Annotated in this window: 53 protein-coding genes and 1 pseudogene (1 of these 54 running past the window's edge); 31 read left to right on the top strand and 23 right to left on the bottom strand. The window is 65.1% G+C overall.

Annotated elements, in window-relative coordinates; translation table 11 throughout:
• On the top strand, window positions 1-764 hold a 764-nt coding region (locus Q0O97_RS06160), incomplete at its 5' end, for a Ppx/GppA family phosphatase (RefSeq protein WP_294926282.1).
• Window positions 764-1,570, top strand: a complete 807-nt coding sequence (locus tag Q0O97_RS06165) for an RlmE family RNA methyltransferase (protein WP_294926284.1) — start codon at window positions 764-766, stop codon at window positions 1,568-1,570. The genes Q0O97_RS06160 and Q0O97_RS06165, both read left to right, overlap by 1 nt.
• On the opposite strand, the gene Q0O97_RS06170 is transcribed toward Q0O97_RS06165, so the two are convergent.
• Together Q0O97_RS06170 and miaA are read right to left on the bottom strand one after the other, a co-directional pair.
• Window positions 1,567-2,418: an AraC family transcriptional regulator gene (locus Q0O97_RS06170; RefSeq protein WP_294926417.1), complete on the bottom strand. Its 852-nt coding sequence runs from the start codon at window positions 2,416-2,418 to the stop codon at window positions 1,567-1,569. The two genes, Q0O97_RS06165 and Q0O97_RS06170, sit on opposite strands and share 4 nt — an antisense overlap.
• Window positions 2,419-2,710: 292 nt before the next feature.
• Window positions 2,711-3,592: a tRNA (adenosine(37)-N6)-dimethylallyltransferase MiaA gene (gene miaA, locus Q0O97_RS06175; protein ID WP_294926286.1), complete on the bottom strand. Its 882-nt coding sequence runs from the start codon at window positions 3,590-3,592 to the stop codon at window positions 2,711-2,713.
• 82 nt (window positions 3,593-3,674) lie between these two features.
• On the opposite strand from miaA, the gene pyrH reads away from it, so the two are divergent.
• Window positions 3,675-4,409, top strand: coding sequence for a UMP kinase (gene pyrH / locus Q0O97_RS06180; protein ID WP_294926288.1), 735 nt, complete (start codon window positions 3,675-3,677; stop codon window positions 4,407-4,409).
• Window positions 4,410-4,472: 63 nt separating this feature from the next.
• Here pyrH and Q0O97_RS06185 read toward each other — a convergent pair whose 3' ends face one another.
• Both Q0O97_RS06185 and Q0O97_RS06190 read right to left on the bottom strand, forming a co-directional pair.
• Window positions 4,473-4,988 carry a hypothetical protein gene (locus Q0O97_RS06185; protein WP_366125242.1) on the bottom strand — a complete coding sequence of 172 codons (516 nt, stop codon included), beginning with the start codon at window positions 4,986-4,988 and terminating at the stop codon, window positions 4,473-4,475.
• A gap of 81 nt (window positions 4,989-5,069) precedes the next feature.
• Window positions 5,070-5,255, bottom strand: a pseudogene (locus tag Q0O97_RS06190) (calcium-binding protein); the annotation flags it as partial.
• 175 nt (window positions 5,256-5,430) lie between these two features.
• On the opposite strand from Q0O97_RS06190, the gene Q0O97_RS06195 reads away from it, so the two are divergent.
• The 8 genes from Q0O97_RS06195 (at window position 5,431) to Q0O97_RS06230 (ending at window position 14,101) form a co-directional block, all read left to right on the top strand.
• Window positions 5,431-6,207: a hypothetical protein gene (locus Q0O97_RS06195; RefSeq protein ID WP_294926290.1), complete on the top strand. Its 777-nt coding sequence runs from the start codon at window positions 5,431-5,433 to the stop codon at window positions 6,205-6,207.
• A 90-nt stretch (window positions 6,208-6,297) separates the two neighbouring features.
• Window positions 6,298-6,861 (top strand): ribosome recycling factor, encoded by a 564-nt coding sequence (frr, locus tag Q0O97_RS06200; RefSeq protein WP_294926292.1) that lies wholly within the window; start codon window positions 6,298-6,300, stop codon window positions 6,859-6,861.
• A 4-nt stretch (window positions 6,862-6,865) separates the two neighbouring features.
• The gene (gene uppS, locus Q0O97_RS06205) at window positions 6,866-7,597 is read left to right on the top strand and encodes a polyprenyl diphosphate synthase (protein ID WP_294926294.1); all 732 of its coding nucleotides are present in this window, start codon (window positions 6,866-6,868) and stop codon (window positions 7,595-7,597) included.
• Window positions 7,594-8,463 carry a phosphatidate cytidylyltransferase gene (locus Q0O97_RS06210; RefSeq protein WP_294926296.1) on the top strand — a complete coding sequence of 290 codons (870 nt, stop codon included), beginning with the start codon at window positions 7,594-7,596 and terminating at the stop codon, window positions 8,461-8,463. The genes uppS and Q0O97_RS06210 overlap by 4 nt, the downstream gene beginning before the upstream one ends.
• A 3-nt stretch (window positions 8,464-8,466) precedes the next feature.
• On the top strand, window positions 8,467-9,639 hold the full coding sequence (gene dxr, locus Q0O97_RS06215) for a 1-deoxy-D-xylulose-5-phosphate reductoisomerase (RefSeq protein WP_294926298.1): 1,173 nt from the start codon (window positions 8,467-8,469) through the stop codon (window positions 9,637-9,639).
• Window positions 9,636-10,964 (top strand): RIP metalloprotease RseP, encoded by a 1,329-nt coding sequence (rseP, locus tag Q0O97_RS06220; RefSeq protein ID WP_294926300.1) that lies wholly within the window; start codon window positions 9,636-9,638, stop codon window positions 10,962-10,964. Before dxr ends, rseP begins: the two co-directional genes overlap by 4 nt.
• Window positions 10,965-11,057: 93 nt before the next feature.
• Window positions 11,058-13,397, top strand: a complete 2,340-nt coding sequence (gene bamA, locus Q0O97_RS06225) for an outer membrane protein assembly factor BamA (RefSeq protein ID WP_294926303.1) — start codon at window positions 11,058-11,060, stop codon at window positions 13,395-13,397.
• Complete coding sequence (locus Q0O97_RS06230) at window positions 13,397-14,101, top strand: OmpH family outer membrane protein (RefSeq protein ID WP_294926305.1); 705 nt, start codon at window positions 13,397-13,399, stop codon at window positions 14,099-14,101. Before bamA ends, Q0O97_RS06230 begins: the two co-directional genes overlap by 1 nt.
• Here the strand turns inward: Q0O97_RS06230 and Q0O97_RS06235 are convergent.
• Window positions 14,086-15,036, bottom strand: coding sequence for a nucleoside hydrolase (locus Q0O97_RS06235; protein ID WP_294926307.1), 951 nt, complete (start codon window positions 15,034-15,036; stop codon window positions 14,086-14,088). The two genes, Q0O97_RS06230 and Q0O97_RS06235, sit on opposite strands and share 16 nt — an antisense overlap.
• On the bottom strand, window positions 15,033-17,495 hold the full coding sequence (locus tag Q0O97_RS06240) for a penicillin acylase family protein (protein ID WP_294926309.1): 2,463 nt from the start codon (window positions 17,493-17,495) through the stop codon (window positions 15,033-15,035). Before Q0O97_RS06240 ends, Q0O97_RS06235 begins: the two co-directional genes overlap by 4 nt.
• 128 nt (window positions 17,496-17,623) lie before the next feature.
• Here Q0O97_RS06240 and Q0O97_RS06245 point away from each other — a divergent pair, with 128 nt between their 5' ends.
• Both Q0O97_RS06245 and Q0O97_RS06250 read left to right on the top strand, forming a co-directional pair.
• The gene (locus Q0O97_RS06245) at window positions 17,624-18,514 is read left to right on the top strand and encodes an NAD(P)-dependent oxidoreductase (RefSeq protein ID WP_294926311.1); all 891 of its coding nucleotides are present in this window, start codon (window positions 17,624-17,626) and stop codon (window positions 18,512-18,514) included.
• A gap of 105 nt (window positions 18,515-18,619) precedes the next feature.
• Window positions 18,620-19,591 (top strand): hypothetical protein, encoded by a 972-nt coding sequence (locus Q0O97_RS06250; protein WP_294926313.1) that lies wholly within the window; start codon window positions 18,620-18,622, stop codon window positions 19,589-19,591.
• Between the two features lie 62 nt (window positions 19,592-19,653).
• Here the strand turns inward: Q0O97_RS06250 and tssI are convergent, their stop codons facing one another.
• Together tssI and hemF are read right to left on the bottom strand one after the other, a co-directional pair.
• Entirely contained in the window at window positions 19,654-21,705 is a 2,052-nt protein-coding gene (gene tssI / locus Q0O97_RS06255) for a type VI secretion system tip protein TssI/VgrG (protein ID WP_294926315.1), read from the bottom strand.
• A gap of 115 nt (window positions 21,706-21,820) precedes the next feature.
• Window positions 21,821-22,675 carry an oxygen-dependent coproporphyrinogen oxidase gene (hemF, locus tag Q0O97_RS06260; protein ID WP_294926424.1) on the bottom strand — a complete coding sequence of 285 codons (855 nt, stop codon included), beginning with the start codon at window positions 22,673-22,675 and terminating at the stop codon, window positions 21,821-21,823.
• An 84-nt stretch (window positions 22,676-22,759) separates the two neighbouring features.
• Between hemF and Q0O97_RS06265 the strand changes: the two genes are divergently transcribed.
• A complete protein-coding gene (locus tag Q0O97_RS06265; protein ID WP_294926317.1) occupies window positions 22,760-23,164 on the top strand; it encodes a hypothetical protein in 405 nt (134 codons plus the stop codon).
• A gap of 7 nt (window positions 23,165-23,171) precedes the next feature.
• On the opposite strand, the gene Q0O97_RS06270 is transcribed toward Q0O97_RS06265, so the two are convergent.
• From Q0O97_RS06270 to clpS, 3 genes are read right to left on the bottom strand one after another with little or no spacing between them, the layout of a single operon-like run.
• Entirely contained in the window at window positions 23,172-23,972 is an 801-nt protein-coding gene (locus tag Q0O97_RS06270; RefSeq protein ID WP_294926319.1) for an SDR family oxidoreductase, read from the bottom strand.
• Window positions 23,969-24,979, bottom strand: coding sequence for a class I SAM-dependent methyltransferase (locus Q0O97_RS06275; protein ID WP_294926321.1), 1,011 nt, complete (start codon window positions 24,977-24,979; stop codon window positions 23,969-23,971). Before Q0O97_RS06275 ends, Q0O97_RS06270 begins: the two co-directional genes overlap by 4 nt.
• 3 nt (window positions 24,980-24,982) lie before the next feature.
• Window positions 24,983-25,300 (bottom strand): ATP-dependent Clp protease adapter ClpS, encoded by a 318-nt coding sequence (gene clpS / locus Q0O97_RS06280; protein ID WP_294926426.1) that lies wholly within the window; start codon window positions 25,298-25,300, stop codon window positions 24,983-24,985.
• A 281-nt stretch (window positions 25,301-25,581) separates the two neighbouring features.
• Between clpS and Q0O97_RS06285 the strand changes: the two genes are divergently transcribed.
• On the top strand, window positions 25,582-27,189 hold the full coding sequence (locus tag Q0O97_RS06285) for a serine hydrolase (protein ID WP_294926325.1): 1,608 nt from the start codon (window positions 25,582-25,584) through the stop codon (window positions 27,187-27,189).
• A gap of 443 nt (window positions 27,190-27,632) precedes the next feature.
• Here Q0O97_RS06285 and ccoS read toward each other — a convergent pair whose 3' ends face one another.
• The 8 genes from ccoS to ccoN form a co-directional block, all read right to left on the bottom strand.
• Window positions 27,633-27,791, bottom strand: coding sequence for a cbb3-type cytochrome oxidase assembly protein CcoS (gene ccoS, locus Q0O97_RS06290; protein WP_294926329.1), 159 nt, complete (start codon window positions 27,789-27,791; stop codon window positions 27,633-27,635).
• 62 nt (window positions 27,792-27,853) lie between these two features.
• Entirely contained in the window at window positions 27,854-30,052 is a 2,199-nt protein-coding gene (locus Q0O97_RS06295) for a heavy metal translocating P-type ATPase (RefSeq protein WP_294926332.1), read from the bottom strand.
• Window position 30,053: 1 nt separating this feature from the next.
• Window positions 30,054-30,515 (bottom strand): FixH family protein, encoded by a 462-nt coding sequence (locus Q0O97_RS06300; RefSeq protein ID WP_294926335.1) that lies wholly within the window; start codon window positions 30,513-30,515, stop codon window positions 30,054-30,056.
• Complete coding sequence (gene ccoG / locus Q0O97_RS06305) at window positions 30,515-31,975, bottom strand: cytochrome c oxidase accessory protein CcoG (protein ID WP_294926338.1); 1,461 nt, start codon at window positions 31,973-31,975, stop codon at window positions 30,515-30,517. The genes Q0O97_RS06300 and ccoG overlap by 1 nt, the downstream gene beginning before the upstream one ends.
• 196 nt (window positions 31,976-32,171) lie before the next feature.
• Window positions 32,172-33,221: a cytochrome-c oxidase, cbb3-type subunit III gene (ccoP, locus tag Q0O97_RS06310; protein WP_294926341.1), complete on the bottom strand. Its 1,050-nt coding sequence runs from the start codon at window positions 33,219-33,221 to the stop codon at window positions 32,172-32,174.
• The gene (locus Q0O97_RS06315) at window positions 33,221-33,409 is read right to left on the bottom strand and encodes a cbb3-type cytochrome c oxidase subunit 3 (protein ID WP_294926343.1); all 189 of its coding nucleotides are present in this window, start codon (window positions 33,407-33,409) and stop codon (window positions 33,221-33,223) included. Before Q0O97_RS06315 ends, ccoP begins: the two co-directional genes overlap by 1 nt.
• A gap of 12 nt (window positions 33,410-33,421) precedes the next feature.
• Window positions 33,422-34,147 carry a cytochrome-c oxidase, cbb3-type subunit II gene (gene ccoO, locus Q0O97_RS06320; RefSeq protein WP_294926345.1) on the bottom strand — a complete coding sequence of 242 codons (726 nt, stop codon included), beginning with the start codon at window positions 34,145-34,147 and terminating at the stop codon, window positions 33,422-33,424.
• A 16-nt stretch (window positions 34,148-34,163) separates the two neighbouring features.
• A complete protein-coding gene (gene ccoN / locus Q0O97_RS06325; protein ID WP_294926347.1) occupies window positions 34,164-35,786 on the bottom strand; it encodes a cytochrome-c oxidase, cbb3-type subunit I in 1,623 nt (540 codons plus the stop codon).
• Between the two features lie 267 nt (window positions 35,787-36,053).
• Between ccoN and Q0O97_RS06330 the strand changes: the two genes are divergently transcribed.
• Entirely contained in the window at window positions 36,054-36,887 is an 834-nt protein-coding gene (locus tag Q0O97_RS06330; RefSeq protein WP_294926349.1) for a universal stress protein, read from the top strand.
• A 25-nt stretch (window positions 36,888-36,912) separates the two neighbouring features.
• Here the strand turns inward: Q0O97_RS06330 and fnrL are convergent, their stop codons facing one another.
• Window positions 36,913-37,662, bottom strand: coding sequence for a transcriptional regulator FnrL (gene fnrL / locus Q0O97_RS06335; protein ID WP_294926351.1), 750 nt, complete (start codon window positions 37,660-37,662; stop codon window positions 36,913-36,915).
• Window positions 37,663-37,715: 53 nt separating this feature from the next.
• Between fnrL and hemN the strand changes: the two genes are divergently transcribed.
• From hemN to Q0O97_RS06385, 10 genes are all read left to right on the top strand, one after another.
• Window positions 37,716-39,071 (top strand): oxygen-independent coproporphyrinogen III oxidase, encoded by a 1,356-nt coding sequence (gene hemN / locus Q0O97_RS06340; protein WP_294926353.1) that lies wholly within the window; start codon window positions 37,716-37,718, stop codon window positions 39,069-39,071.
• 170 nt (window positions 39,072-39,241) lie between these two features.
• A complete protein-coding gene (locus Q0O97_RS06345; protein WP_294926355.1) occupies window positions 39,242-40,519 on the top strand; it encodes a sulfite oxidase in 1,278 nt (425 codons plus the stop codon).
• An 11-nt stretch (window positions 40,520-40,530) separates the two neighbouring features.
• On the top strand, window positions 40,531-40,938 hold the full coding sequence (locus tag Q0O97_RS06350; RefSeq protein WP_294926357.1) for a cytochrome C-552: 408 nt from the start codon (window positions 40,531-40,533) through the stop codon (window positions 40,936-40,938).
• 574 nt (window positions 40,939-41,512) lie between these two features.
• Window positions 41,513-41,695 carry a cytochrome b/b6 domain-containing protein gene (locus Q0O97_RS06355; RefSeq protein WP_294926428.1) on the top strand — a complete coding sequence of 61 codons (183 nt, stop codon included), beginning with the start codon at window positions 41,513-41,515 and terminating at the stop codon, window positions 41,693-41,695.
• Window positions 41,696-41,722: 27 nt separating this feature from the next.
• Window positions 41,723-42,364 carry a glutathione transferase GstA gene (gstA, locus tag Q0O97_RS06360; RefSeq protein ID WP_294926359.1) on the top strand — a complete coding sequence of 214 codons (642 nt, stop codon included), beginning with the start codon at window positions 41,723-41,725 and terminating at the stop codon, window positions 42,362-42,364.
• A 76-nt stretch (window positions 42,365-42,440) separates the two neighbouring features.
• On the top strand, window positions 42,441-43,481 hold the full coding sequence (locus Q0O97_RS06365) for an aldo/keto reductase (RefSeq protein ID WP_294926361.1): 1,041 nt from the start codon (window positions 42,441-42,443) through the stop codon (window positions 43,479-43,481).
• 108 nt (window positions 43,482-43,589) lie between these two features.
• Window positions 43,590-44,273 (top strand): glutathione S-transferase family protein, encoded by a 684-nt coding sequence (locus tag Q0O97_RS06370; RefSeq protein WP_294926363.1) that lies wholly within the window; start codon window positions 43,590-43,592, stop codon window positions 44,271-44,273.
• 18 nt (window positions 44,274-44,291) lie between these two features.
• Window positions 44,292-44,891 (top strand): TetR/AcrR family transcriptional regulator, encoded by a 600-nt coding sequence (locus Q0O97_RS06375; protein ID WP_294926365.1) that lies wholly within the window; start codon window positions 44,292-44,294, stop codon window positions 44,889-44,891.
• Window positions 44,892-45,060: 169 nt separating this feature from the next.
• Window positions 45,061-45,990: a LysR family transcriptional regulator gene (locus Q0O97_RS06380; protein WP_294926367.1), complete on the top strand. Its 930-nt coding sequence runs from the start codon at window positions 45,061-45,063 to the stop codon at window positions 45,988-45,990.
• An 18-nt stretch (window positions 45,991-46,008) separates the two neighbouring features.
• A complete protein-coding gene (locus Q0O97_RS06385) occupies window positions 46,009-47,265 on the top strand; it encodes a hypothetical protein (protein ID WP_294926369.1) in 1,257 nt (418 codons plus the stop codon).
• Window positions 47,266-47,315: 50 nt separating this feature from the next.
• On the opposite strand, the gene Q0O97_RS06390 is transcribed toward Q0O97_RS06385, so the two are convergent.
• Complete coding sequence (locus tag Q0O97_RS06390; RefSeq protein ID WP_294926371.1) at window positions 47,316-48,341, bottom strand: GlxA family transcriptional regulator; 1,026 nt, start codon at window positions 48,339-48,341, stop codon at window positions 47,316-47,318.
• Between the two features lie 198 nt (window positions 48,342-48,539).
• On the opposite strand from Q0O97_RS06390, the gene Q0O97_RS06395 reads away from it, so the two are divergent.
• Both Q0O97_RS06395 and purU read left to right on the top strand, forming a co-directional pair.
• Entirely contained in the window at window positions 48,540-49,934 is a 1,395-nt protein-coding gene (locus Q0O97_RS06395) for an L-serine ammonia-lyase (RefSeq protein ID WP_294926373.1), read from the top strand.
• 14 nt (window positions 49,935-49,948) lie between these two features.
• A complete protein-coding gene (gene purU, locus Q0O97_RS06400; RefSeq protein ID WP_294926375.1) occupies window positions 49,949-50,833 on the top strand; it encodes a formyltetrahydrofolate deformylase in 885 nt (294 codons plus the stop codon).
• A 133-nt stretch (window positions 50,834-50,966) separates the two neighbouring features.
• Here purU and Q0O97_RS06405 read toward each other — a convergent pair whose 3' ends face one another.
• Window positions 50,967-51,968, bottom strand: a complete 1,002-nt coding sequence (locus tag Q0O97_RS06405) for a glycine betaine ABC transporter substrate-binding protein (RefSeq protein WP_294926377.1) — start codon at window positions 51,966-51,968, stop codon at window positions 50,967-50,969.
• Between the two features lie 263 nt (window positions 51,969-52,231).
• Window positions 52,232-54,268, bottom strand: coding sequence for an N-methyl-L-proline N-demethylase HpbA (hpbA, locus tag Q0O97_RS06410; RefSeq protein ID WP_294926379.1), 2,037 nt, complete (start codon window positions 54,266-54,268; stop codon window positions 52,232-52,234).
• A 148-nt stretch (window positions 54,269-54,416) separates the two neighbouring features.
• Between hpbA and Q0O97_RS06415 the strand changes: the two genes are divergently transcribed.
• The 3 genes from Q0O97_RS06415 to Q0O97_RS06425 all read left to right on the top strand — a co-directional run.
• The gene (locus tag Q0O97_RS06415; RefSeq protein ID WP_294926380.1) at window positions 54,417-55,055 is read left to right on the top strand and encodes a TetR/AcrR family transcriptional regulator; all 639 of its coding nucleotides are present in this window, start codon (window positions 54,417-54,419) and stop codon (window positions 55,053-55,055) included.
• A 109-nt stretch (window positions 55,056-55,164) separates the two neighbouring features.
• Window positions 55,165-56,166, top strand: a complete 1,002-nt coding sequence (locus Q0O97_RS06420) for a glycine betaine ABC transporter substrate-binding protein (RefSeq protein ID WP_294926382.1) — start codon at window positions 55,165-55,167, stop codon at window positions 56,164-56,166.
• 84 nt (window positions 56,167-56,250) lie between these two features.
• A protein-coding gene (locus Q0O97_RS06425) for a proline/glycine betaine ABC transporter permease (RefSeq protein WP_294926384.1) crosses the window boundary here: on the top strand, window positions 56,251-56,255 show its start. 886 nt of this gene lie beyond the right edge of the window; the window shows 5 of its 891 coding nt (coding positions 1-5); it begins with the start codon at window positions 56,251-56,253; its stop codon lies off the right edge, out of view.

A 56,255-nucleotide genomic window follows, 5' to 3' on the forward strand; every position in this document is an offset into this window, starting at 1 on the left:
GCATGATTCGGCGCGAGACCGGCCTGCCCATCGAGATCATCGGTGCCGAGGAAGAGGCGCGGCTGGCCGTCATCTCTTGCGCGCCGCTGGTCAGCGAAAGGACCGAGCAGCTTCTGGTCGTCGATATCGGCGGCGGCTCGACCGAACTGGTCTGGATCGACCTTGGCGATGTCGAACATGCCGAGCGTCCGCATGCCACGATGCAACTGGCCGACAACTTCAAGCGGGGGCGTCCGGGCGGCGCGCGCGTGGTCGACTGGATCAGCGTTCCGCTTGGCGTGGCGACGCTGCGCGACCAGTTCGCCGATGTCGCCGACGACCAGGGCCGCTTTGCGCTGATGTCCTGGCATTTCGAGGAAATGCTGGCCGATTTCGCCCCCTACGTCAACGCGGGCATGCCCGAGGAGGGCTTTCAGATCATCGGCACCTCGGGGACCGTCACGACCGTCGCGGCCAGCCATCTGGGCCTGCGCCGCTACGACCGCACCAAGGTCGACGGGCTGTCCATGACCAGCGCGCAGATCGACCGGGTGATCCGCGATTACCTGATGCTGGGTCCCGATGGCCGCCGCGCCGACCCGCGCATCGGGCGCGAGCGTCACGCGCTGATCATGTCGGGCGCGGCGATCCTGCAAACCCTGATGCGGGTCTGGCCCACCTCGCGCCTGTCGGTCGCCGACCGCGGGCTGCGCGAGGGGCTGCTTTATTCCCAGATGGTCAAGGACGGCGTCCTGACACCTGCAAGCACGAACGGAGTCGGCTGATGGCCAAGGATACAAGCCCCGGCGCGGGGCGCGGCGGAAAGAAATCGTCCGGGCGGGGGCAGCGCGACCTGCGGGTGCGCGTCAAGACCGCCAAGGGGCGCAAGCTTTCCAGCAAGCTGTGGCTTGAACGGCAGTTGAACGACCCCTATGTCGCCCGCGCGAAACGCGAGGGTTATCGCGGCCGCGCGGCCTACAAGATCCTGGAACTGGACGACAAGTATCGCTTTCTGGTGCCCGGTGCCCGCGTGGTCGATCTGGGCTGCGCGCCGGGGGGCTGGTGCCAGGTGGCGGTCGAGCGGGTCAATGCGCTGGGCGAGAAATCCGGCAAGAAGGCGGGCCGCGTCATCGGGGTCGACCTGCAAGAGGTCGACCCCATCGCGGGCGCCGAGATCCACCAGTTGGACTTTCTGGAAGAAGGTGCCGACGACAAGGTCAAGGACTGGCTTGGCGGGCGGGCGGATGTGGTGATGTCGGACATGGCGGCGGCCTCGTCCGGGCACAAGGGCACCGATCACCTGCGCATCGTGGCGCTGGTCGAGGCGGCGGCGCAACTTGCCTTCGACGTGCTGGAACCGGGCGGAACCTTCGTCGCGAAGGTTCTGGCAGGCGGCGCGGAAAGCGAGATGCAGGCGATGCTCAAGCGCAGTTTCGACAAGGTCGCGAATGTGAAGCCGCCGGCAAGCCGCTCGGACTCGTCGGAAAAATTCGTCGTGGCACAGGGGTTTCGCGGCAGGCCCGACGATGCCCCAACCGATGATACCGGTCCCGGCCAGGGCGGGGGCAGGGACGCAGAGGGTTCCCCCTAGCGGGGCAGGAACGCCTCGGGCGGACGGCCCGTGGCGGCGATGAAGGCGCGTTTCATATGCGCCGGCCCGGCATAGCCCAGCCTGCGGGCGATCCCTGTCATGTCGTTATCGCCTTCACGCAGCAGGCGGACCGCCCGTTCCAGTTGCAGGTCGTGAAACAGGTCCAGCGCGCGGCGCCCCCGCGCGAATTGGCAGGCCCGATCCAGCGCGGCGGTCGAGACGCCCAGTTCCTGCGCGAAATCCGCGATGGTCAGGTGATGCCCCATCTCTCGCTGGACAAGGCGCAGGAAGCGGTCGGCCAGCAGGCGCGTGGGCTGGCCATGCCCGCCCGGTCCCGCGGTTTCCGCCGGACAGTCCTGCAAACGCGACAGGATCAGCGCCAGCCGGTTCAGCGGTTGCGCGACCGGCGCGATTGCCGCGCGGCCCTGCGCCCAATCCATTTGCCCAAGCTGGCGGGCGCAGGAAACCACCGCCGCCGCGTCCGCATCGCCGGGCCGTCCGCTCGTCAGGTTATCGGGCAGGATCGTGCCTGCCCGCTGCACCACCGGCGCGGGGATCGCCAGTGCCAGCCCCTGGACCACGCCAAGATGCAACAGTGAAAAGGCCGTGCCCGCCGGGACGAAGGTCACGCTGCCCGGATGCAGCAGATGGGCCAGGCGGGGCAGTTCCAGCCGCAGGCTGCCCGAGGTCGGGACGATCAGCAGATGATCCGGCGTCACGCGCGGCGCGGCCATCCCGACCATGCCCCGCCCCGAACTGCGCAGCACCGTGCCCCAGCCGAACTGGTCAAGCGGGTGCAGCGCCAGCCTGCCTTGCGGCCTGGGCGGGCTGGGCTTGCATGTGGGCATCGTCACGGGCGCCTGCCCGGTGTTGGCATGATCCGCCTGTGCCTTGCCGGGACTTCCCCGGTCCGGGGATCGCGCACCGCCGGGGGCAGGATCGTCCCGGCATTGACCGCCGCCCTGCGCAGGCGGTCCGCGACCGGATCGCGCCTTTCGCCCTGCCGCGCACGGGCGACCCATTCCGGCAAACCGGAGTCCGAGGTGAAAACAACTGTCATAACATTCAGAATCGGCAAAACCTCGCCGATATCCTTCACCCTCTTTTGCCATCATTGGAAGCCATGATGACAGCAGGGGATTAAAAATCGGTAAACGACTCGGCTTCGACGGGCCGCCAGTCGCGCATTCGGTTGCGAAACCAGATCCTTTGCGACTTGGCATATTGGCGGGTGGCGATCACGGCCTTCTCCTCGGCCTCGTCCAGGCTCATCCGGCCTTGCAGATATGCGGCCAGTTCGGGCGCTCCGATCGCGCGCGCCCATTGCCGGTTCGGCGCCCAATGGGGCAGCATGGCGCGCACCTCGTCCAGCGCGCCCTGTTCCAGCATTCCGGCAAAGCGCCGCTTGATCCGTCCGGCCAGCCAGTCGCGGTCCGAGACCAGCACCAGCCGCGTGGCGCCCGAGGGCGGGATCAGCGGGGCAGGGGTCTCGGCCTGCCATTCGACGATGCCGCGCCCGGTGGCGCGCAGGACCTCCCACGCGCGCTGGACGCGGGCGGGGTTGCGCAGGTCGATGGCGGCCCGCGTGGCGGGATCAAGCCCGGCCACCATGCGATCCAGCCCGCCGCCCGCCAGAATCGCGTCGCCCTGCGCCCGGATCGCGGCGGGCACGGGCGGAATCACCGCCAGCCCCCGCGTCAGCGCGCCAAGGTAAAGCCCGGTGCCGCCGGTCACGATCAGCCGCCCGCGCAGCCCGGCCACATCCGCCAGCCAGTCGCCCACGGAATAGGCGCGTTCCGGGGTGACGTGGCCATAAAGCGCATGTGGCACAAGCGTTTCATCCGCCACCGGGGGCCGCGCCGTCAGCACCCGCCAGCAGGACCAGATCTGCAAGGCATCGGCGTTGACCACCGTGCCGCCCTGCTCTTGCGCGATGCGCATGGCCAGCGCCGACTTGCCGCTGGCGGTGGGTCCGGCGATGACGACGTGGCGTTCGGGATCTATCCCCGTGGGCAGGCTCATGGTCGGGCGGGCTTCTTGCAGTTGAACATGGCGCCTGTTTGCGACATTTTGCGCGATGATGAAACAGCCCGGAGCGCGAACCATGACCCAGGACACGAACGACGTTGCCAAGAGCTACTCCAGGGTGCTTCTGAAAATCTCGGGCGAGGCGCTGATGGGCGACCAGGGTTATGGGCTGCATCCGCCCACCGTCGCCCGCATCGCGGACGAGGTGAAATCCGTCCACGACATGGGCGTCGAGATCTGCATGGTCATCGGCGGCGGCAACATCTTCCGGGGGTTGCAAGGCAGCGCACAGGGGATGGAGCGGGCGACCGCCGATTACATGGGCATGCTGGCCACGGTGATGAACGCGCTTGGCATGCAGGCCGCGCTTGAGGCGCTTGGCATCCACACCCGCGTCATCAGCGCCATCCGCATGGACGAGGTGGCCGAGCCTTACATCCGCCGGCGCGCCGTGCGTCATCTGGAAAAGAAGCGCGTGATCATCTTTGCCGCCGGCACCGGCAACCCCTATTTCACTACCGACACCGCCGCCACGCTGCGCGCCAACGAAATGAACTGCGAGGCGATCTTCAAGGGCACCAAGGTCGATGGCGTCTATGACAAGGACCCCAAGAAACACGCCGATGCCAAGCGTTACGACACGGTTTCCTATGACGAGGTCCTGTCCAGGCACCTGGGGGTCATGGATGCCTCCGCCATCGCACTGGCGCGCGACAACGACCTGCCGATCATCGTCTTTTCCCTGGACGAGCCGGGCGGCTTCCGTGGCATCCTGGCGGGCAGGGGCACCTATACCCGCGTGCAGGGTTGATCCTTGTTTGGCGCACCTGCCGATAACCGGCAGGTGCGATATTCCTTCGGATGGCTTCATCTTTCAGAAAATGAAGTCGGAGGCATTGATAAACGACGGATCGACGCCGGGCAACAAAACCACCGTGCCCGCGAAATCCAGGCGCGCACCCGATCCCGATGCCGCGACAGCGACATCCGCGAATCCGATGACGGCGTCGGGTGCGAAGATGCGGATCTGATCGACGCCGTCATCATAATCGATCACGGTATCCACACCGTCGTCAGCATAGAAGACGAATATGTCCGCGCCTGCGCCACCGTAAAGAATATCGTCACCCTTGCCGCCAGACACATGATCATCGCCCGCACCGCCCAGGATCGTGTCGTCCAAATGGCTGGCATAAATATGGTCGTCGCCCGCGCCGCCTGTGATTGAGCCAAATCCGCCACCATCATCAGTCATAACCGTATCCGCTATATTGACGAGGCCGGATACCGACAAATTCAATTTGGCGGTTGGTGAAGGGTTGTGAATTGCTTCAACTGAAAGGTAATCTAACTGAACGGTATAGGAGCTGCCCGGATAGGACCCCGGCATGCCAACCAGAACATCATAACCGCTTCCGCCGTTGATCCAGTCAAAACCTTCGTTATGCCCGACGTAAAAAAAATCGTCGCCGTTGCCGCCCAAAAGGGTATCTCTGCCGGCACCCCCGAACAAGGCGTCATTTCCATCATCGCCAAAGAGCAGGTCGTGTCCATCGCCTCCGCTGACCGTATCGTTGCCGCCGCCTCCGCGCAGGGTATCGTTTCCGGAAAACCCGTCGATCATGTCGCCTGCGCTTCTGCCGACAAGACTATCGGCGTCGTTGGTTCCCTAAAGATAAGCCAATGTTCTTCCTTTCAAAACATATCATTAAACGAATGAAATTGCATTGATTTTTAATTAAAAACTCGTGAACTTCCCGAACCGCGTTAACCCATCGGCAAGGAAGCCATGATACAGGTCATACCTGTCAAGTTCATTCAAGGGTTAAGCCATGAGCATGTCCACCTCTTTTGCCAACCTCTCTGCGGCAGTATCGCCGCCCACGGCACCTGTTGTCAAATCCATTAACAAGTCCATTAATTTGAGAGAACTGGGACTGTCGCTGCCGATTTCTGATAAGATTCATGCTTCCGGTCGCACACGGTATACCGACGCTGAAATGCTCATGATCGTCCGCGAACACGAGGTCATAAGCAAGGCGCTGCGCTATGTTATGGAACAGGGCGCCGCCGACCCGGCAGCCGCCGTGCGCGAGATGGTGCAGATAAGCCCCGCGAGGGAATACGACACGCGCAACATGGCGATGATGGATGCCTTTCGGGCGGTCGAGGACATGTTTCACATCACCAGGGCAGCGGATGCGTCCAGGCGCAACATCGCCAGGGCCGATTCGGCACGGACGGGTGCAAATGAAGGGTTGCTGGCCGATCTCGATCATGTCACGGCAAGGGAGAACGGTTGGCTGAACCTTCTTTTTGGCCGCCTGAACCTGAGTGCGGCCCTGCTGGAGCGCGATTTCATTGTCGCCGGCAACATTCTTGAAGGGGATACGCCCGGCAATCGCAATCTCGGGGCTTTCGAGATATCGCATGAAAAGCATGGCAAGCTGCTCGCGCTGGATGCCTTGGGCAACGTGACGCTTTTCGACCGCAGCGGCAATGCCCTGGACACGGACGCCTCTGTCAGTCTGCTTCTTCGTGGGACTGGCGGGCCTTTCGCCACACCCGCGACCGACAATCGAGCGCCGATCGTCGATCGCATGCTCTAGCAGTGCGGTCGCCCGCCTGCCTTCGGACAATTGCCAAGGTCTGCCGATGCGGTTACAAGCAGCGTGAATCCCACTCAGAGGCGGCCCGACATGGCGGATGACATCGAAATCGACATCGACGATCTGGAACGGCGCATGAAAGGCGCGATGGATGCGCTTCGCCATGAATTCGGCAGCCTGCGGACCGGGCGCGCATCCGCCTCGATGGTCGAGCCGGTCATGGTGGATGCCTATGGCTCGCCCACGCCGATCAATCAGATTGGCACCGTGAACGTCCCCGAGCCGCGCATGGTCACGATCAACATCTGGGACAAGGCGCTGGTCGGCAAGGCCGAGAAGGCCATCCGCGAGTCGGGCCTGGGCATCAACCCGCAACTGAACGGCACCATCATCATGCTGCCCATCCCCGAGTTGAACGAGGAACGCCGCCGCGAACTGACCAAGGTGGCCGCCCAATATGCCGAAAGCGCCCGCGTCGCCATCCGCAACGTGCGCCGCGACGGCATGGACCAGATCAAGAAGGCCAAGGGCAGCGGCATGTCGGAAGACGACCAGAAATTCTGGGAAACCGCGGTGCAGGAACTGACCGACAAGATGATCGCCCAGGTCGACAAGTCGCTTGAGGGCAAGCAAGCCGAAATCATGCAGGTCTGATCCGGTGGGGGAAACAGCAGCCAGTGCGGTCGGCAACCCGGATTGCCTGCGTCCGCGGCATGTCGCCATCATCATGGACGGCAATGGCCGATGGGCCAGGAACCGGGGATGGCCGCGCCTGGTCGGGCACCGCAAGGGCGCCGAGCGGGTCAAGCAGATCGTCCGCGCCTGTCCCGATCTGGGCGTGAACTGGCTGACCGTCTACGCCTTTTCCACCGAGAACTGGAAGCGCTCGACCGAAGAAGTCCTTGGCCTGATGTCCATCTTCGCCCGCTATATCGAGCGCGAGGCCGAAGGGCTGGCCGCCGAGGGCGTGCGCCTGCGCTTCATCGGCGCGCGCGGGCGGCTGGACGCCAAGCTGCAAAGGCTGATGGCGGGGATCGAGGCGCGCACGGCGGGCAATTCGCGCCTGAACCTGACCGTCGCGATCAACTACGGCGGGCGGGACGAACTGGTCCGCGCCTCGGCCGAACTGGGACGCCGCATCGCTGCCGGGGAAATCGGCGAACCGACCGAGGCCGATCTTGCCGATTGCCTGGACACGGCGGGCTTTCCCGACCCCGACCTGGTGATCCGCACCTCGGGCGAGACGCGGGTGTCGAATTTCCTGCCCTTTCAGGCGGCCTATGCGGAATATGAGTTCAGCAAGACGCTGTGGCCGGATTTCACGCCCGACCACCTGGCCGAGATCCTCGACCGTTTCGGGCTACGCGAACGCAGGTTCGGCGGCGCATGACGGAAAACGGCCACCATAGGCCCGGCGCGGGTCCCGAGGTGCCGCCGGGTATCCGCAACCGCGGCGGCATCGTCTGGGGCGACCTGCGCCAGCGGTTGCTGTCGGCGCTGGTGATGGTGGTCCTGGGCGCGGTGCTGATCACCGTCTCGGGCATATGGCTGCGGCTTGGGGTCGCGACGCTTTGCGGCGGCATGCTGTGGGAGCTGGCGCGGATGACCGCCTGGCGTCATGCCGAATATTACGGTCCGCGCCATCCGGTGCTGTTCGGGATCATCGGCGGCGTGGCGCTTTACCTCATGCTGCTGATACCGGGCAACTGGGCCGTCGCGCTGGCGCTGGTCCCGGTCGCGCTGGGCTATCCCGGCACCCATGCCCATGTCCGCCGCGCCTTCGTCTTTTTCACGCTGGCCATCCTTCTGGCCGGTTATGCGCTGGTCGTGGTGCGCGAAGCGATGGGGCTGGGCACCGCCCTGTGGCTGATCGCCACGGTCGTTCTGTCCGACGTGCTTGGCTATTTCGCCGGGCGCAAGTTCGGCGGTCCCAAGCTGTGGCCCGCCATCAGCCCCAACAAGACCTGGAGCGGGACCATCGCCGGCTGGATCGGCGCCTTCGTCCTGGCCGTGATCCTGGCGGTGACGGGTCAGGCGGGCTGGATCGTGGTGCTGGCCGGCCCGCTGCTGGCGATGGCGGGGCAGGCGGGCGATATCGTCGAAAGCTGGATCAAGCGCCGGGTCGGGGTCAAGGACAGTTCGGACATCATCCCCGGCCACGGCGGGCTGATGGACCGTTTCGACGCCATGTCGGGCACCTTCCTGATGGCATTTTTCCTGATGCTGATCGGGTTGTTGCCAAGGATCGGGGGCTGAGCGTTGAAAAGCGTCACCATCCTTGGCGCGACCGGCTCGGTCGGGGAAAGCGCATTCGACCTGTTGCAGCATGAAGGCGGGGCCGACGCTTTTCGCACGGTCGCGCTGACCGGCGGGCGCAATATCGCGCGGCTGGCCGAAATGGCGCGCGCGCTGCGGGCCGAGCTTGCCGTCACCGCCTGGCCGGACCTGCTGCCCGATCTGCGCGACGCGCTGGCGGGAACGCAGACCCGCGCGCTGGCCGGTCCCGAGGGGCTGGCCGAGGCCGCCGCGCGCGAAGCCGACTGGACGCTGTCGGCCATCGTCGGCGCGGCGGGGCTGGCGCCGGGCCTGCGGGTGCTGGAACGCGGGGGCGTGCTTGCGCTGGCCAACAAGGAAACGCTGGTCGCGGCGGGGCGGCTGGTCACGGCGACCTCGGCCCGGACGGGTGCGCGGCTTCTGCCCGTCGATTCCGAACATTCCGCGATCTTCCAGCTTCTGGGGCATGAGGACAGGGCGGCGATCCGCCATATCTCGATCACCGCATCCGGGGGCGCGTTCCGCGACTGGCCGCTGGAGCGGCTGGCCAGCGCCACCGTGGCCCAGGCCTCGTGCCATCCCAACTGGTCGATGGGGCAGCGCATCACCATCGACAGCGCAAGCATGTTCAACAAGGCGCTGGAAATCATTGAAGCGCATGAATTTTTCGACATTCCCGCCGAACGCATAAGGGTCCTGATCCACCCCCAGTCCATCGTCCATGCGATGGCCAGTTTCTGCGACGGATCCTCGACCGCGCATCTGGGGGTGCCGGACATGCGCCACGCCATCGGCTATGCGCTGAACTGGCCCGAGCGCCGCGCCCTGCCGGTCGAGACGCTGGACCTGGCATCCATCGGCACGCTGACCTTCGACCGCCCCGATGAGGGGCGCTGGCCCGCGCTGCGCCTTGCGCGCGAGGTGATGGCGGCGGGCGGGGCCGCCGGTGCGGTCTTCAACGCCGCCAAGGAACAGGCGCTGGACGATTTCATCGCGGGGCGTCTGCGCTTTACCGACATGGCGCAGGCGGTTCAGCACGCGCTGGAAAGCGCCGCGGGGCAGGGTGGCTTTGCCCGCAGCCCGGCAACGCTGGACGAGGTGCTTGACTGGGACAGGGCGGGCCGCAGGGCCGCCGCGGCATGGAAGGGGCGCGCATGATGGCTTTGCTGGGTGAGTTGGGCAACCTGCTCTGGACCGTCGGCGCCTTCGTCGTGGCGCTGTCGATCATCGTCGCGGTCCATGAATACGGCCATTACATCGTCGGCCGCTGGTCCGGCATCCGGGCCGAGGTGTTCTCGATCGGCTTCGGCCCGCGCCTGCTGTCCTGGCGCGACCGGCGCGGGACGCTGTGGCAGGTGGCGGCGGTCCCGCTTGGCGGCTATGTCCGCTTCCTGGGCGATGCCAATGCCGCCAGCGCGGGCACGGGGGCCGAGGTCGACCCCGCCCTGCGCCGCCAATCGCTGACCGGCGCGCCGCTTTGGGCGCGGGTCGCCACGGTCGCGGCGGGGCCGGTCTTCAACTTCATCCTGTCGATCGCGGTTTTCGCCGGCATGATGATCTGGAGCGGGGTCGCCGTCGAACGTGTCCAGCTTGGCGCGATCAAGCCCTTGCCGCCGCAGGTTTCCCATCAGTTGCAACCCGGCGACGAGGTGCTGGCCATCGGCGGGCAGCCGGTCGCGGACTGGCGCGCACTGTTCGCGCTGGACCAGAGCTTGCCGCTTGCGGATCAACACGACTGGCATATCCGCCGCGAGGGCGCCGAGATGGTCGTGCCCGGTCCCGACCCCAATCCCGCCTTCGTCTCGGGCGTGGCGCCGCGCAGCGCGGCCTCGAACGCGGGGCTGAGGGCGGGGGACGTGGTGCTTGCGGTCGATGGCGCGCCGATCCACCGCTTTTCCCAGATCCGCGATTTCGTCGAACGGGCCGAGGGCGCGCCCATCGTCCTGCGTGTCTGGCGCGAGGGCGTGGGCGAGGCCGACTATACCCTGTCCGCCCACCGGCGCGACCTGCCAGCGCCTGACGGCGGGTTCCAGCAACGCTGGATGATCGGCGTCACCGGCGGCGGTTTCCTTGAACCCGAAACCCGTCCCACCGGCCTGGTCGAGGCATTGCAGGGCGGGGTCGCGCGGACCTGGGATATCATCGCATCCTCGCTCACCGGGATCTGGGCGATGGTGACCGGGCAGATCGGCACCTGCAACATCGGCGGGGCGATTTCCATCGCTGAAACCACGGCTGAAGCCGCCTCGGCGGGGGGCAGCAATTTCATCTGGTGGATTGCGGTCCTGTCGGCGGCCATCGGTTTTCTGAACCTGTTGCCGATCCCGGTGCTGGACGGCGGGCATCTGGTCTTTTACGCCTACGAGGCCGTCACGGGCCGCCCGGCATCGGACCGCGTCATCAACTTCCTGACCCTGATCGGGCTGGCGATGGTGGTTTCACTGATGATTTTCGGCCTCTCGAACGATCTTTTCTGCCCATGAGGGCGCTTGAGGTTTTGACAGCCTGTCCCGGTTGGCTGTATCCATCGGCCAAACCGACCGATGAAATCGGCACATATCAGAATGAGGGCGGCAATGACGGATAGGAAACTCGGCGGGGGCGCTTTGGCCCTGATCTCGGCGCTGGCCGTCGCCGCTCCGGCAGGCATGATCGCGGCTCCTGCGCTGGCGCAGGGCTATGTGTTCAACAACGTCTCGATCGAAGGGGCGCAGCGGATCGAGGGGGCGACGATCCTGTCCCACGCGGGCATTCCGCGCGGTCAGCAGGTCTCGCCGGGCGATCTGAACGCCGCCGTGCAGCGGCTGCAACAATCGGGCCTGTTCGAGACGGTCGAGGTGGTGCCGCAGGGCAATACGCTGGTCATCCGCGTGCGCGAATATCCCACCATCAACGCCATTGCCTTCGAAGGCAACCGCCGCGTCAGGAACGAGCAACTGACCGAGGTGATCCAGAGCCGTTCGCGCCATGTCTATTCCCCCGCGCAGGCCGAGGCGGATGCCGAGGTCATCAGCCAGGTCTATGCCTCGCAGGGACGCCTGGCCGCGCGGATCGACCCGCGCATCATCCGCCGGGCGGGCAATCAGGTCGACCTGGTCTTTGAAATCCGCGAAGGCGACCTGACCGAGATCGAGCGCATCGGTTTCGTCGGCAACCGCGCCTTTTCCGACCGTCGGCTGCGCAACGTGCTGGACACCAAGCAGGCGGGCCTGCTGCGGACCTTCGTGCGCCGCGACACCTTCGCGCCCGAGCGCACGGCGGTGGACGAGCAGTTGCTGACCGACTTCTACCGCTCGCGCGGGTATGCCGATTTCCGGGTGCAGGCGATCTCGCCCGAGGTGGCGCGGGAACGCGACGCCTTCTATATCACTTTCAACATCCAGGAAGGCCCGCGCTATACCTTCGGCCGGGTCAACACGCTCAGCGAGATCCCCGGCCTGGACGCCAGCGACTTCGCCGCGCAGAACCGCGTCCGCCAGGGCACGGTCTACAATCCCGCCGTCATCGACAACACGATCCGCCGGATGGAGGCGTTGGCCATCCAGAAGGGCCTGGACTTCGTCGCGATCGAGCCGCGCGTGACCCGCAATCCGCGCAACCAGACGCTGGACCTGACCTTCGCGCTGACCCGCGGTCCCCGCATCTTCGTCGAGCGCATCGACATCGAGGGCAACACCGCCACGCTGGACGAGGTGATCCGCCGTCAGTTCACGACCGTCGAGGGCGATCCCTTCAACCCGCGCGAAATCCGCAATGCCGCCGAACGCATCCGCGCGCTTGGCTATTTCTCGGATGCGCAGGTGGACAGCCGCCAGGGTTCTTCGCCCGAACAGGTCATCGTCGATGTCAACGTCGAGGAACAGCCGACCGGCAGCCTGAACTTCGGCGTCAGCTATGGCGTCAACTCGGGCGTGGGCTTTAACTTCGCGCTGAGCGAGCAGAACTTCCTTGGCCGCGGGCAAGAGGTGCAACTCAGCTTTTCGACCGGCAGCGGGACGCGCTCATCCGGGCTGACCTTCGTCGAGCCTTATCTGCTGGGCCGCGACCTGCGCGGGCGTTTCCAGATCTGGTACAACACCACCGAACGCTACAATTCCGAATATAACACCCGCAGCGTCGGCTTCCAGACGGGGGCCGAGTTCCCCGTTTCCGAAAACGGGCGACTGGAACTGCGCTACAAGCTGAGCAAGGATACGCTGAGCGATGTCACCCCCATCGGACCGGACCCGGAAACCGGCGAGCTGACCGGCTCGTCCCCGATCCTGTGGCGCGACCAGGGCGGATACTTCACCTCGGCGCTTGGCTACAGCTACAGCTATGACAGCCGCCGCACGGGGCTGGATCCGCTGAACCGCTACCGCTTCACCTTCAGCCAAGATTACGCGGGTCTGGGCGGCGACGTGAAGTCGATTACGAGCGAGTTCTATGCCGGCGTCGAAAGCAACGCATGGCGCGAAGAGGTCACGCTGCGCGCCGAGTTCGAGCTGGGCGCAATCCACATGCTGGACGACCAGCGCAGCCGCCGCTTCGACCGCTTCACCGGCAACAACAAGGTGCGCGGCTTTGAATACAACGGCTTTGGCCCGCGTGACCTTGGCGCCCCGAACGAGGACGCGCTTGGCGGCAACTACTATTGGTCGCTGCGGACCGAGGCGCAATTCCCCCTTGGCCTGCCCGAGGAATACGGCATCACCGGCGGGCTTTTCGCCGATGTCGGATCGATCTGGGGCTTGGACGATACGGCAGGCGCGACCGGCACCGTCGATGACGGGATGCATGTGCGGGCCGCCGTCGGGGCCTCGCTCTTCTGGACGACGCCCATCGGGCCGCTGCGCTTCAACTTTTCGAAGGCCGTCAAGAAGCTGGACTATGACGAGGAACAGCCTTTCGATCTGACCATCTCGACCAGTTTCTGATGCGGGGGCTGGCGGCATGGCTGGTCGCGGCGGCGCTTCCTGCCGTGGCGCTTGCGCAGGACGATGGTGCAAACCGCCTGCCGATCCAGCTTCAGTCCGATGATAGCCAGCCCGAGCCGGGCAATGGTGCGGTCGGCCAGCCAGCCGATCCCGCGCCGATCCTCGTGCCCTCGACCGGGACGGGATCGACCCCGCTGATGAGCATCGACCAGGAAAGATTGTTCCTGGAATCGGAGTGGGGCGAGCGCGTCCAGAACGAGCTAGCCGAGCGTAGCCGGGATTTTGCCGAGGAAAACGAACGGCTTGCGCAAGAGTTCTCGGATGAGGAGCAAGAGCTGACCCGCCTGCGCGACACGCTTTCGCCCGAAGAGTTCCGCGCCCGCGCCGACGAATTCGACCAGCGGGTGGTCGAGGTGCGGCGCGAAAGGGACTCGATGGGGCAGGAACTTCAGGCCCTGTTCGAGCAGGAACGCACCGCCTTCCTGCAAGCCAGTCTGCCGCTGCTGGCCCAGTTGATGGAAGAACGGGGCGCCGTGGCGGTGCTGGACCAGCGCGTCATCTTCGTTTCCGCCGAGGCCATCGACGTGACCCAGGCCCTGATCGAGCGGATCAATGCTGCCGAAGGTGCGGGCGAACCCATCCAGCCCCCTGCGGACGAGGATGCCGGGGCAGGGGATGCCCCCGCCGATCAGCCCGAGCCGTGACCGTCCAGCCGGGCGATGCGCCGGGCCAGCAGGTCGAACAGGCGGTCGCGTTCGACTTCGCGGATGAAGGTTGCGTTAGGTGCGCGGCCCGTGACGCCCCACCAGTCCGCGACGGTCATGCCCAGCGTCAGGCGGCTTTCGGTCTCGATCTCGACATTGATGAAACGGCCCGAGAAAAGCGCGGGTTCCAGCAGCCAGGCGACGGCGCAGGGGTCGTGCAGGGGCGCGCCCTCGCTGCCGTATTTCGCCCGGTCGTAACGCTCGAAGAAATCGGTCCAGCTTGCGACGGCCTGTCCGACGGGACCGAGGCCGCGCATTGTCTCGATCCATTCGCGGCTGGTCAGCGCCTTGTGGGTGACGTCCAGCGGGATCACCGTCAGCGGCGCGCCCGAGGCGAAGACAATCCGGGCCGCGTCCGGGTCCACATGGATGTTGAACTCGGCCGCCGGGGTGATGTTGCCGCCTTCGAAACAGGCGCCGCCCATCAGGACGATCCGCCCGACGCGCGCGACGATGTCGGGGGCGCGGCGAAAGGCCTGGGCGATATTTGTCAGCGGCCCGATCGGCACCAGCGTCACGCTGCCCGGCGCCTCGCGGCGCAGGCTGTCGATGATGAAATCGACGGCATGGGCGGATTGCAGCGGCATCGAGGGATCGGGCAGGGCGATCCCGTCCAGTCCCGTCCGGCCATGCACATGTTCCGCCGTGACAAGTTCACGCTGCAAAGGCTTGTCGCAGCCTGAAAAAATCGGGATGTCCGGCCGCCCTGCCAATTCGCAGATCTTGCGCGCGTTCTGTTGGGTCAGCGACAGCGGGACATTGCCCGCCACCACGGTCAGCCCCAGCAACTCCAGTTCCGGGCTGGCCAGGGCCAACAGGATCGCAACCGCGTCATCCTGCCCCGGATCGGTGTCGATGATGATCTTCAAGGTCATTCTCCTGCGGGGTGCAGCCGGGTGATCCCCGCCGCCCCGGCGCGGGCCAGATCGGGGTCCAGCGACATGCCGACATATTCGCCGCGCCGCCACAATTCGGCAAGGTCGTCGTAATGGCGCGACAGCGGATGGCCTGATTGCCCGGTCGAGATCACGAAGACCGAACTGTCCGGGTCGGCGAGGTCATAAACCCCGCGATAGGCCGCGCCGGTGACGTTCAGCCAGGGGTTCGGTCCCGTCCCGCGCGCGCCCGCCCGCGCCACCGTCGAATCGTCGCCCGAGGTCGATTGCAACAGGTTCACCACATAGGACAACCCGCGAAGGTCGCCCAGGGCCGGGTGGACGTGGCGGGCCTGGTGCAGATCGCCCCAACGCCAGCTTGTCACATCCGGCCCGAAACGCGCGGCAAGGTCCAGGATGGCCTGGTCCAGCGCCTGCCGGGCGATCTCGGTGCAGGTTTCCTGCGCGGTGGACTGGCGGATATCGCACCATTCTGCGGCACCGCCGATATTGCGAAAGGCACGTTCGATGAAATCGGGGTAAAGCCGCGTCAACTCGTTCGAGAGCGGCCCGAGTTCGTCGCGCAGGATACGGTCCTGCAACTCGCGCATCCAGGCGGCATAGATCAGAGGTTCGGGCAGGTGTTCGTTCATCGCGCCGTCCCAGTTCGCCAGCAGCCCAAGCGCGTCCTGCCGCTGCCGTTCCGGCGTGCCGCGCTGCGCAGGCTCGCCCGTGAACCACAGATCGGCGGCGACGAGCGGCAGCAGCGCGCGGGCGACCGGGCTGACGATATCGTTCTGCGCGGCGATGAAGCTGTCGCGCGAATGAACCTCGCGGCTGGAGAGCAGGAAGTCGAGCCGTTTCTGCCGGTGATCGTCGGCCCAGTCGTAGCCCAGGGGCTGGCCGTCCGCTGCCAGGGGCTGGCCGCCGGTCGCGCTGACGATGCCGTCGCCGGGACCGGAAATGGTCAGCGATTCGGGCGCAGGCAGGATACCGCGCCAGCGATTTTCGACCTGCCAGCCCGGCGCGGGCATGCGTCCCGCGGTCGCGTGTTCGCGGGGCCGGTCGGGAACCGCCCCGGCAAGCGTTTGGGCCACGCCATCCGCATCGGCCAGCGTATAGATCATTGCCGGGGCCGTCACATCGCGCAGCACCTGCCTGGCCGTTGCGCGGTCCTGCGCGCTCATCAGGGCGATCAGCGCGCTCATGCTGCGATCGCCGCCGTGGCCGCCGGTCCAGGACAGGGTCGCGACATGGCCCTGTGGCAGGATGGCCGCGATATCCAGATGTGCGGCGGGAATCGCGGGGCCGTTGACGGTGTTGCGCAGGGTGATGGTCTGGTCCGCGCCATCCTTGACGCGGATGATCTCGCGCCGGCTGTCGAAGCTGGTCCAGCCGGAATCGCCGCGGTAGCGGTTGGGGTCGCCGGGCTGGATCTCCTCGATGAACAGGTCCTGATCGTCGATCTGCGCGGGCGTCACGCCCCAGGCCATTCCGGCATTGCGCCCGGCAAGCACGGCGGGAATACCCGGGATCGTGCCGCCGATGACACCGCCGGATTGCAGCTCCAGCCGCGCCAGATACCACAGGCCGGGCGAGGTCAGCGGAAAATGCGGATCATTGGCCAAGAGCGCGCGGCCCGCCGCCGTCCGTTCGCCCGCGGCGGCCCATGCGTTGGCACTGGCGCCGAGGGCGGGGGAAAGATAGCCCAGAACCGCCGTGTTCCAGTCGCGGGGACCATCGGTGCGGTCATGGGGCAGAAAACGCGCGCCGGGGAAAAACGAGCCATAGGCGGGCAGGGCGGGTTCGGCGACGGTCGCCACGATCTCTTGCCCGCGCGCGGGGGCGGCAAGGGACAGCCGGGCGCGCAGCACCTCGCGGCGCAGTTGCGTTGTCGAGGAAGCTGCCAGAAGCTTCAGTATTGCAATGGAATCCGCTGGCTCCCAGTAGGCGATGCTGTCGGGATACAGAAAGAACTCGGGCGCGCCGCGGCCCCTTGCGCCAAGGTTGACCTGCTCGATCCATGCATTCACCCCCGAGGCATAGGCCTGCAAGGCGGCCTGTGTCTGCGCGTCCTGCGCCTGAACGGAATCGACGGCGTTGCGATAAAGGCCAAGCCGCCGCGCCAGGTCGTCCGAGGCAAAGGCGCCCGCCCCGTAAAGCTCGGCCAGCCGGCCCTGGGCTGCACGGCGCAGGACGGTCATCTGGAAAAGCCGGTCCTGCGCATGGGCCAGCCCAAGCGCGAAGAAGGCATCCTGGTCGGTTTGGGCGAAGATATGGGGCACGCCCTCGGTCGTGCGCACGATCTCGACTTCGGCGGCGATGCCCGCGACGCGGTGGTCGGCCCCGTAATCGGGCACCGAGCGGATGGCGAAATACCACGCCAGCAGCGCCACCAGCAGCAGGGCGACGATCAGCCCAAGGGTAAGGCGCACCAGCCAGCGGAAGATTGTCAGCATTGGTTCAAGGCGCGTCCTGAAAATGGGCGGCGGTCACAGGTTGACCCGACCGCCGAGGAATGGAATCCATCGGGTGATAGGACAGGCCGTTGGGCAGATCAACGCGCCGCAGCGATTTGGAGGAAAATATGGCGCGTATCGCTTTTCTGGGCCTGGGGGTCATGGGCTTTCCGATGGCCGGTCATCTGGCCGCGGCAGGGCACCAGGTGACGGTCTGGAACCGGACCGAAAGCAAGGCGCAGGCATGGGCCAAGGCCCATCCGGGTCAGGCCGCCGCCACTGCGCGCGAGGCCGTCGCCGGAGCCGAATTCGTGATGACCTGCGTCGGCAATGACGATGACCTGCGCCAGGTCTGCCTGGATGAGGACGGCGCCTTTGCCGGAATGGACAGGGGCGCCATCCACATCGACCATACGACGGTTTCCGCGAAGGTTACGCGGGAACTGCATGAAATCGCTAGGGGAAAAGGCATATCCTTCGTGGATGCGCCGGTGTCGGGCGGCCAGGCGGGGGCCGAAAACGGACAGCTTTCGATCATGTGCGGCGGCGACGCGACGGATTATGACAAGGCCCAGCCGGTGATGGCCGCCTATGCCCGGATCTGCCGCCTGATGGGGCCGTCGGGGGCCGGACAACTGACCAAGATGTGCAACCAGATCGCCATCGCCGGGCTGGTTCAAGCCTTGTCCGAGTCGCTGGCCTTCGCCGAAAAGGCCGGCCTGTCGATCCCCGAGGTTGTCGAGGTCATCAGCCAGGGCGCCGCCGGAAGCTGGCAGATGCAGAACCGTTATCAGAACATGGCCGAGAACCGCTTTGATTTCGGCTTTGCTGTCGATTGGATGCGCAAGGATCTGGCGATCTGCCTGCAAGCCGCGGACGAAAACGGCGCAAGCCTGCCGGTCACCGCCTTGGTCGACCAGTTCTACAAGGACGTCCAGCAAATGGGCGGCGGCCGCTGGGACACTTCGGCCCTGATCGCAAGGTTGCGGTCGGAGGATGCTTCAGATCACGTTACATAACACAGATTATCGCGAAATTTCTCACCTGCGGGGCATCCCCCGGCCTTGATGGTCATTGCGAATATGAAAAGCACCGCATCTTGCTGCATATAAAGGATTCATGACATGGCGGTATTTCTACATATCGGAGCCAGCAAGTGCGGTTCAAGCGCCTTGCAAACGGCATTGACAGCCAACCCTACGATCAAGCGAAACGACGGATCCGTCATCCAATATGCAGAGATGAAATTGAAGAAGGATTGCATTGTCACGGGTAAGGCACTCACAAAATCAGCCGGAATATACAAATACAAGGCATCCCCTGACGCAAATGAATTGCTGAAGGCCGACCTGGATGGGATTGGCGTGGAGATGAAAGGCCATCCTGACGATTTGCTGTTTTCAAGTGAAGGATGGCTATTCCAGCCAGAGCAATGGACTACGATACTTGATCGTCTTGGCATCGAGGTCGAGGTCGTCATATATGTCAGGCCGCAGGTTCTGGTGCTGAATTCCGCATGGTGGCAGTGGGGCGCCTGGAGCGATCGTCCGTTTGACGCCTGGATGGAGAAACGGCTTGATCTGAGCATGTGGGGCGCGTGGATCGCCAAATGGAAACGAATTCCCCGAGTGAAAAACATCACCGTTCGGCCGGTCATCGGTGATATCGTTGGGGATTTTTATACTCATATCCTCAACGCCACGCCGCCGGAAATCATCGACCGGCCAAACCCCAGCCTTTCGGGACCGCTGCTGAGGTTGTTCCAGAGAAACAGGTCCTTGCGTCCGACGATTCACGCGTCTCGAATAGATTTCGCGCTGAGCGACAGTGTCGCCATGAATGAACCCTCGATCTGGGTCATGGACAAGGCCTGGATTCAGCGCGTGCTTGATCGAACCAGGGACGATATCAACCTGCTGATGTCCTTCATGGACAAGGATTGTGCCCAGGCAGTCCAGGATGACCCGAGGTGGTGGTCCCTTTCGGCATATGCCGACCGTGTTTCGGAATCGCCTTTGCCGCAGCCGATTCCCGCGCAGAAACTGGAGGAATTATGTGTGGAAATGGCGAATGCGATTTATAAACTGAAGCAGTGAAATGAAAGCCGCCAGGATAATTGCAAGCTGGCGGCATCAAGTTCTTGACGGATTGGCGCCGGTCAGGATTCCTCGTCGAACTTGGCGCATTCCTCGCAAAGCGGCAGGCCCTCTCGCGCGGCCATCTGCAAGGTGGGAATTTGCGCCCCGCCCGAGCCGCCCATGATGACATTGCCCTTCAGCCGAATCGTCGGTGCTTCCAGCGTGATGCCGGATGCGTCAATGGTGATCTTGCCGCCCGGACCCTTCACCTGCATCTTTTCATAGGCCATCAGCGTATGGATGCGGGTGTTGTTGGTGATGGATTCGCCCACGTCCAGCGTGTAGCGGCCAAAGACCTCACCCTCGAAATTCCGTCCGGTTTCATAGAGATGGTCGGCAAAGATAGATTGCTTGTGAATGTTTCCGACCCGGTGGATATGGTCCTTGCCGTAGTTTTCCTGCTGGCTCTGGCCGACGTCATAGAACATGTCGTTGCCGATCGTCTCGCGGTGATCGTTGCCGACGCTGATCGTCTTGTCATGCCCGATCGATTCGCTTTGGTCGTTGCCTACGGCCTTGGCACGGTCATGGCCGATCGAATGGGTTTCGTCGTTTTCGATGATCGTATTGTGGTCCTTCTGGGCGTGCATGAAGATCTCTTCGCGCCCGGCCTGATCCTCGAAACGCAATTCGTTGTAGCCGCCGCCTTCATGGGTGTCGGTCTTGAAGGTGCTGACGGTCTTGTTGGCCGGCAGGTCGTAGGGCACGGTATTCTTGCCATTGTAGACGCAGCCCGTCACCAGCGGCTTGTCGGGGTCGCCTTCCAGGAATTCGACGACGACCTCCATCCCGATGCGGGGAATGACCATGCCGCCCCAGCCGGCGCCGGCCCAGTTCTGGCTGACGCGGCAGCGCATCGAATAGGCGTCGGCCAAGTCCCAGTGAAACCGCACCAGGATGCGGCCGTATTCGTCGCAGTCGATCTCACCCTCGCCCACTACCATCGCGGTCTGTGGGCCTTGCACGACGGGGATCGCCGTGCGGCGTGGGGGCGCCATCGGCGCGCCGACCGGCATCAGGGTCCAGGCGCCGGTGAAGGCATAACCGTCGCCTTGCAACGCGCCCGAGCCGTAAGCCTCGCTTTGGAAATGATAACTGGCCGAGAGGCAGAGATAGCTTTCCCCCGTCCCCGGCACCCGGTCGCCGCTTAGCGAAACCTGCATTCCCGCGCCCAGGCTGACGCAATCGCCCGCTGCACGGTGGCGGCGGTCGCCGCCGCGTTCCTGCATCACCCGCAGCCCGGCTACGGCCCGGCCAAGGGCGCGCTCGGGGTAATCGCCCGGATAGTCGAAGCTTTCGATGGCGCCTTGCGCATGGGTGGCGTCGCCGGTCCGGTCGACCTCCATCGAGGCCAAGGGCGTCTTGAAATTGTAATCCGTCAGCCGGACGGCGCCAGTGGTCATGTTGCGCTCGGGCGCCCATTCCCAGAAATGTTCGCCCTCGGCCTGATGATGGCCGTCATAGCTTTTGAACGGGCGCTGGCCGATGCTGGCATGGGCCGAGATGTCGTCGGTCAGCACCAGCGTATGGCTGCCCTCGCCGTGGCGGAAGTGAAAGCTGATGCCGTGCCGCTCAAGCTGGCGGCGGGCGAAATCCAGGTCGGATTCGCGATACTGGACGGTATATTCCAGCACCGGGTAATCGCCGCCAAGCGCAATTTCCAGCGCGGGATCGCCAAGGGGGGCGTAATCCTCCAGCAATTCGCGCAGGATCTGGACCACGGTCCTGTTGTGGAAGATGCGCTGGTTGCGCCGCCGTCCGGCCAGCCAGAACCACGGGCGCAGGGTCAGGTCGTAGCGATGCCCGGTCTCGCCCACGCCGACCCAGCGGGCCTGGGTGACGATGCCGTCGAAATGGCGCAGCCCCTCGCGCCCGTCGATGGTGACGGTGGCATGGGTGCCCATCAGCGCGTCCAGGTCCAGGTCGCGATCCGCCGAAAGCCCCTCGACCCGGTATTCGAACAGCTCGTTCAGGTGATCGGTGCCGTCGAAGCGCAGCAGCGACAGCACATCCGGGCCGAGGATCGTGCTGAGACGGCCAAGCCGATCGGTCTGACGAAGAGGAGCGTTCATGACGGTTCACCAGCAGCGATATTGCAGACAAACCAGTTTTAAGAAAAAATGTGCGGCCCGGCAAGCGCAGCTTTCATCCAATGGCATGACGTAGCGGCATATTATCGGGCGGCGGTCATTCCCATGTGGCGTGGGGCGGCAAGCTCATCAGCACGGCCTCGGGATCGTGGCCGGTGGCCAGCCCGAACCTGGTCCCGCGGTCGTAGACGAGGTTGTATTCCGCATAAAGCCCGCGGTGGGCCAGTTGCGCCGCGCGGTCCGCATCGTCCCAGGGCTGGCCCATGCGTTTCTCGGCCAAGGGCAGGAAGGCGGGCAGAAACGCCTCTCCGACCGCGCGGGTAAAGGCGAAATCGGCGGACCAGTCGCCGGTGTTCAGGTCGTCATAGAAGATCCCGCCGACACCCCGCGCGCGATTGCGATGCGGGATATGGAAATATTCATCGGCCCATGCCTTGAAGCGGGGATAATAGCCACCGTCGAAATCATCGCAACATTGGCGCAGAACATCATGGAAATGCTGGGTATCCTGCGCATATTCGATACAAGGGTTCAGGTCCGCGCCACCGCCGAACCACCAGGCGCCGGGGGTCCAGAACATGCGCGTGTTCATGTGGACGGCGGGCGCATGCGGGTTTTGCATATGGGCGACAAGGCTGATCCCGCTGGCCCAGAAGCGCGGGTCCTCGGCAATGCCCGGTATCCCCCGCTCGCGCATCGAGGCTTGCGCGGCAGGCGCAAGCACCCCGTGGACCTCGGACCAGTTGACGCCGACCTTTTCAAAGACCCGGCCCCGCCGCATCACCGACATCAGCCCGCCGCCGCCATCGTTGGGGCGCGTGGTCGGCCTGATCTCGAAACGGCCGGCGGGGGCTGCGCCGGGGTGGCGATCCTCGAGCGCCTCGAAGGCGGCGACGATCCTGTCGCGCAACGCATGGAACCAATCGGCGGCCTTGCGGCGTTCTTCTGTCATATCCACGGCGCGCGTCTCCTTGCTCTTGTCTTGCCGGCCCATCTGCCTGAAACTGGCGTGCGTCTTTCAGTAAAGGCATGAACCATGACCCGCAACATCACCCTTGCCATGCTGCCGATCCTGGCACTGACCGCCTGCGGCACCCCGCAGGAGCAATGCATCCGGCGCAACACCGACGAATACCGCAACGTCAGCAGCCTGCTGGCCGAGGTCGAGGGCAATCTGGCGCGCGGCTATGCCTATGAAGAGCGGCTGATTCACCGGACCGACTGGCGCAGTTGCCCCTATAGCTATATCGGCCGCGATGGCCAGCGTCTTTACGGATACCGGCCCTGCATGCGCGATGTCGTCGACACCCATCGCCAGCGCGTTCCCATCGACCCCGCCGTCGAAACCCGCAAGCGCGATCATCTGGCACAGCGCCGCAACGATCTTGCACGGCAGGCCAATGCCGCCGTCGCCGCCTGCCGCGCGGCCCATCCGGAATAGGTGCGGCCTAGTAAACGGCGGGGGTCATGCCATCGGCAAGGCTGCGGCCCCCGTCGATGCGCAGGATCTGGCCGGTGATGAAGCCCGCCGCCTCGCTGGCCAGGAATTGCGCGGCGGGGCCAAGCTCTTCCGCGCCGGCGATGCGGGCCAGCGGCGTGGCCGCGATCAGCCGGTCGCGCAGGGCGGGTTCCTCGCGCAGGCGCATCTGCAACTGGTTGGACATGACGCTGGCGAAACCCAGCCCGTTGACCCGGATCCGCTTGGGCGCCAGCGTCACGGCAAGCGTGCGCGTCGCCTGTACCAGCGCGGCGCTGGCGATGGAATAGGCAAGGTTTTCCTCCGTGGGCCGCTCGGCTGCAAGCGAGACCACGTTCACGATCGCCCCCGCCTGCACCGGCGGCAGGTCATTGCCCGACTGCTCGGCCATCCGCCGGGCGACCAGTTGGGACAGGCGCAACGCCGCGCTCATGTTCTGGCGCAGCATCCGGGCGATCTGCTCCTCGGTCGTGACCTCGGGATCGGATTGCAGCACGAGGCGATGGGCGTTCACCAGAATATCGACGTGGTCGAAGGCGTCGATGGCGGCCGATACGAGGTTCGACTGGGTCAGCCTTTCCCCCAGATCGCCGGAAAAGGCCCGCACCCGACCGGAATCCTGCCCGCCCAACTCGACCTCAAGCAGGGATTCGTCGCAATCGGCATAGACGACATTCGCGCCCGCCTCGCGGAAATGGCGGGCGATGGCCAGCCCGATCCCCCTGCCCGCGCCGGTGACGATGGCGGTCTTGCCCTGGATCGACAGGCTCATCCGCGCCGTCCGCGACGGGACTGGCTGCCGCGCCCGGCCCCCGTCGCGGTCAGGATCTTGAAGCGGGAATCGCCGCCCAGTTCCTGCACGTCGGCAAAGGCGGCACACAGCGGTTCCTCATAGGGAAGGTGGCGGTTCGCGACCATCCACAGCCGCCCTGCCCCGGTCAGCAGCCGCGCGGCGGTCTGGATGAAGCCCGCCCCCAGGCGCGGCTCCGCCGCCCGCGACTGATGGAACGGCGGGTTCATGACGACGCCGTTCACCGGCTCGGGCAGGGAAAAACCAAGCGCGTCGGCCCAGTGAAAGACCGCGCGCGGATCAGTGATATTGCGGCGCGCGCAATCCAGCGCAACCTTGTCCGCCTCGACCAGATGCAGCACCTGAACCGAGGGGCGCGTCAGGATTTGTGCCGACAGCCAGCCCCAGCCTGCGCCCAGGTCCACGATCCGGGCAGGCAGCTTGTCGGGCAGATGCTGCGCCAGCAGGGCCGAGCCGGGGTCCGGCCCATCCGCCGAAAAGACGCCGGGCCGCGTCACCATCCCCGGCGCGGCCTGGATATCGGCGGCGGCCCACCCGGCGGGCAGCCAGCCCTGCCCCGGCAAGGTCACGCGAAAGATCTTGCCATGCGCGCGGGAGTGAACCTCATCCACGGGCAGCAGGCCGCGCATCTCGCGCAGGAGCGAGTCGATCCCCTCGCCCTTCAGTCCGTCGATCCAAAGCGGCGCGCCTTCGGGCAGATGTGCCACAGCCTGGGCGATGCGCGCCTGCGCCAGGTCGCGCGACCGCGGCGCAAAGACGACCGCCAGCGCGGATTGGCCCTGCGGTTCATCGACCAGTTGAAAGCCGCGATCCGCCAGCGCCTTGTGATCGCTGAAGAAATGCTGGACGATCTGCGTGCGCTCGGGATCGAAGACGGCAAGATCGGCATCCGCGCCGGGACCGATCAGCAGGGCCTGCCCCCGCGCCAGATCGTTGTCGGGCAGGGCGTGAAGTCTGGATAGGGCCAAGTTCTACTCTTTTTCCATGGTGCATTGCAGCGGATGCTGCTGACGGCGCGCAAGTTCCATCACCTGCGCGACCTTGGTTTCGGCAACCTCGTGCGAATAGACGCCGACCACCGCGACGCCGCGCCGGTGAACGGTCAGCATCACCTCGTGCGCCTGGGCGTAGGTCATGGAAAACAGCCGTTCAAGGATATAGACCACGAACTCCATCGGGGTGAAATCGTCGTTCAGAAGCAAGACCTTGTACATCGGCGGGCGCTGCGTGCGGGGGCGCGTCCTGACAACGAGCTCGACATCCTCGCGGTCGTCGGGATTGTTGGTCATGGTCGGTTCGGTCACGGCGGTCCTGCCTGGAATCTGGATGGGTTGCTTCGCGAAATATAGGCGGTCCCGCGAAATATGAAAGTGCGTCCGGGGGCGCGGCAACCCCTGCCGCAAAATCGCCCAAGCGTGGAAAACAACGGTTTCCGTGTGGAAATATGCATGCTATTATCAAAATATCAAGAAAGAGCCTGCATAGATGACAGGCCGACACAGGCAAAAATAAAGAGACCGGGACAGTGAGCAGAATCAGCACGGGCGTGCGCGCCGGATTAGTCTTTCTTATGTTGGCACTCCTTCCCGCTTCGGTGAGTGCCGCACCATTCGCCGCCTTCGTGATGGATGCGCGGACGGGCCAGGAACTGCATGCCCAGAATGCCGATACCCGGCTTCACCCGGCATCCCTGACCAAGATGATGACGCTCTACCTGGCATTCACGGCCATCGAGCGGGGGCAGATCCGTCTGGATTCCAAGATCCCCATCTCGCGGAATGCCGCCAACCAGCCGCCTTCGCGCCTTGGGCTGAAGGCGGGCCAGCAGATCGAGCTGCGCTATCTGATTCGCGCCGCCGCCGTGAAATCGGCCAATGATGCGGCCACCGCCATCGCCGAAGGGCTTGGGGGCGGTTCGGAAGAACATTATACCACCCAGATGACGAACATGGCGCGCGCCCTGGGCATGCGGAACACGCAATTCCGCAACGCGCACGGCCTGACGCAGAACGGCCATTATTCGACCGCGCGCGACATGACCACGCTGGGCCGGCGGTTGTTTTACGATTTTCCGCAATATTACAACCTGTTCTCGCGCCGTTCGGCTGATGCGGGGATCGCCAATGTCTCGAATACGAACCGGCGTTTCCTCGACAGCTATCAGGGTGCGGACGGGATCAAGACGGGCTATACCCGCGCGGCCGGATTCAACCTGACCGCCTCGGCGCAGCGCGGGCAGAAGCGCATCATCGCCACGGTGATGGGCGGGACCTCGACCGCGCATCGCAACCAGGTGATGGCCCAGCTTCTGGACGCAGGTTTCAACCGCGCGCCCACCCGCGCGCGGGAAGTGCGCCCTGCCCCGCCCCAGTATATGGTCGAACAGCGCGTTCGCCGCAGCACCGAGGTCGCGCGCAGCGAACCGCGCCAGCCTGCACCGGCGCCCTTCACCATCGCGTCCTCCAGCCGCCCGGCGGCACGGGCCAGCACCGCGCCCGGCGTGACCCCGGCGGCGGTGTCGAATGCGCTGCGCGCCGCCGACGACAACCGCCCCGCAGCCGTCATGCAGGCCAGTGCCCGCCCCGCGCGCAAGCCCGACGGGCATGCGCCCGCCGTCGTCGCGACCAAGTCGCCGACCGATATCGCCGTGGAAATGGCGATCGCTGCCCCGCCCTCGCGCGAGGACGGCGCCCAGGGACTGAGCAGTTCGGCCCGTCCCGCCCGCAAGTCGCGCAGCGCGGATGAGGTCAGTTCATTGTCCGACAGCTTGCGGACACCGGGGGCTGCCTTTATCCAGACCACCCCGCCGCAGCCTGAAACCGTGTCGCTTGCCGCGGCCCCTGTCGCTGCGCCGGGTGAAACGATCATCCTGGCCTCGATGACGCCCTCTCAACCCGAAGAGCGGATGCCGGCCGAGGTGGTTTCGCGCATTTCGTCCTCGGGCGGCAAGAACTGGGGCGTGAATGTCGGTCTTTACCGCTCGCAGGGTGAGGCCGAGCAGGTGCTGCTGCGCGCCGCCTTGCAGGAAAGCGCCACGCTGAACGACGCCCTGCGCCGCGTGGCCAACACCAACCGCGGGTTCGAGGCGAATTTCGTCGGCCTTACCCGTGGCGATGCCGAACTCGCATGCAGCAAGCTGACCGCGCGGCAGGTGTCTTGCGATGTGTTGCACCCCTGATAATCCGGCTTCGTCGCCGGATATGCCGCTTGTGCAGGTCAGCCCGGCGAATTGATACGCAAGCCGCCGATAGCGGCGCTCGAATCGAAATCTGCGGTTGCGCCGTGACGAGGCGCGCGGCTTCTGGTTCGACGGCTCCTGTCCTCAACAGGCCGCCGCCAGAAGATTTGGAGAGCGGGCCGTCGCGGAAATTGTTCCGAATTCGGCGAGGTTCAGTGTAAAAACGCCGCGTATCCGCCTGAATTGAGGCGTATTTCTTTTCTTGGCCCGGATGCTTCGGTCGCACAGACTATTTCAAGCTGGCCACGGTGAATATCCGGTTCGGGCATCTGGAAACGGAAAACACGGCCCGCGGCGACTTTAGCCGACAGTCCCATTCCGGCCCTGGACCAGATTCCCCCGCTTCGGGCCGCGATGCGGGAAACCCGGATCTTTCCGCCGTGTCAGGGCTTGGGCTTGTCGTCCCATTCCGAACTGAGGATACGTTCGGCATTGCCCTTGGGATCGTCATATTGCTGTCGTTTCAGCGACCAGAGGAAAGCCGCCAGGCCAAGCCCACCCAGAAACAGCGTGACGGGGATCAGGGTCGCAACGATGGACATGACGCCTCCTTTCCTATTGCTTTGCGGCATCGTGACAGCTTCGCAGGCTGCCGTGGCCTTGTTCAGCGCAGGCGCAGCGCGTTCAGCGTCACGCAGATCGAACTGAGCGACATCGCCAGCGCAGCCAGCAGCGGCGTGGCAAAGCCCAGAATGGCGATCGGCACCGCGACGACGTTATAGCCGAAGGATACCGCGAAATTTTCCTTGATGCGAGTCCGGGCCTGTTTGGCGACCTCCAGCGCCTCGGGCACGGGGGTCAGGTCGCTGCCCATCAGCACGATATCGGACGCCACGCGCGCCGCATCCAGCGCCGAGGCGGGCGAGATCGCGACATGCGCGCCCGCAAGCGCCGCCGTGTCGTTCAGCCCGTCGCCCACCATCAGGACCGTCGCACCGCCATCGCCAAGCGCCTGCACCTGCGCGGCCTTTTCCTGCGGGGTCATCCCCGCCCGCCATTCGCCGACGCCAAGGCGCGCCGCGATATCGGCGACCGAGGTTTCCGTGTCGCCCGACAGCAGCAACACGCGATAGCCCCGCCTGCGCAGAGTTGCGACGCAGCCCTCGGCTCCGGGGCGCATCTCATCCGCGAAATCAAAGCGATATGCGGACTCGTCTCCGATCCGCAGCCAAGTGGCGGCGCCCTGCCCTTCGACGATCTCGCCCCCGACCCAGGCCGCCCGGCCAAGGCGGACAAGCCGGCCTTGCCAACGCGCTTCGATCCCGTAACCAGGATGTTCGCGCAGGTCCTGCAAGGGAACCGGCACCGCGCCCTCGGCGCGCAGGGCCGCCGTCAGCGCAACCGCCAGGGGATGCGAAGAACTTTCGGTAACGGCCAGCGCCACCCCGTGCAGATCCCGCGGCAGGACGGCCAGCGTCTTCAGGCGCGGCGTGCCCATCGTCAGCGTCCCGGTCTTGTCGAAGACCACCGTATCCACATCGGCCAACCGTTCCAGCGCGCTGCCGTCCTTGATCAGCAGGCCCTTGCGAAACAGCCGCCCCGAGGCCGTGGTCACCACCGCAGGCACGGCAAGGCCAAGTGCGCAGGGACAGGTAATGATCAGCACCGCCGCGGCGATGTTGATCGCAAGGCGCAGATCGCCCGCATGCCACATCCAGCCCAGGAAACTGGCCAGCGCCAGCGTATGCACGACGGGCGTATAGGCGGACGAAGCCCTCTGCGCCAGCGTGGTATAGCGTCCGCGTGCGGATTCGGCGGCTGCGACCAGCTCGGTCAGCCGCGACAGCGAACTGTCGCGCCCCGCCGCCGTCACCTCGACCACCAGAGGGCCGGTCAGGTTCATCTCGCCGACCGAAACCTCTTGCCCCGGCATGATCGCGACCGGAATGCTTTCGCCGGTCAGAAGCGAACGGTCGATCTCGCTGCTGCCCTGGGCGATGCGCCCGTCGGCGGGCATGCGCGATCCGGGCCGGACGCGGATCAGGTCGCCCGGCTTCAGGTCGGCCACGGGCACGGCCACATCCCTGTCGCCCTCGATCCGAAAGGCACGGGGGACCTCGAGCGCGGTCAGTTCCTCGGCGGCGGAACGGGCGACGGCGCGGGTGCGATAATCCAGGTAGCGCCCGATCAGCAGGAAGAAGCACAGCATCGTCACGCCGTCGAAATAGGCATGCGGACCCGAGTTGATCGTTTCGTAAAGCGAGATCCCGCTGGTCAGGATCAGCGCCAGCGAGATCGGGAAATCCATCCCCACCCGCCCGTGCCGCAACCCCCGCCAGGCGCTGGCGAAGAAGGGCCGGCCCGAGAACAGCACCGTCGGCAGGGCGATCATTGCGGAAACCATGTGGAACATGTCCCGCGTCGCGCCGTCGGCGCCGGACCAGACGGCGACCGACAGCAGCATGATGTTCATCATCGCGAAACCGGCCACGCCCATGCGCATCAGCAGGTCGCGGCCCTGCCGGTCGGCGGCCGAGGCGCTGATCGCGGCGGGGTCCAGTTCATGCGCCTCGTAACCCACGGATTCGACGACGGGGATCAGGTCTTCGGCGCTTTGGCCGGGGGCGTCGATATTGACGCGCCGCAGCGACAGGTTGACGCGGGCGGCGCGGACGCCGGGATGGTTGGCCAATGCCCTTTCGATATCGTTGATGCAGGTCACGCAATGGATACCGGGCAGCGACAGGACGACGTCGGTGTCCTTGAAGCGCCCCTCGGCCACGCGCATGGCAAGGGGGGCGACGTCGCAGGCCGGGCAGGCCGAAAGGCGGGAATCATAGCTGCTGGTGGTCGCGCCGGACATGTCAGGCCCCCCGTTCCGGGATGCGATGCTCGATGCGCTGGCGGAACTGCGTCCCGTCGGGCGCGGTCGCGCGCAGATGCAGAAGCCAGGCGCCCGGCGCCAGTTCCAGCGGGGCCGAGAAATAGCCGTTGTGATAGGTGAAGGTCAGGTCCTGATCCTCGCGCATGTGGGTGGGACGGCCCACGGTCACTTGCAGGTCCTGCACCGGCGCGGGGTTGCCCTGCCCGTCGCGGATCGTGATCGCCAGCACCTGCCCGTCATGTTCGGGGCTGACGCGCCAGTTCAGCGCCTCTTGCGCGTTGCGGTCGCGGTCGAAGGTCTGCGAGGCGACATAGCTGCTGCGCACCTCCAGCCCCGGAAAGGTCGAGACGGCCTTGAACGCCATCAGCATATTGACCGAGAAGATCACGGCAAAGGCGCCGCCGGTGATCATCAGGACATGTTTCCCCGTCAGTTCGCGCATCAGGGTTGCTCCTTTCCGTTGAAAACCGTCAGAACCGTGGCCGAGGTCCCGCCGTCCAGGTCCTGCACCGTCAGGCGGACATCCGAACGGTCGGTCTGTGTCAGCGTCGTTTCCGGCCCGCTGGTCAGGTAAAGCCGCTGTGTGCGGGTCGCATCCGCATCGACCGGCACGAGGTTGTCGGGCTGGCCTTCCAGCGTCAGGGCCAGGCCCGGCAGCGGCTCGCCCGAGGGGGCGCTGACGCTGACGGCATATTGCGTTTGCTCGCCCTGCTTGTTGCGCAGGCGCAATTCGTAGGTGTTGCGGATCGAGCCATCCGTCAGCGTCACGAACAGCGGGTTGCGCGCGGGTGTCACATTCACGTCGAAGGCCGAACGCATGAACAGCGCAAAGACCAGCGCGACGCCGATCCCGCCCCACAGCGTGAAGTAAAGCAGCGTGCGCGGGCGCAGCACATGGGACAGCACCGGGCGCGGCGGCTTGCCCGCACGTTCGTCGGTTTCGTCCTTCAGCGCCAGGTAGTCGATCAGCCCGCGCGGCTTGCCGATCTTTTCCATCACCTCGTCGCAGGCGTCGATGCACAGCGCGCAGGTGATGCATTCCATCTGCTGGCCGTCGCGAATGTCGATCCCCATCGGGCAGACGTTGACGCAGGCCATGCAGTCGATGCAATCGCCCTTGGCTCCGCCGTCCGAGCGGGTCGCCTCGCCCTTGCGGATCTTGCCGCGCGGCTCGCCCCGCCAGTCGCGATAGGCGACGGTCAGGGTGTTTTCATCCATCATCGCCGCCTGGATGCGCGGCCAGGGACAGGCGTAGATGCAGATCTGCTCGCGCATGAAGCCGCCAAAGACGAAGGTCGTCGCGGTCAGGATTGCGATGGTGATCCAGGCGATCGGCGGCGCGTTCAGCGTCAGCAGGTTGTGCAGCAGCGTCGGCGCATCGGTGAAGTAAAAGACCCATGCGCCGCCGGTCGCCACCGCGATCACCAGCCAGATCGCCCATTTCGCCAGGCGCAGGCGCAGCTTTCGCGCGCCCCATTTTTCATTGTAGAGCCTCAGGCGGGCGTTGCGGTCGCCCTCGACCCAACGCTCGGTCAGGATGAACAGGTCGGTCCAGACGGTTTGCGGGCAGGCATAGCCGCACCACACCCGCCCAAGCGCCGAGGTGAACAGGAACAGCCCCAGCCCCGCCATGATCAGCAGCCCGGCAACGAAATAGAACTCGTGCGGCCAGATCTCGATCCAGAAGAAGAAGAAGCGCCGGCTGGCCAGATCGACCAGCACCGCCTGGTCGGGCAGGTTCGCGCCGCGGTCCCATCTGATCCAGGGGGTGACGTAATAGATCGCCAGGGTGACACCCATGATGATCCATTTCAGATTTCGGAACCAGCCGTTGACGCGGCGAGGGAAGATCGGCTCGCGGCCCTGATAGAGTTTCGGCGGCTCGATGCCCGAAGATGACATTCTGGCTCTCCTGCAACACGGGCCTGTTTCAGCCCGTTACGGCAGGAAAAGGGGTTGCCTTTCCCTGCCGTCATGGTTTTTTCAGGAAACACCGGCCCCCGGGAAACGCGCGAACAGGATCGGGGGCCGGTGTCCTCTGCGCCGGTTCCCCCGCGCAGATCTGTGTTTCGTTCGGTCCAAGGCACGCCTTGCGCGGTTATTCGCCGCCGCCCAGGCTGTGGACATAGGCCGCCACGGCGCGGATATCGGCATCCGACAGCCGTTCCTGCCACGCGGGCATTACACCGAAGGGTCCGGTGGTCACCATGCGGTTGATCGTCGCGCGGTCGCCGCCGTAAAGCCAGATCGCATCGGTCAGGTCGGGCGCGCCCTGTTCGCGGTCGCCGGTGCCGTCGTCCATGTGGCAGCTTGCGCAGAAGTCTTCGTAGACGACAGCGCCCTCGCCCGCCATCGCGGTGTCATGCGCCTGACCCGAGATCTGCAGGACGTATTCTGTGACCTGCGCGATCTCGGTGCGGTCCAGCATGCCGTCGGTGCCGAAGCGGGGCATCTCGGAATAGCGCGTATCCAGGTCCAGCGGATCGCGGATGCCGTGGCGGATGGTGGTGTAGATGTCGTCTATCGTGCCGCCCCAAAGCCATTCGTTGTCCAGCAGGTTGGCATAGCCGACCGCGCCGCCCCCACCCTGACCGTGGCATTGCGCGCACCAGGTTTCAAACACGGCACGGCCTGCATGGGTCGAGAAGTTGGCCAGTTCGGGATCGGTCGCGATCTCTTCCAGCGGGGTTTCCAGCAGGCGGGCGCGGACCGGGGCGTTCGCCTCGTCAAAACGCTGGATCTCGGATGCGACCTCTTCGCGGACGGAATAGTTCAGCACGCCGCGCGTCGCGCTGGTCAGCAAGGGAACCGCCGGATAGGCGACGACGTAGAAGACCGACCAGACGATGGTGGCGTAGAAGGTCCACAGCCACCAGCGCGGCAGCGGGTTGTCGTATTCCTTGATCCCGTCCCATTCATGCCCCGTCGAGGGAACCTCGACCACTTCGCGCCTGCCCTTGGCGTTGCGCACGACCCGCGTTTCCCTGGGCGGGGCGGGTTGGGCCGGGGTGACCGGCTGGCCCTCGGGGTCCGTCGGCGGATCCTGGGCGATATCGGCCATATGCTTTCGATCGGCGGCCTGGCGTTCAAGCTCGATCCGGTTGTCCGGATTGGCCTGGCTGCTGTGTTCGTCGTCTTTACCGGCCATCACTCGACCTCCGTCTCGCGCCGTGGCGCGGGCTTCGTTTCATTGCGAAAGATGCTTTCCGCGATGTCCTGATGCGTGCGCCGCGAACCGGGGCGGAAGGCGAACAGCCAGACCCCGACAAAGAACAGCGTCAGCGCCAGCAGGACCCAACTGTCCGCCAGTTGCCGCAGGAAGGTATAGGTTTCCATCACGGCCCCCCGTCAGCGCGCAGGATCGGGCTGGAAGGTCGAGAAATCGACCATCGTGCCCAGGACCTGCAAATAGGCGATCAGCGCATCCATTTCCGAAATGCCGGGGCGGCGGTCGAAATTGCGCTGCTGGGCGCCGGGATAGCGTTCCAGCAGTTCCGAGCCATCGGCATCCGGGTCGGCCTGCGCGCGGAAGTCGGCAACGGCGGCCTGGATCATCTCGTCGTCGTAGGGCACGCCCACGCGCGCATCGGCGCGCAACCGCTGCACCATATGGCCGGGGTCGATCATCCGATTGGCCAGAAAGCCGTATTTCGGCATGATCGATTCCGGCACCACCGATTGCGGATCGACAAGGTGATCGAAGTGCCATTCGTCCGAATAGCGTCCGCCGACGCGCGCCAGGTCCGGCCCGGTGCGCTTGGACCCCCATTGGAAGGGGTGGTCATACATAGATTCCGCAGCAAGGCTGTAATGTCCGTAACGCTCGACCTCGTCGCGCATCGGGCGGATCATCTGGCTGTGGCAGGTATAGCAGCCCTCGCGGATGTAGATGTCGCGTCCGGTCAGCTCCAGCGGCGTGTAGGGGCGCACGCCCTCGACCTCTTCGATGGTGTTTTCCAGGTAGAACAGCGGGGCGATCTGGACGATGCCGCCGATGGTCACGACAAGGAAGGAAAAGACCAGCAGAAGCGTCGCGTTCTTTTCGATGATCTTGTGTTTGTCAAGAATGGCCATGTCCGGGTCCTTTCTCTTACTCGGCCGGAACGGCTGCGGTGGTGGAATGGGCCTTGGGCTGCTTGGCCACGGTCGCCCACAGGTTGTAGGCCATGATGATCCCGCCGGCGAGATACAGCACGCCCCCCAGGCCCCGCGCCACGTTCATCGAGAACTTGGCCGCGACGATATCGCCGAAATAGGGGTTGACCAGATAGCCCATGTCGTCGACCTCGCGCCACATCAGCCCCTCCATGATGCCCGAGACCCACATCGAGGCCGCGTAGAGGACCAGCCCGATGGTCGCCAGCCAGAAGTGCCAGCTTACCAGCGCAAGGCTATACAGCCGCTCGCGTCCCCAAAGACGCGGCACCAGGTAATAAAGCGCGCCGAAGGTGATCATGCCGTTCCAGCCAAGCGCGCCGGAATGGACGTGGCCAATGGTCCAGTCGGTGTAATGCGACAGGCTGTTCACGGCCTTGATCGACATCATCGGGCCTTCAAAGGTGGCCATGCCGTAAAAGCCCACGGCGACGACCATCATGCGGATGACGGGATCGGTGCGCAGCTTGTCCCAGGCGCCCGACAGCGTCATCAGCCCGTTGATCATGCCGCCCCAGGAAGGCATCCACAGCATGATCGAAAAGACCATGCCAAGCGTCGCGGCCCATTCGGGCAGCGCGGTATAATGCAGGTGGTGGGGACCGGCCCAGATATACATGAAGATCAGTGCCCAGAAGTGGATGATCGACAGCTTGTAGCTGTAGACCGGACGCTCGGCCTGCTTGGGGATGAAGTAATACATCATCCCCAGGAAACCGGCGGTCAGGAAGAAGCCGACCGCGTTATGGCCATACCACCATTGCGTCATCGCATCCTGCACGCCGCCGAAAAGCTGCACCGACTTGGACCCGAAGAACGAGACCGGCACCGACAGGTTGTTGACGATATGCAGCAGGGCGATGGTGACGATGAACGCCAGGTAGAACCAGTTGGCGACGTAGATATGAGGCTCTCGCCGCTTCATGATCGTGCCCAGGAAGACGGCCAGGTAGGCGACCCAGACCACGACCAGCCACCAGTCCACATACCATTCGGGTTCGGCATATTCCTTGGACTGGGTCGCGCCCAGGATATAGCCCGTCGCCGCCAGCACGATGAAAAGCTGATAGCCCCAGAAGACGAACCATGCCATGTTGCCGCCCCAAAGTCTGGCGGCCGATGTGCGCTGCACCACATAGAACGAGGTTGCGATCAGGGCGTTGCCGCCGAATGCGAAGATCACCGCCGAGGTGTGCAGGGGACGCAGCTTGCCGAAGTTGGTGTAGCCGTTCGTCAATTCGCTGAGGTTCAGCGCCGGAAAGGCAAGCTGGAAGGCGATGATGACGCCGACCAGAAAGCCGACGATGCCCCACAGCACCGTCGCCACGACGCCCGCACGGACGACATCGTCCATATATTCGGTCTCGGGATGCGCGACCCCGGCGAATTTCGGCTCGTCCATCCGGCGCAGGGTGTGCAGGAACATGTATCCTGCAACCAGCGCGACAATCAGCGCATTGACCATATAGGCCGGGTCATCCGCTCTGGCATAGTTGGCCGCGATCGCGGCCCCGACCGCGACAAGGCCAAGCAGGATCAGCTTGATGGTGTCCCACATAGGTTAGGTGTCCCCTTATTCGATCACCGCGACTTCGATCACCACAACCACCCCGGTTCCCGAGGTGGAACGAGGCAGCTTTCGATACTTGCGCATATTCCATCCAATGGGCACAATTCCTTGATCTGGGTCAATACCGCGCGGGAAAAGCAGGGCGCGGCAGCAGGTCGCATCCCGCGCGCGCTTCTTGATCCGGCTCAATGTCCGGGGCGGCGGCCGGTGTTAAGGATAGCCCCGGAAACCGCCCCCATACCGAAAGGACAGACGATGGGATACAAGACGATCTTGACGGTCCTGACCGATACCAACCAGCAGGCCCAGCTAGAGGCGGCGGTCACCATCGCGCGCCAGCATGACGCGCATCTGGATGTCTTCTGCCTTGCGGTCGATCATACCCAAAGCGGCTTTTACTATGCCGGGGCCTCGGCCTATGTCTTTCAGGCCGCGATCGAGGCGGCGATGGAAACGGCGCGGGAACTGGAGGACTGGGCCAAGGCCCGGCTTGAAGGCAGCGGCGTGCGTTACGCGGTGGAAAGCGCGGTGGCGCAGGGCGGCGGGCTGGCGACGCTGGTGGCGATGCGCGCGCGTTTTTGCGACCTTGCCGTGATGAACCGCCCCTATGACGGCAATTACGGCGCCGACCGCGAAAGCGTGGTCGAGGGCGCGCTGTTCGACGGCATCTGTCCGGTGCTGATCGTGCCCGACCAGGTTCCCGAAAGGCTGGGCCAGCGCATCCTCGTCGCCTGGAACCAGTCGAACGAGGCGTTGGCCGCCATCCGCCGCGCCCTGCCCCTGCTTTGTGCCGCCGATCATGTCGAGATCACGGTCATCGACCCCTCGCCCCACAGCCCCGAGCGGGCCGAACCGGGCAAGGCGCTGGCGCGGATGCTGTCGCGCCACGGCGTCAAGGCCGAGATCGCCGTGCTTGCCCGCACCCAGTCGCAGATCAGCGCCATCCTGATGCAGCGCGCCACGGAAATCGGCGCGGACATGGTAGTGATGGGCGCCTATGGCCAGTCCCGCCTGCGCGAGGCGATCCTGGGCGGCGCGACCCGCGACCTGCTGGAAGGAACCTCGGTCCCGATCTTCATGGCGCGTTGAGGGGGGGCGCGTTGTGGGGGGCGCTTCAGACCAGCGGCGCGCCATCCATGTCGTCGCCGCTGATCTCGACCAACTGGGCATAGTCGGGGACGATGATGCTGCGCCTACCCTGCGGGTCGATCAGCCCTTCCTTGCGCAGGGCGGTCATCTGGCGGCTGACGGTTTCCAGCGTCAGGCCCAGGTAGTCCGCCATCGCCTCGCGCGTCAGGGGCAGGTGGATCGACATGCGCCCCGACGGGGTTTCGCGCATCAGCGCCGCCTCGCGCCGGCACAGGATCGCCAGCAGCGACGCGATGCGTTCGCGCGCCGACTTGCGGCCCAGGATCAGCATCCATTCGCGCGCGGCGTCCAGTTCGTCCAGCGTCATCTCGAGCAGGCGCGAGGCAAGGCGCGGCGTATCGGCCAGAAGCTTCTCGAACGGCTTGCGGCGAAAGCAGCACAGGACAAGGTCGGTGACGGCGGTGATGGTATAGGCGGCCTCGATCCGGCGGGGGCGGCCAAGGAAATCGCTTGGCAGCAGCAGCCCGACCATCTGGGTGCGCCCGTCTTCCAGCGTCTGGGTCAGCGTGGCGACGCCCGTCACGACGGTTCCGACGAAGTCCATCTCGTCGCCCGCGCAGACCACCACCTGCCCGGCCGGAAAGGTTCGGTAGAACTTGGCCTGTTCCAGCCGGACCATCTCGTCGGCGTTGCAATGGGCGCAGACCGCGCGGTTGTGAATCCGGCAGGAATCACAGGAAAGCGGCCCGGACTGCGGGGCGGTGGTGACTGGCATAAGCTTGACCTGCGTCAATGACTGTTCGCGTATTCTGGGGAAACACTACGCGCATGAGCAATATTTCGCAACTTGCCGATCTGGGACTGTTCGACGCGCGTGCGCCGCGCTACACCAGCTATCCGCCGGCCAACCACTTCAAGAACGTGGTAACGCCCGCGCATTACCGCGATTGGATCGCCGCCATTCCCGAAGGCAGCAGCATCTCGCTTTACCTGCATGTGCCCTTTTGCCGCAGGCTGTGCTGGTTCTGCGCCTGCCGGACGCAGGGCACGAAAAGCGACTCGCCCGTGCGCAGCTACGTCCAGACCCTGCTGGACGAAATCGCCCTGCTTGGGGAAATCCTGCCGCGCGACGTCACCCTGTCGCGGCTGCATTGGGGCGGGGGCACCCCCACCCTGATCGAACCCGACCTGATGGAAAAGCTGGCAGCCGCCATCTTCCGGCGCATGCCGCTGGCCGAGGGCGGCGAATTCTCGGTCGAGATCGACCCGAACGAGATCGACGAGCCGCGCATGGATGCGCTGGCCCGCGCCGGGCTGACCCGCGCCAGCATCGGCGTGCAGGACTTCGACCCGGCCATCCAGGCCATGATCGGACGCGAGCAGAGCTTCGAGATCACCGCCAGCACCATCGCCATGATCCGCGACCGCGGCATCCGCAGCGTGAACGCCGACATCCTGTTCGGCCTGCCCGGCCAGGACGGCCCGCGCATCGCCGATTCGGTGCAGAAGCTGATGGCGCTTGGTCCCGACCGCATCGCGCTTTACGGCTATGCCCACGTCCCCTGGGTCGCCAAGCGGCAGGTGATGATCCCCGCCGACAAGCTGCCCGACCCGCGCCAGCGCCTTGCCCTGTTCGAGATCGCGCGCAACCTGCTGATCTCGGACGGCTATGACGAGATCGGCATCGACCATTTCGCCCGCCCCGGTGACGGGCTTGCCGTGGCGCAGCGGACCGGGCGGCTGAGGCGGAACTTCCAGGGCTATACCGACGATCAGGCGGATGTGCTGATCGGCCTGGGTGCTTCGTCCATCTCGCGTTTTCCGCAGGGCTATGCGCAGAACGCCCCCGCCACCGGCGCCCATGTCGGCGCGATCCGCGACGGGCGGTTTTCGACGATGCGCGGCCATGTGATGACACCCGACGACCAATGGCGCGCCCGCATGATCGAGGCCGTGATGTGCGATTTCCGCATCGACACCGATGAATTCGTGCGGAAATTCGGTCTGGACCGCGAGACGGTCGCCGGGATGTATTCCCGCATCGCGGCGCAGTTCGGGGATATGGTGACGATCACCGCCCGGGGGCTTTCCCTCGACGAACGCGCCCGCCCCCTGACCCGCATGATCGCGCAGGTCCTCGATGCCTACGACATGGGAAACCAGGCGCATTCGACGGCGATATGACCGCCCGCAGGGGATCCGGCCACGGGTTCCCGGCGCGGCAGCCGTCTTGATGCGGGGCAAGCATTTTCCCTGCGGCTATTGATCCGTCGTGGTTCCCGGTTAGACTTCGGGTCGGGAACGGCTGCCTTGCGGGGCGGCCCGAGGAAAGCGCGACAGGAGGAGAAAGCCGCATGACCCAGCCATCCACCCATACCCCCGAAACGGCGGGCGCCAAGGGCCAAAGCCGCCGGGGCTTTCTGAAAACGACCGGGCTGACGGCGCTCGGCTCGATGCTGGGCATGACCATCCCGTTCGAGCGAAACCTGCCCGCAGGCATCATCCCCGTCGCGCTGGCGCAGGACACCGGCGCCGATTTCATGGCCGGGAAAGAGGGGATGGTGGTCCTGGGCGACCGTCCGCTGAACGCCGAAACCCCGGCGCATCTGCTGGACGACGATATCACGCCCTACAAGCACCTCTTCGTGCGGATGAACGGCCTGGTGCCGCAGAACGCGCTGGACCAGGACGCCGAGGGCTGGGTGCTGACCGTGGACGGCGAGGTCGAGACCCCGCTGGAGCTGACCATCGAGGACCTGCAATCTCGGTTCGAGACCGTCACCAGCCGTCTGGTGATCGAATGCGGCGGCAACGGGCGGGCCTTCTTCCAGCCCGGCACCTCGGGCAACCAATGGACGATGGGCGCCATCGGCTGCCCCGAATGGACCGGCGTGCGGCTGGCGGACGTGCTGAATGCGGCGGGCGTCAAGGACAGCGCGGTCTATACCGGCCATTACGGCAACGACGTCCACCTGTCCTTCGACGAGGACAAGGAGGTGATCTCGCGCGGGGTGCCCATCGAAAAGGCGCTGGAGGGCGATGCGATCATCGCATGGGCCATGAACGGCGAGCCGCTGCCCGCGCTGCACGGCTTTCCGCTGCGGCTGGTGATACCGGGCTATCCGGCCTCGGTCTCGCAGAAATACCTCAACCGCATCTGGGTGCGCGACAAGGAACATGACGGTGAGAAGATGAGCGGCGATTCCTATCGCATCCCGGCCTATCCCGTCGCGCCGGGGACCGAGGTTCCGCCCGAGGACATGGTGGTGCTGACGGAAATGCCGGTGAAATCCGTCATCACCTTTCCCCGCACCGGCACCGAACTGGCCCCCGAGACGCCGACCGAGGTGCGCGGCCATGCCTGGTGCGGCAAGGGCGACGTGGCCGCCGTCCATATCTCGACCGATTTCGGCCAGACCTGGCAAGAGGCCGTGCTGGACGCGCCGCACAACCGCTTCGCCTGGCAGCGCTGGCGGGCCGAGGTCACCCTGCCCCAGCATGGCTATTACGAGGTCTGGGCGCGCGCGACCGATCAGGACGGCATCAGCCAGCCGCCGCTTTCGCCGGTGTGGAACCCGCGCGGCTATGCCAACAACATCCAGCACCGCATCGCGCTGGTCGCCTCGGCATGATGGGAGATCGCATGTTCCGTATCATGACGAGGGCGGCGCTGGGGCTGGGCGCGCTGGTTTTCGGCGCGGGAATGGCGCTGGCCGCGCCCGACCCGATGCAGGCCCTGCGCGGCAAGCCCGCCGGCGCCGTGGCGCTGGACCCGATGAGCGCGCTGCGCGCCCATGCCCAGGGTGGCGAGGATATGGCCGGCAATCCCGAATTCGACGGGCTGCCCGACGGCCCCGGCGCGGAAGAGACCTATTATCAATGCGTCGCCTGCCACTCGACCGAAATCATCAAGCAGCAGCGCATCACCGACCTGCGTTGGGACGAGCTGTGGACCTGGATGGTCGAGGAGCAAGGCATGGTCGAACCGGACGAGGAAACCAGGCAGGTGATCCTGTCCTACCTCAAGGAAAACTTCTCATCAGAAAGATGAGGGGGAACGGGCAAGCGGCAGCCTGCCCGTTTCAACAGGACGCAAGGGCTATCGTGAGCGGCGTTCCGCGATAACACTGCGGAAAACCGCAAATCCGCATTGATGCAGTAACGCAATGGCGCGGAATCCCTGCGAAATTGCCCGTGCCCGGAACGATCAACCCGGAAATCCTGAAACCGGATCGGGCAGCGGCACGCCCAAGCCCCCCTGCCCCCTCGGGTTTGCAAAGGCCGCCCCGATCCGGGAAGTTGATCGACGATCAGGCGGCGAGGTGAGCTTTCGCGGGCAGCCCGGTCCGAAATGCGCAAGGCCGGAAACGCCAAGACCCCCCGCTTATCGCGGCAACGCCGGGTCAATGGTCTTGCCGGGTATTTCTTGCGTATCTTGCAACAGTCAAATGCAAATACAGGCGGTTAATGCGGATTTGATCTGCGCCTATCTTGCCGGTCATGACAACGGCGCCGGGCGGATCGCCCCGGCGGAAACTGGCGATCTTGATGAAAGGTGACGCGATGGATGACCGGCCCTGCGGGCATGGGGCGCGGAGCGCGCCTTCGCGCCCTTCGGCTTCGAGATCTTCCCGGCCCGTGCCGAGTCTGTCGAATGGACTGCCGCCCTGGCCGGGGCGCCGCATGGCGAACTGGCCTGGCTGATGGCGGCGCTGATCCTGGGCCATGTGGTCATGGCCGGGCTGCACCGGGCGATGTGGCGCGACGGCACCTTGTCGCGCATGGCCGGCACGCCCCGGAAGGCGTGAACGAACAATCACGAAAGGAAACCCAAGATGAAACTCTATTACGCCCCCGGAAGCTGCTCGCTCTCGCCCCATATCGCGCTGCGCGAGGCGGGGCTGGCGTTCGATCTGATCCGCGTCGATACCCGGACCCATACCTTCGGCGACGGCCAGGACTATTACGCGGTCAACGAGTTGGGCTATGTCCCCGTCCTGCAACTCGACAGCGGCGAGGTGTTCCGCGAAGGCGCGGTGCTGGTCCAGTATATCGCCGATCAGGCGCCCGCGACCGGCCTGGCCCCGGCGAACGGCACCATCGAACGCTATCGCTTGCAGGAATACCTGACCTTCCTGGGCAGCGAGATCCACAAGGGCTTCATCCCGCTGTTCTACGCCGCCGCCGCCGAGGGCTATTTCGACATCGCCAAAGCCAAGCTGTTCGAGCGTTTCCAATGGATCGACGCCCAGCTTGCCGGCAGGGACTTCCTGATGGGCGAGCGGTTCACCATCGCCGATTGCTACCTGTTTGCGCTGATCGGATGGGCCAGGGCGGACTGGATGAGTTCGGTCTTCCAGCTTGACCTCGACCTGACCGGGCTTGGCAATCTGGCCGCATGGCACAAGCGCGTCATGGCCCGCCCGACCGTGCAGGCGGCGTTGCAGGCCGAGGGGCTGAGGGCGGAAGCCGCCTGACGCAAGGGGGTCGGATTGACCAAGGCCCCGCGATCCGCAACGCTGTCGCCAAGGACAGCAGGAAAGGAATTCGCCGATGCGCACACCCGTTCAGCTTGGCGGACTGACCGTTTCCTCCATCGGTTACGGCTGCATGGCCCTGACCGGCATCTATGGCGGCGGGTTGACGGATGACGACGCCCGCGAGCAATTGCACAAGGCCATCGATGCCGGGATCACCCTGCTCGACACCGCCGATGTCTATGGCGATCCGCGCCCCGGCCACGAAGGCCCCGCCGGCACCAACGAGGACATGCTGGCCCCGCTGCTGGCCGAACGGCGCGACGACGTGCAGATTTCCACCAAGTTCGGCATCACCGGCGAGCAGGTGGACCCCGAGACCGGCAGGATCGAGGCAGGCCGCATCGCCGGCAGGCTGGACTATGTCCGCGCGGCCTGCGAGGCCTCGCTGCGGCGGCTGGGCGTCGAGGCGATCGACCTCTATTACCTGCACCGGCCCGACCTGACCGTGCCGATCGAGGAGACCGTCGGCGCGATGGCCGAGCTTGCCCAGCAAGGCAAGGTGCGCCACCTGGGCCTGTCCGAGGTGACCGTGGACGAATTGCGCCGCGCCCACGCAACCCACCCGATCTCGGCCCTGCAATCGGAATGGAGCCTGTGGTCGCGCGATGTCGAGGCAAGGATCGTCCCCGCCTGCGCCGAACTTGGCATCGGCTTCGTCTCCTACAGCCCGCTCGGGCGCGGCTTCCTGACCGGCACGCTGACGAAAGAGGCCGCCGCCGCCGACATCCGCGGCGCCACCGAGCGCATGGGCGCGGGCTGGGACGCGAACGCGCGCGCCCTTGCCCTGGTCGCCTCGGTGGCCGGGGAACTGGGCGCCAGCAACTCGCAGGTGGCGCTGGCCTGGCTGTTTGCCAAGGGCGCGCAATACGGGGCGGCGACCGTGCCCATCCCCGGCTCGCGCCGCGCGTCGCGCATGATCGAGAACCTCGGCGCGGCGGGTCTGGTGCTGACCGACGACCAGATGCGCCGCCTCGACACCGTGGCGGGCCTCGTCACCGGCGCCCGCAACCTCTATGCCGACAACGCAGACTGGACCACCGAAAACCGGGAATGAGGGGCCGGGCGGAACTGCTGCCGACAATCTACCATCAGTAACTTACCTGTGGATATGCCCGGAACGCGGCGCCCCGTCAAACCACCCAGCCAGCCCGGAGTCGATTTCATGTCGGACAGCAAGCTTACGCTCTACAGTCTCAACATCTGCCCCTTCGTGCAGCGCGCGGCGATTGCGCTGCTGGAAAAGGGCGTCCCGTTCGAGCGCGTCTTTATCGACACCGCGAACAAGCCCGAGGGTTTTCAGAAGATCTCGCCTCTGGGCAATGTGCCGGTGCTGGCGGTGCGTCAGCCGGACGGCAGCGATGCGGCGATCTTTGAAAGCCTCGTCATCTGCGAATATATCGAAGAGACCCAACCCGGCCGCAAGCAGCATCCCGCCGACCCCTTGGCACGGGCGCGTCATCGCGGCTGGATGGAGTTTGCATCCTCGATCATCTCGGCCATCGTCGGGATCGAACGCGCGGCGGATGAAGAAGCCCTCAGGACCAATGCGGACAGGATCGCCGCCCGCTTTGCCCGGCTCGAGCAGGAACTGGGCGTCGGCCCCTATTTCGACGGCGCGGCGTTCAGCCTTGTCGATGCGGTCCATGCGCCGATCTTCCGGTATTTCGACGTCTTCGACAGCTTCCGGGACCTTGGCGTTTTTGCCGATCTTTCCAAGGTGTCGGCATGGCGCAAGGCATTGGCCGAACGGCCCAGCGTCCAGCAGGCGGTGACGGCGGATTACCACGATGAGATGGTGAAATACCTTGAAAAGCGCGGCTCCTGCCTGCTTCGGGCCGGTCGCTGAGACCGTCGCGCTAGGGCCATGACCCAGCCCCCCGCATCCCCGGCCCCGCGCAAGCGCCTGAAAAGAGAACAGCGCCTTGCGCAACTGATGGATCTGTCCTGGCGGCTTGTCCGCGAGGAGGGAACCGATGCGCTGACGCTGGGGCGCCTTGCCGATGCGGCGGGGGTCACCAAGCCGGTGGTCTACGACCATTTCGGCACGCGCCACGGGCTGCTGGCGGCGCTCTATCGCGATTTCGATCTGCGCCAGGGCCGGAATCTGGAGGCGGCTCTGGCCCAAGGCAAGCCCGACGCCGACAGCCGGGCCAGGCTGATCGCCGCGCATCATATCGGTTGCGTCACGGCCGAGGGGCGGGAACTGCCCGACGTGGTGGCGGCGCTGAGTTCCTCGCCCGAACTTGCGACGATCAAGAGGGAATGCCAGACGGCCAGCATAGAGAAATACGGGCATGCGCTGGCGCCCTTCATGGCGTCAAAGACCTTGCCGAAAGCCGCGCTCTGGGCGATCCTGGGCGCGGCGGATTCCCTGTCGAATGCCGTTCTTGCGGGGGAGGCGACCGAAGGCGAGGCCCATGAGGAACTGTATGAATTGATCATGGCGGCCATCCGCCGCAACTGATGGCCGCCACCGCGAACCCTGTCGAATTGCATCCGGGATCGCGCCGCATATTCACCTTTGCCCCTCTCACGGGACTGTCCTGCATGCGCCGGCATTGCCATTGCCAGCCGGATGGGCTTTGACTGGAACGGCAGTGACCAGCCATTGCCTTCCCTGACCGTTGCAGATCATGCAAGAAACCAGCGCCGCCTCGATCGAGGAACTCAGAACCTTCATCACCGTCGCCGAACTGGGCAGCTTCGCCGAGGCGGCGCGGCATCTGGGGCGGGACACTTCCGTGTTGTCGCGGCGCATCAATGCGCTTGAGCGGCGTTTGGGCGTGCGCCTGCTGGCCCGCACGACGCGGGCGGTCGCCCTGACCGAGGCGGGCACGCAATATCACCGCCGCGTGCAGGCCATCCTGGACGAGTTGGAGGCGGCGAACCGCGAGGTCAGCGATATCGCCGTCACGCCGCGGGGGTTGCTTCGGGTGTCGATGCCGCTGGCCTTCGGGCGGCGCTGGATCGCGCCGCTTCTGCCGGGTTTTGCCGCCGATTTCCCCGAGATCCGCGTCGATGCGCGCTTCACCGACTGCCATGTGGACCCGGTCGCCGAGGGTTTCGACCTGGCCCTGCGCGTGGGCCGGCCCGCCGACAGCGCCTGCATTGCCCGCAAGATCGGCAGCTACCGCACCATGCTGGTGGCCGCCCCCGCCTATCTTGCCGCGCGTGGCATGCCCGAGCGGCCCGAGGACCTGGGCACCCATGCCTGCCTTGGCTTTACCGGCCACGTCACCTGGCCGCGCTGGCCGCTGACGAAGGGCGGCAGGCGGGTCATGGTCGAGCCGAAGGGACCGATCATCTCGGACAGTGCCGAGATCCTGGTGGATGCCGCCGTTGCCGGTTCAGGCATCATCCTTGCCCCCGACTGCCATGTCATCGACCACCTGCGCCGCGGCGAGTTGGTGGAAATCCTGCCGGGCTGGTGCGCGGCGAACGACGGCCCGATCAATGCCATCCTTCCGCCGGGCCGGATCGTGCCCGCGAAAGCCCGCGTCTTCATCGACCGCTTGACGCAAAATCTGCGCGATGGATGGCAATGGGACGGCGGGCGGGGGTAAGCCCTGCGACATCCTGGCATGGCCTCCGCCCCTGCCCAGTCGCAAAAATGCAATCGGTCTGTCGTATCGATCCCAAAGTATCGCCCTCCCCCCATGATTAAAGGATGCGGATTTCTTTCACGCGATTACCGCAATCGCGGAAGAATTGCAGAGGAGGAATATATGGACCAGCGTATCAGCGGGACAAAGGTGATCACCTTTGCCGGGGCATTCATTGCATTTCTTATAGGTTCGGGATTCGCGACAGGGCAAGAGATACTGCAATATTTCACGTCATACGGATATTGGGGAATTGCCGGCGCCCTTGTCGTGATGATTTTGCTGATTTACATCGTCGTCGCGTTCATTACGGTCGGATATCAAGAGAAGTTTGAAAAACCAAGCGACATATTCGCCTATTTCTGCGGAAAACCCCTTGGGATGTTTTTTGATTTCTTTTCGATCATCTTCATCTACATGTCCTTCATGGTGATGATCGCCGGGGCCGGCGCGACCTTGAATGAGCATTTCCAGCTTTCGCCGATGGCGGGCGGAATCGGGATGGCCATCCTGGTGATGATAACGGTTTGCCTTGGCCTGAACCGGCTTGTCGAGGTCATCGGCGTCATCGGGCCGGTGATCGTGGTCCTGTCCATCGCATTGGGCCTGTCGGCGATCCTGAAAAGACCCGAAGGCATCGCCGAGGGCAATGCCCTTTTGCCGACGCTGGAACTGAAAACCGCCTCGACGAACTGGCTGTTCGCGGCGGGGTCCTATGTCGGGTTCTGCATGCTCTGGCTGGCGACGTTCATGGCCGCGATGGGCGCGACCGCCAACAGCCGGAAGGAAGCGGCCCTTGGCGGCGCATTGGGGGCGGTCGCCTTTTCCGCCGCCGTCATCATCGTCGCCCTGGGGTTGCTGGCCAATATCGCGCAGGTCAACGGAACGGAAATCCCTTCGCTCTACCTGGCGCATAACCTGCATCCGCTTCTGGCGACGGGCTTTTCGCTGATTATCTTCGCAGGCATCTATACGACTGCCGTGCCGCTGCTCTGGACGGTCGTCGCCCGTTTCACGAAAGAGAAAAGCAGCAACTTCGTCATCCTGACGGTGGTGCTTACCGCTATCGGCACCTTTATCGGATTGCGGGTTCCCTTCTCGACGATGGTGAATATCGTTTATGTCATCAACGGATATGTGGGGGTGTTGCTGCTGGTCCTGATGCTGGTGAAAACCCTTGCCGGAAAGGCGAAAGGGCCACCGCCTGAATGGATCGCAAGATTGGGGCGGGGATGATCGACCGCTTTTTCCCGCCCCGTCTGGAAAGTGGCGCATCCGAATGCGGCTCAATTCCCCTGCGGTATCAATACGCCCGTCGTATAGGCCGGCTCCGCATGACCCGCCTGCGCCTGGCGGTATTCGTTCGGCGTCAGCCCCCTTTCGGCCTTCATCGCCCTGACCAGATGCGAGGCGTCGCAGAAGCCGCAGGCAAGGGCGATCGAGTTGATGGGGTCGCGGCTGGTGCGCAGCCTGAGCATGGCCTTTTCGATCCGCAGTTCCAGGTAGATCTTCTGGGGCGAGCGTTTCAGATCGACCTGGAAGCGGCGTTCCAGCGTGCGGCGCGCGACGCCCAGTTCAAGGGCGAGGTCGTCGATGGTCCGGGGCATCTCGATGTTCTGCTGCATGCGCAGGACCGCGCGCTTGACCAGCGGGTCTTCGGCGCGGCGGGCAAGCTGCTGGCCGGGTTGCGGGCGCTCGCCGCTCAGCGCGTCCTCGATCATCATGATATTGAGGCTTTTCGTCGCCGCCGACTGGCCGATATGGCGCTGGACCAGAAAGGCGGCCAGATGCGAGGCGCTATGACCACCCGAGCAGGTCAGGCGGTCGCGGTCCACGACGAAGATCTGGTCCGAGACGGGCATTTCCGTATCGAAACGGTCCAGGAAATCCTGATGGTGAAACCAGCTCACGCAGCAGCGATATCCTTGCAGCAGCCCGGCCTCTTGCAGGATGAAGACGCCGGTGCAAAGGCCGATCAGCGGCACGCCCCTGGCGGCTTCGGTGCGCAGGTATTCCAGCGCCTCGTTGCTGATGGCGCGATAATCGCCGATCAGCCCGCCCACCACGACAAGATAGTCGAAGCTTGCCGCGTTGCGCAGGCGGATTTCCGGCTGGACGCGGATCCCGCAGCTTGAGCGGATCGCCAACCCGTCATGGGCCAGCACCGTCCATTCGCAGCGGATCGGGCGCGACTTGTCGGCCTCATCCGCGGCCAGGCGCAGGACATCGACGAAATTGGCAAAGGCCGAAAGGGTGAAGCGGTCGGCAAGGATGAAGCCGATGCGCAAGCGGTTCTTCCAAGACTGGGCCATGCCGCATTCCTTCAAGCCACCTGTCGTTTATATCCCATACCGCGCGTTCGATCCAGCGTAACCTGCACGGGATTGCGATACGGGGACCGGGATAAGGGGGGCCGGAAAATGACGGGTTTCAGCGCATTTGCCTTATTGAAGAACGTCCCGGCCGGGCACGGGGCCGCCAGCGCAACCCTTGCGATCCGCGGGGCGTAGATGTTCCTTTCGGTTTTCGACATCTTCAAGGTCGGGATCGGTCCTTCGTCCTCGCATACGATGGGACCGATGGTTGCCGCCGCGCGCTTCCTTGGCGATCTGCGCAGGGGCGTCGAAAAGGTTCCCGGCGCGGGGGCCTTGCATGGGCTGGGTGCCAGCCTGCACGGCTCGCTGGCCTTTACCGGCAAGGGACATGCGACGGATCGCGCGGTGATCCTGGGCCTGTGCGGCCTGCTGCCCGACACGCTGGACCCCGACCGCGCCGAAGAGATCGAGGCCGAGGTGCGCCTCACCGGCCTTGTCCACCCCGAGGGGCTGCCGCCCCTGCATTTCGCCCCCGAAAAAGACCTGCTCTTCGATTACGGGCCGCCCTTGCCGGGCCATGCCAACGGTTTGATCCTCAGGGCTTTCGATGCCGCTGGCCGGACCTATTACCAGCAGACCTATTATTCGATCGGCGGCGGTTTCGTCGCAAGCGCCGAGGAGTTGGAACGCAGCGCGAATGCGCAGGACGCCCCGCCCGCGGCGGTCCCCTACCCCTTCGCCCGCGCCGATGAGATGCTGCGGATGGGCCGCGCCTCGGGAAAGACCATCGCCCAGATGAAGCGCGCCAACGAAGAAGCGGCCCACGGCGACGGGCTGGACGCCCGGCTGGACCGTATCTGGCAGGTCATGGACGGATGCATCCAGCGCGGATTGACGCAAGAGGGTATCCTGCCCGGCGGGCTGAAGGTCCGGCGGCGGGCGCGGCTGATCCATCGGCAGTTGCAGGCCGAGCGGGGCCGCAACCTCAACCAGCCGCACCAGGCGAACGACTGGATGAGCGTCTACGCGATGGCGGTGAACGAGGAAAACGCCGCCGGGGGCCGCGTCGTCACCTCGCCCACGAACGGGGCGGCGGGCGTGGTGCCGGCGGTGGCGCGCTATTACCTGGACCATTGCATCGGTGCCCGCCCGGACGGGGTCCGCGACCTGTTGCTGGTCGCCTCGGCCATCGGCGGGATCATCAAGCACAACGCCTCGATTTCGGGGGCCGAAGTCGGTTGCCAGGGCGAGGTGGGTTCCGCCAGCGCGATGGCTGCGGCGGGGCTGTGCGCGGTTCTGGGCGGCACCAACGAACAGGTGGAAAACGCTGCCGAAATCGCGCTGGAACATCACCTTGGCATGACCTGCGACCCGGCGGCGGGGCTGGTGCAGGTGCCCTGCATCGAACGCAATGCATTGGGTGCGATCAAGGCCGTCTCGGCCGCCAGCCTGGCCTTGCGGGGGGACGGCGCGCATTTCATGCCGCTGGACAACTGCATCAAGGTCATGCGCGACACGGGCCGCGACATGGATCTGAAATACAAGGAAACCTCGCAGGGCGGCATCGCCGTGAACCTGCCGGAATGCTGAAGGGAGGGTCTGGTTTGACCAATTACGTCATGAAGGTGTCCTGCCCCACGCGGGCGGGGATCGTTGCCGCCGTGTCCAGCTATCTTGCGCAGGCGGGCTGCAATATCAACGACAGCTCGCAATTCGCCGATCAGGACAATGGCCGTTTCTTCATGCGCATCCGCTTCGTGTCGGAAGGGGGACAGGTGCTGGAGGATATCGCCGGCGGCTTTGGCGAGATCGCGTCAGGCTTCGGCATGGAATACGAATTCCGCGACCTGTCGCAAAAGCCCCGGATCGTCGTCATGGTGTCGCGCTTCGGGCATTGCCTGAACGACCTGCTCTATCGTTCGCGCATCGGGGCGCTGCCGGTCGAGATCGCGGCGGTCGTCTCGAACCATACCGACTATCAGAAACAGGTCGTGAATGAGGATATCCCCTTTCACTTCATCCGCGTGACCCCGGAAACCAAGCCGCAGGCCGAAGCGGCGATCATGCAGGTGGTTCATGACACCAGGGCCGAACTGATCGTCCTGGCACGCTACATGCAAGTGCTGTCGGACCAGATGTGCCGGGAAATGTCGGGGCGGATCATCAATATCCACCACTCTTTCCTGCCCAGTTTCAAGGGCGCCAACCCCTACAAGCAGGCGTTCGAGCGCGGCGTGAAGCTGATCGGAGCGACCAGCCATTACGTCACCGCCGACCTGGACGAAGGCCCGATCATCGAACAGGACACGATCCGCGTCACCCATGCGCAGTCGCCCGAGGATTACGTCAGCCTTGGCCGCGACGTCGAGGCGCAGGTGCTGGCCCGCGCCGTCCACGCACATATCAATCACCGGGTGTTCCCGAACGGGTCCAAGACCGTGGTATTCCCGGCCTCGCCCGGGGAATATGCGTCCGAAAGGATGGGCTGACGGTTCCTTGCCGGATCGGAATGTCCCCGCGCCCCGTTTGGACGGGATTCACCGGCCCGCCCGATTGCCGGGCGAGCCATATTGAGGGTCCTGCCGGAAGTTTGGCCTTCCAGTCAGGTCGCGGGTGCGAAGGTCAGAGGGCGGCTTCGATCTTCTCGGCCACTTCCGCGGGGACCCATTCCGTCCAGATATCCCTGTTTTCCTCAAGGAAATGCACGGCGCCATCCTCGCCCATCGCCTGATTGTCGGCCTGCCAAGCCATCAGGGCGGCCACGGTGTCGTTGCTCCAGCCGCGGGTGTCGAAATACTCCATGATCGCCGGATCAATCCGGTCGGCGAAGTCGCGGGTCACGACCGTCATGACCGTATCGATGGGCCAGCCCGTCACCTTGGGGTCGGCGCAATCGAGGTTGGTCGTGCATCTTTGCCATTCCTCGGGGTCATGTTCCTGGGTGGGTTCCAGCAGCACCAGCTCATACCGGCCCAGAAGCGCGGTCGGCGCCCAGTAATAGGTGACGAAGCCTTCCTCGCGCTCGTAGGCGCGGGCGATGGCGCCGTCCAGACCGGCGGCGGAACCGGGCCGCATCAGGTTGAAACCCTTGGCTTCGGCCTCATATGCCCTGAAAAGCTGCGCGGTGACGACCGTGGCCCCCCATCCTTCGGCGCCGTTGAAGATCACGCCCCTGTCGGGGTTTTCGGGATCGGGGAACAGGTCGGGACGGGCCAGGGCGTCCTCGACCGTCCTGATATCAGGGTTGGCATCGGCGAGGTATTTGGGAATCCACCAGCCCTGGATGCCGCCATCGGGCAAGGCCGGGGCGCCGTAGACGATCTTGCCGTCCTCCAGCCCCTGCGGCACGATCTCGGGCAAGAGGTCCACCCAGGTTTCGGAAGAAACGTCGGGCGCGCCCCGCTCGATCATCGAGGTAGTCGAGGGAACCGTATCGCCGGGCATGGTTTCGACGGTGCAGCCATAGCCGTTTTCGAGGATGAACTTGTCGACATAGGTCAGCAGTTCGGCACTTTGGACATTGTGAAGCGCAAGCGAGACATTGCCGCAATCCTGCGCCGCAGCCTGCCACGCGCCGCCGAAGAGACCTGCGGCCAGAACAGTCGAAGCAAGCAGTCTTTGCATGTTCTTTCTCCCTTTATGCGGCGGTGAAGGGGCCGCGTTGTCTTCCTTGGGGGTCGGGCATTCGCCGTTGTCGACGGCTCTGCCTCACCATATTCGTATACGATATTTCTTCTACGAAAAGTTTCGGGCAAGGGTGATTCTGTCAAGCGGTTTTTCAGCCGCAGGCGCATGCCGGGCTGCAAGGCCCGGGGGGCGCTGCCCCCCGATCCCCGTGCCGGGGATTCCCCCCGGGGTATTTGGATGATGAAGAATTTCCGCAATGTTCAGAGGTCCTTCACGATTCTGAGCGCATCATAGATCGCGGCATGGGTGTTCCTTGCGGCCACGGCGTCGCCGATGCGGTAGAGGCGGAAGCGGGCTTCGGGGTTCTTGCGGATCGCTTGCGGGCGGCCGGTGGTCAGGGCGTCGTAATCGACCTCGCCCAGATTGGACGACAGGGGTTTGAGGTCGAAATAGAGGTCGTCCAGCGGGCGGGTGCCGTGATTGACGACGACCTGGTCGACGATGCGTTCGCGGGTGAAGGTGCCGTAATCGCTGCCCAATGTCGCGCGCAACTGGTTGCCGTTGCGGGTCACCGACAGCAGCCGCCAGGTGACGGTGAAGGTGGTGTCGCGCTTTTGCAGGTTGCGCATGTAGGGGACCAGGTTCATCGCCATCACCTCGGGCGAGAAACTGCGGTCGGGGGTGACGATCTCGACCGAGGCCCCCGTGGCCGAGATCAGATCGGCGGCCTGCAGCGCCGCGTGGTCGCCCGCATCGTCGAAGATCAGCACGTTGCGGCCCGGCTTGACGTCGCCCGACAGGATGTCCCAGGCCGAACAGGTCAGGTCGTCGCCCTGCGCCAGCACCTCGGTATGGGGCAGGCCGCCGGTGGCGACGATCACCTCATCGGGGTCGGTGGCCAGGACGTCGTCCATCTCGGCATAGGTGTTGAAGCGGAACCGGACGCCGTGTTTTTCGCACATGGCCTGACGCCAGGCGATGATCGAGATCATCTCGCGCCGCCGTTCGTCCTGCGCGGTCAGGCGGATCTGGCCGCCGGGCTGAGGGGCGGCCTCGAAGACGGTCACGTCATGGCCGCGCTCGGCGGCGACACGGGCGGCCTCCATCCCCGCCGGGCCGGCGCCGATGACGGTGACGCGCTTCTTCGCCGGGGCGGGCGGGATGGTCTGCGGCATGGTTTCCTCGCGGCCCGTCGCGGCATTGTGCAGGCAGAAGGCCATGCCGCCCTGATAGATCCGGTCGAGGCAATAATTCGCGCCGACGCAGGGGCGGATGTCGTCCTCGCGCCCCTCCACGATCTTGCGGACCAGATGCGGGTCGGCCATATGGGCGCGCGTCATGCCCACCATGTCCAGCAGGCCCGAGGCGATGGCGTGGCGGGCGGTCGGCACGTCGGGGATCTTGGCCGCGTGGAAGGTCGGGAAGCCGGTGGCCTTTCTGATCTGCCCGGCGAAGTCCAGATGCGGGGCGTTGCGCATGCCCTGCACCGGGATCACGTCGGTCAGCCCGGCATCGGTGTCGATATGGCCCTTGACCACGTTCAGGAAGTCGACCAGCCCGCTGTCCTTCAGTTTTTGCGAGATCGCCAGCCCGTCCTCGGCCGAGATTCCGCCCGGCAACTCCTCGTCGCCGGTATAGCGCACGCCGAGGATGAAATCCTCGCCGCAGCGTTTGCGGATCTCGCGCAGGATGTCGAAGGTGAAGCGCAGCCGGTTGTCCAGGCTGCCGCCGTAAGGCCCGTCGAGGTCATTGGTCAGTGGCGACCAGAACTGATCCATCAGGTGGCCATAGGCTTGCAATTCCAGCCCATCGAGGCCCGCCGCCTTCATCCGTTCGGCCGCATCGGCATAATCGGCGACGATGCGGGCGATGTCCCAGTCCTCCATCTTCTTGGGGAAGGACCGATGCGCCGCCTCGCGTTCATGGCTGGGCGAGACGACGGGCAGCCAGTCGGCCTTGTCCCAGCGGGTGCGGCGGCCAAGGTGGGTCAGCTGGATCATCACCGCGGCACCGTGGTCGTGGCATTCGTCGGTCAACTGCTTCATCCAACCGACCACCTCGTCCTTCCAGGCCAGGATATTGTTGAAGACCGGCGGGCTGTCGCGCGAGACCGAGGCCGAGCCTGCCGTCATCGTCAGCGCCACGCCCGCCTTGGCGCGTTCCACGTGATAGGCGCGATAGCGGTCCTTGGGCATGCCGTCCTCGGGATAGGCCGGCTCGTGGCTGGTGATCATGATGCGGTTGCGAAGCGTCAGGTGCTTCAACTGGTAGGGCTGCAGAAGGGGATCGTTCGACATCGGATCTGCCTGTGAAAGGTGGACGGGTCGGGTTTCAGGATCGAAGGAATGTTCATTTGTGTCAATTAAAAAATCAAGCATGAACATTATCGGATCATCCTGGAACATTTTTCTTGAATGGAATCGGATGGCTGGCTAGGCTTGCCGCATGGGACAACGTGCTGCGACAGCGGAAGGCGGATGGCGTGGATCGCGCGAGGGCTGGCTTGAAACCGGCTACCGGGCGCTGATCGAAGGGGGCGTCGATGCGGTCAAGATCCAGCCCCTGGCCAGGCAACTGGGCCTGTCGCGCACCAGCTTTTACTGGTTTTTCGAAGATCGCGAGGCGCTGCTGACCGCGCTGATCGACGGCTGGGCGGAACGGACCACCATCCCGATGATCGGGGCGGCGCGGGAATATGCCGAATCGCTGGCCGAGGCGATGCTGAACGTGCTGGCCTGCTTTCTGCCCGACCGTTTCGACAGCAGGCTGGAATTTGCGGTGCGCAGCTGGGGCTTGCAGGACGCAAGCGTCGCCGCCCGCGTGGCCGAGGCGGACGAGGCGCGGCTGGCGGCCCTGCGCGAGATGCTGGTCCGCTGGGGCCGCCCCGAGCAGGAGGCCGATGTGCGGGCGCGGACGATCTATCTGACGCAGATCGGCTATATCTCGATGCGCGCGCAAGAGGACCTGGAAACCCGGCTGGCCCGCGTCCCCACCTATGTCGAAATCTACACCGGCACCCGGCCCGAACCGCGCGAACTCGCGCGATTCGATGCGCGGGTCCGCAGCCTTGCCGGATCGTCATGAGGACGTTCCGCAATCCATTCGGAACGAAGGCCCGCCTTCTTCCGGCCACCCGGACAGGGCGACGGTCCGAATGGCGAATACCCATGTCGCTACAGGGAGAAACTGAAAAATGAAACGATCCTTCATCCTCGGCACCGCTGCCGCCCTGCCCTTCATGGCGCTGGCCGGGACCGCCCAGGCCGAATGCGGCGATCTGACGATTGCGAGCATGAACTGGCAAAGCGCGGAATTCGCCGCCGCGCTGGACGCCTTCATCCTCAACAACGGTTATGACTGCAACGCCGAGGTGATCCAGGGCGACACGGTGCCGACGCTGACCTCGATGGTCGAACGCGGCCAGCCCGAGATCGCGCCCGAAGGCTGGGTCGACCTGGTGCCCGAGGTCATCCAGTCGGGCCTGGCCGAAGACCGCATCGTCGTCACCGGCGACATCCTGACCGACGGCGCCGTCCAGGGCTGGTGGATTCCGAAATACATCGCCGACGCCAACCCCGACCTCAAGACCATCGACGACGTGCTGGCCCGCCCCGACCTGTTCCCCGACCCCGAGGATCCGTCGAAAGGCGCGATCTTCAACGGTCCGGCGGGCTGGGGCGGCACGGTCGTCACCACCCAGCTTTTCAAGGGTTTCGGGGCCGAGGAAGCGGGCTTCAACCTGATCGACACCGGCTCGGCCGCCGGTCTGGATGGCTCGATCGCGCGCGCATACGAGCGTGAAGCGGGCTGGGTCGGCTATTACTGGGCGCCGACCGCGCTTCTGGGCCGTTACGAGATGGTCAAGCTGGACCACGGGGTCGAGCTGGACATGGATGAGTGGCAGAGCTGCACCTCGAACGCCGATTGCGACGCGCCGCAGAAGAACGACTGGCCGGTGGACAAGGTGCAGACCGTCGTCGCCAAAAGCTTCGCCGATTCCGCGCCTGACGAGATCATGGACTACCTGTCCAAGCGGGCCTGGACGAACGAGACCGTGAACGGGATGATGGCCTGGATGACCGACAACCAGGCGCAGGGCGAGGATGGCGCGCGCGAGTTCCTGCGCCTGCATGAAGAGATGTGGACCGAGTGGGTGACGCCCGAGGCCGCCGAGAAGATCAAGGCGGCGCTCTGACCTGATCGCGGCGCCCCGATCCCTGCGCGGCGGGCGGGTCATTCCCGCCCGCCATGACCCGGCACCCTCATGCGCGAGGCACCCATGCC

Source organism: uncultured Paracoccus sp., from assembly GCF_945915435.1.
Classification (GTDB): Bacteria; Pseudomonadota; Alphaproteobacteria; order Rhodobacterales; family Rhodobacteraceae; genus Paracoccus.

What these genes read in the sequence shown, in the direction of transcription:
- ccoS (WP_294926329.1), bottom strand. Translation starts at nt 27,791, where the DNA reads ATGTCCATCGTTGCGACCCTGATCCCCGTCACGCTGTTTCTGGGTGGG.
- pyrH (WP_294926288.1), top strand. Translation starts at nt 3,675, where the DNA reads ATGACCCAGGACACGAACGACGTTGCCAAGAGCTACTCCAGGGTGCTT.
- Q0O97_RS06415 (WP_294926380.1), top strand. Translation starts at nt 54,417, where the DNA reads ATGGGACAACGTGCTGCGACAGCGGAAGGCGGATGGCGTGGATCGCGC.
- Q0O97_RS06170 (WP_294926417.1), bottom strand. Translation starts at nt 2,418, where the DNA reads ATGCCCACATGCAAGCCCAGCCCGCCCAGGCCGCAAGGCAGGCTGGCG.
- Q0O97_RS06210 (WP_294926296.1), top strand. Translation starts at nt 7,594, where the DNA reads ATGACGGAAAACGGCCACCATAGGCCCGGCGCGGGTCCCGAGGTGCCG.
- Q0O97_RS06375 (WP_294926365.1), top strand. Translation starts at nt 44,292, where the DNA reads ATGACCCAGCCCCCCGCATCCCCGGCCCCGCGCAAGCGCCTGAAAAGA.
- fnrL (WP_294926351.1), bottom strand. Translation starts at nt 37,662, where the DNA reads ATGCCAGTCACCACCGCCCCGCAGTCCGGGCCGCTTTCCTGTGATTCC.
- Q0O97_RS06390 (WP_294926371.1), bottom strand. Translation starts at nt 48,341, where the DNA reads ATGGCCCAGTCTTGGAAGAACCGCTTGCGCATCGGCTTCATCCTTGCC.
- ccoP (WP_294926341.1), bottom strand. Translation starts at nt 33,221, where the DNA reads ATGGCCGGTAAAGACGACGAACACAGCAGCCAGGCCAATCCGGACAAC.
- bamA (WP_294926303.1), top strand. Translation starts at nt 11,058, where the DNA reads ATGACGGATAGGAAACTCGGCGGGGGCGCTTTGGCCCTGATCTCGGCG.
- Q0O97_RS06350 (WP_294926357.1), top strand. Translation starts at nt 40,531, where the DNA reads ATGTTCCGTATCATGACGAGGGCGGCGCTGGGGCTGGGCGCGCTGGTT.
- Q0O97_RS06315 (WP_294926343.1), bottom strand. Translation starts at nt 33,409, where the DNA reads ATGGAAACCTATACCTTCCTGCGGCAACTGGCGGACAGTTGGGTCCTG.
- hemF (WP_294926424.1), bottom strand. Translation starts at nt 22,675, where the DNA reads ATGACAGAAGAACGCCGCAAGGCCGCCGATTGGTTCCATGCGTTGCGC.
- Q0O97_RS06165 (WP_294926284.1), top strand. Translation starts at nt 764, where the DNA reads ATGGCCAAGGATACAAGCCCCGGCGCGGGGCGCGGCGGAAAGAAATCG.
- Q0O97_RS06380 (WP_294926367.1), top strand. Translation starts at nt 45,061, where the DNA reads ATGCAAGAAACCAGCGCCGCCTCGATCGAGGAACTCAGAACCTTCATC.
- Q0O97_RS06240 (WP_294926309.1), bottom strand. Translation starts at nt 17,495, where the DNA reads ATGCTGACAATCTTCCGCTGGCTGGTGCGCCTTACCCTTGGGCTGATC.
- hemN (WP_294926353.1), top strand. Translation starts at nt 37,716, where the DNA reads ATGAGCAATATTTCGCAACTTGCCGATCTGGGACTGTTCGACGCGCGT.
- clpS (WP_294926426.1), bottom strand. Translation starts at nt 25,300, where the DNA reads ATGACCAACAATCCCGACGACCGCGAGGATGTCGAGCTCGTTGTCAGG.
- gstA (WP_294926359.1), top strand. Translation starts at nt 41,723, where the DNA reads ATGAAACTCTATTACGCCCCCGGAAGCTGCTCGCTCTCGCCCCATATC.
- Q0O97_RS06195 (WP_294926290.1), top strand. Translation starts at nt 5,431, where the DNA reads ATGAGCATGTCCACCTCTTTTGCCAACCTCTCTGCGGCAGTATCGCCG.
- ccoN (WP_294926347.1), bottom strand. Translation starts at nt 35,786, where the DNA reads ATGTGGGACACCATCAAGCTGATCCTGCTTGGCCTTGTCGCGGTCGGG.
- rseP (WP_294926300.1), top strand. Translation starts at nt 9,636, where the DNA reads ATGATGGCTTTGCTGGGTGAGTTGGGCAACCTGCTCTGGACCGTCGGC.
- tssI (WP_294926315.1), bottom strand. Translation starts at nt 21,705, where the DNA reads ATGAACGCTCCTCTTCGTCAGACCGATCGGCTTGGCCGTCTCAGCACG.
- Q0O97_RS06420 (WP_294926382.1), top strand. Translation starts at nt 55,165, where the DNA reads ATGAAACGATCCTTCATCCTCGGCACCGCTGCCGCCCTGCCCTTCATG.
- Q0O97_RS06300 (WP_294926335.1), bottom strand. Translation starts at nt 30,515, where the DNA reads ATGCGCGAACTGACGGGGAAACATGTCCTGATGATCACCGGCGGCGCC.
- Q0O97_RS06370 (WP_294926363.1), top strand. Translation starts at nt 43,590, where the DNA reads ATGTCGGACAGCAAGCTTACGCTCTACAGTCTCAACATCTGCCCCTTC.
- Q0O97_RS06245 (WP_294926311.1), top strand. Translation starts at nt 17,624, where the DNA reads ATGGCGCGTATCGCTTTTCTGGGCCTGGGGGTCATGGGCTTTCCGATG.
- Q0O97_RS06385 (WP_294926369.1), top strand. Translation starts at nt 46,009, where the DNA reads ATGGCCTCCGCCCCTGCCCAGTCGCAAAAATGCAATCGGTCTGTCGTA.
- Q0O97_RS06270 (WP_294926319.1), bottom strand. Translation starts at nt 23,972, where the DNA reads ATGAGCCTGTCGATCCAGGGCAAGACCGCCATCGTCACCGGCGCGGGC.
- miaA (WP_294926286.1), bottom strand. Translation starts at nt 3,592, where the DNA reads ATGAGCCTGCCCACGGGGATAGATCCCGAACGCCACGTCGTCATCGCC.
- Q0O97_RS06230 (WP_294926305.1), top strand. Translation starts at nt 13,397, where the DNA reads ATGCGGGGGCTGGCGGCATGGCTGGTCGCGGCGGCGCTTCCTGCCGTG.
- hpbA (WP_294926379.1), bottom strand. Translation starts at nt 54,268, where the DNA reads ATGTCGAACGATCCCCTTCTGCAGCCCTACCAGTTGAAGCACCTGACG.
- Q0O97_RS06395 (WP_294926373.1), top strand. Translation starts at nt 48,540, where the DNA reads ATGTTCCTTTCGGTTTTCGACATCTTCAAGGTCGGGATCGGTCCTTCG.
- Q0O97_RS06250 (WP_294926313.1), top strand. Translation starts at nt 18,620, where the DNA reads ATGGCGGTATTTCTACATATCGGAGCCAGCAAGTGCGGTTCAAGCGCC.
- Q0O97_RS06285 (WP_294926325.1), top strand. Translation starts at nt 25,582, where the DNA reads ATGTTGGCACTCCTTCCCGCTTCGGTGAGTGCCGCACCATTCGCCGCC.
- Q0O97_RS06345 (WP_294926355.1), top strand. Translation starts at nt 39,242, where the DNA reads ATGACCCAGCCATCCACCCATACCCCCGAAACGGCGGGCGCCAAGGGC.
- Q0O97_RS06185 (WP_366125242.1), bottom strand. Translation starts at nt 4,988, where the DNA reads ATGCCGGGGTCCTATCCGGGCAGCTCCTATACCGTTCAGTTAGATTAC.
- Q0O97_RS06235 (WP_294926307.1), bottom strand. Translation starts at nt 15,036, where the DNA reads ATGACCTTGAAGATCATCATCGACACCGATCCGGGGCAGGATGACGCG.
- Q0O97_RS06265 (WP_294926317.1), top strand. Translation starts at nt 22,760, where the DNA reads ATGACCCGCAACATCACCCTTGCCATGCTGCCGATCCTGGCACTGACC.
- ccoO (WP_294926345.1), bottom strand. Translation starts at nt 34,147, where the DNA reads ATGGCCATTCTTGACAAACACAAGATCATCGAAAAGAACGCGACGCTT.
- Q0O97_RS06365 (WP_294926361.1), top strand. Translation starts at nt 42,441, where the DNA reads ATGCGCACACCCGTTCAGCTTGGCGGACTGACCGTTTCCTCCATCGGT.
- Q0O97_RS06330 (WP_294926349.1), top strand. Translation starts at nt 36,054, where the DNA reads ATGGGATACAAGACGATCTTGACGGTCCTGACCGATACCAACCAGCAG.
- ccoG (WP_294926338.1), bottom strand. Translation starts at nt 31,975, where the DNA reads ATGTCATCTTCGGGCATCGAGCCGCCGAAACTCTATCAGGGCCGCGAG.
- Q0O97_RS06405 (WP_294926377.1), bottom strand. Translation starts at nt 51,968, where the DNA reads ATGCAAAGACTGCTTGCTTCGACTGTTCTGGCCGCAGGTCTCTTCGGC.
- Q0O97_RS06295 (WP_294926332.1), bottom strand. Translation starts at nt 30,052, where the DNA reads ATGTCCGGCGCGACCACCAGCAGCTATGATTCCCGCCTTTCGGCCTGC.
- frr (WP_294926292.1), top strand. Translation starts at nt 6,298, where the DNA reads ATGGCGGATGACATCGAAATCGACATCGACGATCTGGAACGGCGCATG.